At 68.5% G+C, this 57,061-nt stretch carries 53 protein-coding genes and 1 tRNA gene (1 of these 54 cut by a window edge); 21 read left to right on the top strand and 33 right to left on the bottom strand.

Annotation, left to right across the window (positions count from 1 at the left end):
• Positions 1-579: the 3' portion of an HAD family hydrolase gene (locus ACWDUD_RS20530; RefSeq protein ID WP_450110459.1), read on the top strand. Its footprint begins 240 nt before the window's first position; 579 of the gene's 819 nt are visible here — the last part of the coding sequence; its start codon lies off the left edge, out of view; its stop codon occupies positions 577-579.
• 590 nt (positions 580-1,169) lie between these two features.
• Entirely contained in the window at positions 1,170-1,676 is a 507-nt protein-coding gene (locus ACWDUD_RS20525; RefSeq protein ID WP_450110458.1) for a pyridoxamine 5'-phosphate oxidase family protein, read from the top strand.
• 16 nt (positions 1,677-1,692) lie between these two features.
• Here ACWDUD_RS20525 and ACWDUD_RS20520 read toward each other — a convergent pair whose 3' ends face one another.
• Entirely contained in the window at positions 1,693-2,442 is a 750-nt protein-coding gene (locus ACWDUD_RS20520) for a Fic family protein (RefSeq protein ID WP_197256843.1), read from the bottom strand.
• A 203-nt stretch (positions 2,443-2,645) separates the two neighbouring features.
• Between ACWDUD_RS20520 and acs the strand changes: the two genes are divergently transcribed.
• On the top strand, positions 2,646-4,583 hold the full coding sequence (gene acs, locus ACWDUD_RS20515; protein ID WP_450110457.1) for an acetate--CoA ligase: 1,938 nt from the start codon (positions 2,646-2,648) through the stop codon (positions 4,581-4,583).
• Between the two features lie 283 nt (positions 4,584-4,866).
• Positions 4,867-6,363, top strand: a complete 1,497-nt coding sequence (locus tag ACWDUD_RS20510; RefSeq protein WP_450110456.1) for a trypsin-like peptidase domain-containing protein — start codon at positions 4,867-4,869, stop codon at positions 6,361-6,363.
• Positions 6,364-6,424: 61 nt separating this feature from the next.
• Here the strand turns inward: ACWDUD_RS20510 and ACWDUD_RS20505 are convergent, their stop codons facing one another.
• The gene (locus tag ACWDUD_RS20505) at positions 6,425-7,795 is read right to left on the bottom strand and encodes an MFS transporter (protein ID WP_248675942.1); all 1,371 of its coding nucleotides are present in this window, start codon (positions 7,793-7,795) and stop codon (positions 6,425-6,427) included.
• 192 nt (positions 7,796-7,987) lie between these two features.
• Between ACWDUD_RS20505 and nhaA the strand changes: the two genes are divergently transcribed.
• From nhaA to ACWDUD_RS20490, 3 genes are read left to right on the top strand one after another with little or no spacing between them, the layout of a single operon-like run.
• Positions 7,988-9,211, top strand: coding sequence for a Na+/H+ antiporter NhaA (gene nhaA / locus ACWDUD_RS20500; protein WP_450110455.1), 1,224 nt, complete (start codon positions 7,988-7,990; stop codon positions 9,209-9,211).
• Entirely contained in the window at positions 9,208-9,708 is a 501-nt protein-coding gene (locus tag ACWDUD_RS20495) for a phage holin family protein (protein WP_450110454.1), read from the top strand. Before nhaA ends, ACWDUD_RS20495 begins: the two co-directional genes overlap by 4 nt.
• 21 nt (positions 9,709-9,729) lie before the next feature.
• A complete protein-coding gene (locus ACWDUD_RS20490) occupies positions 9,730-10,662 on the top strand; it encodes an alpha/beta fold hydrolase (protein ID WP_450110470.1) in 933 nt (310 codons plus the stop codon).
• 33 nt (positions 10,663-10,695) lie between these two features.
• On the opposite strand, the gene marP is transcribed toward ACWDUD_RS20490, so the two are convergent.
• Genes marP through nth form a run of 4 tightly spaced genes read right to left on the bottom strand, consistent with a single transcriptional unit; the run spans position 10,696 to position 14,042 of the window.
• Positions 10,696-11,886, bottom strand: a complete 1,191-nt coding sequence (gene marP / locus ACWDUD_RS20485) for an acid resistance serine protease MarP (RefSeq protein WP_450110453.1) — start codon at positions 11,884-11,886, stop codon at positions 10,696-10,698.
• A complete protein-coding gene (locus tag ACWDUD_RS20480) occupies positions 11,883-12,581 on the bottom strand; it encodes an NUDIX hydrolase (RefSeq protein ID WP_197256857.1) in 699 nt (232 codons plus the stop codon). The genes marP and ACWDUD_RS20480 overlap by 4 nt, the downstream gene beginning before the upstream one ends.
• Positions 12,578-13,240 carry a TlpA family protein disulfide reductase gene (locus ACWDUD_RS20475; protein WP_450110452.1) on the bottom strand — a complete coding sequence of 221 codons (663 nt, stop codon included), beginning with the start codon at positions 13,238-13,240 and terminating at the stop codon, positions 12,578-12,580. The genes ACWDUD_RS20480 and ACWDUD_RS20475 overlap by 4 nt, the downstream gene beginning before the upstream one ends.
• Positions 13,241-13,247: 7 nt before the next feature.
• Positions 13,248-14,042 (bottom strand): endonuclease III, encoded by a 795-nt coding sequence (gene nth / locus ACWDUD_RS20470; RefSeq protein WP_197256861.1) that lies wholly within the window; start codon positions 14,040-14,042, stop codon positions 13,248-13,250.
• A gap of 72 nt (positions 14,043-14,114) precedes the next feature.
• Here nth and ACWDUD_RS20465 point away from each other — a divergent pair, with 72 nt between their 5' ends.
• A complete protein-coding gene (locus tag ACWDUD_RS20465) occupies positions 14,115-14,387 on the top strand; it encodes a hypothetical protein (RefSeq protein WP_197256863.1) in 273 nt (90 codons plus the stop codon).
• Positions 14,388-14,576: 189 nt separating this feature from the next.
• Positions 14,577-15,251, top strand: a complete 675-nt coding sequence (locus tag ACWDUD_RS20460; protein WP_197256865.1) for a Crp/Fnr family transcriptional regulator — start codon at positions 14,577-14,579, stop codon at positions 15,249-15,251.
• 80 nt (positions 15,252-15,331) lie between these two features.
• Here the strand turns inward: ACWDUD_RS20460 and ACWDUD_RS20455 are convergent, their stop codons facing one another.
• Genes ACWDUD_RS20455 through ACWDUD_RS20445 form a run of 3 tightly spaced genes read right to left on the bottom strand, consistent with a single transcriptional unit; the run spans position 15,332 to position 16,814 of the window.
• Positions 15,332-16,120: an MBL fold metallo-hydrolase gene (locus ACWDUD_RS20455; RefSeq protein ID WP_197256867.1), complete on the bottom strand. Its 789-nt coding sequence runs from the start codon at positions 16,118-16,120 to the stop codon at positions 15,332-15,334.
• 59 nt (positions 16,121-16,179) lie between these two features.
• The gene (locus tag ACWDUD_RS20450) at positions 16,180-16,644 is read right to left on the bottom strand and encodes a RidA family protein (protein WP_374068814.1); all 465 of its coding nucleotides are present in this window, start codon (positions 16,642-16,644) and stop codon (positions 16,180-16,182) included.
• 5 nt (positions 16,645-16,649) lie between these two features.
• The gene (locus ACWDUD_RS20445; protein WP_156665596.1) at positions 16,650-16,814 is read right to left on the bottom strand and encodes a DUF4177 domain-containing protein; all 165 of its coding nucleotides are present in this window, start codon (positions 16,812-16,814) and stop codon (positions 16,650-16,652) included.
• Positions 16,815-16,890: 76 nt separating this feature from the next.
• Here ACWDUD_RS20445 and ACWDUD_RS20440 point away from each other — a divergent pair, with 76 nt between their 5' ends.
• Positions 16,891-17,904: an ArsA family ATPase gene (locus tag ACWDUD_RS20440; RefSeq protein WP_197256869.1), complete on the top strand. Its 1,014-nt coding sequence runs from the start codon at positions 16,891-16,893 to the stop codon at positions 17,902-17,904.
• The gene (locus ACWDUD_RS20435; RefSeq protein WP_197256871.1) at positions 17,901-19,040 is read left to right on the top strand and encodes an ArsA family ATPase; all 1,140 of its coding nucleotides are present in this window, start codon (positions 17,901-17,903) and stop codon (positions 19,038-19,040) included. The genes ACWDUD_RS20440 and ACWDUD_RS20435 overlap by 4 nt, the downstream gene beginning before the upstream one ends.
• Positions 19,041-19,107: 67 nt before the next feature.
• Here the strand turns inward: ACWDUD_RS20435 and ACWDUD_RS20430 are convergent, their stop codons facing one another.
• Positions 19,108-19,431, bottom strand: a complete 324-nt coding sequence (locus ACWDUD_RS20430) for a WhiB family transcriptional regulator (protein ID WP_068166357.1) — start codon at positions 19,429-19,431, stop codon at positions 19,108-19,110.
• Positions 19,432-19,735: 304 nt separating this feature from the next.
• Here ACWDUD_RS20430 and ACWDUD_RS20425 point away from each other — a divergent pair, with 304 nt between their 5' ends.
• Entirely contained in the window at positions 19,736-22,150 is a 2,415-nt protein-coding gene (locus ACWDUD_RS20425) for a penicillin-binding protein (protein ID WP_450110469.1), read from the top strand.
• Positions 22,151-22,154: 4 nt separating this feature from the next.
• Here the strand turns inward: ACWDUD_RS20425 and ACWDUD_RS20420 are convergent, their stop codons facing one another.
• The gene (locus ACWDUD_RS20420; RefSeq protein WP_420749976.1) at positions 22,155-22,631 is read right to left on the bottom strand and encodes a GatB/YqeY domain-containing protein; all 477 of its coding nucleotides are present in this window, start codon (positions 22,629-22,631) and stop codon (positions 22,155-22,157) included.
• Between the two features lie 66 nt (positions 22,632-22,697).
• On the opposite strand from ACWDUD_RS20420, the gene ACWDUD_RS20415 reads away from it, so the two are divergent.
• The 3 genes from ACWDUD_RS20415 (at position 22,698) to ACWDUD_RS20405 (ending at position 24,963) form a co-directional block, all read left to right on the top strand.
• On the top strand, positions 22,698-23,651 hold the full coding sequence (locus ACWDUD_RS20415; protein ID WP_450110451.1) for a metallophosphoesterase: 954 nt from the start codon (positions 22,698-22,700) through the stop codon (positions 23,649-23,651).
• Positions 23,652-23,705: 54 nt separating this feature from the next.
• Positions 23,706-23,779, top strand: a tRNA-Pro gene (locus ACWDUD_RS20410).
• A gap of 188 nt (positions 23,780-23,967) precedes the next feature.
• Entirely contained in the window at positions 23,968-24,963 is a 996-nt protein-coding gene (locus tag ACWDUD_RS20405) for a hypothetical protein (RefSeq protein WP_450110450.1), read from the top strand.
• 55 nt (positions 24,964-25,018) lie between these two features.
• On the opposite strand, the gene ACWDUD_RS20400 is transcribed toward ACWDUD_RS20405, so the two are convergent.
• The 5 genes from ACWDUD_RS20400 to ACWDUD_RS20380 form a co-directional block, all read right to left on the bottom strand.
• Positions 25,019-25,843, bottom strand: coding sequence for a DUF5602 domain-containing protein (locus ACWDUD_RS20400; RefSeq protein ID WP_450110449.1), 825 nt, complete (start codon positions 25,841-25,843; stop codon positions 25,019-25,021).
• 52 nt (positions 25,844-25,895) lie between these two features.
• Positions 25,896-27,281, bottom strand: coding sequence for an FAD-binding oxidoreductase (locus tag ACWDUD_RS20395; RefSeq protein ID WP_450110448.1), 1,386 nt, complete (start codon positions 27,279-27,281; stop codon positions 25,896-25,898).
• Between the two features lie 111 nt (positions 27,282-27,392).
• Entirely contained in the window at positions 27,393-30,812 is a 3,420-nt protein-coding gene (locus ACWDUD_RS20390) for a BTAD domain-containing putative transcriptional regulator (protein ID WP_450110447.1), read from the bottom strand.
• Positions 30,813-30,885: 73 nt separating this feature from the next.
• Positions 30,886-32,355, bottom strand: coding sequence for an MFS transporter (locus ACWDUD_RS20385; protein ID WP_450110446.1), 1,470 nt, complete (start codon positions 32,353-32,355; stop codon positions 30,886-30,888).
• A gap of 214 nt (positions 32,356-32,569) precedes the next feature.
• Positions 32,570-33,481, bottom strand: a complete 912-nt coding sequence (locus ACWDUD_RS20380; RefSeq protein WP_450110445.1) for a hypothetical protein — start codon at positions 33,479-33,481, stop codon at positions 32,570-32,572.
• Positions 33,482-33,622: 141 nt separating this feature from the next.
• Here ACWDUD_RS20380 and ACWDUD_RS20375 point away from each other — a divergent pair, with 141 nt between their 5' ends.
• Positions 33,623-34,894 carry an amidohydrolase family protein gene (locus ACWDUD_RS20375; RefSeq protein ID WP_450110444.1) on the top strand — a complete coding sequence of 424 codons (1,272 nt, stop codon included), beginning with the start codon at positions 33,623-33,625 and terminating at the stop codon, positions 34,892-34,894.
• Positions 34,895-34,960: 66 nt separating this feature from the next.
• Here the strand turns inward: ACWDUD_RS20375 and ACWDUD_RS20370 are convergent, their stop codons facing one another.
• From ACWDUD_RS20370 to ACWDUD_RS20340, 7 genes are all read right to left on the bottom strand, one after another.
• Positions 34,961-35,719 carry a maleylpyruvate isomerase family mycothiol-dependent enzyme gene (locus ACWDUD_RS20370; RefSeq protein ID WP_450110443.1) on the bottom strand — a complete coding sequence of 253 codons (759 nt, stop codon included), beginning with the start codon at positions 35,717-35,719 and terminating at the stop codon, positions 34,961-34,963.
• 32 nt (positions 35,720-35,751) lie between these two features.
• Positions 35,752-37,500, bottom strand: coding sequence for a cholesterol oxidase substrate-binding domain-containing protein (locus tag ACWDUD_RS20365; protein ID WP_450110442.1), 1,749 nt, complete (start codon positions 37,498-37,500; stop codon positions 35,752-35,754).
• A gap of 92 nt (positions 37,501-37,592) precedes the next feature.
• Positions 37,593-38,402: a metal-dependent hydrolase gene (locus ACWDUD_RS20360; RefSeq protein ID WP_248674244.1), complete on the bottom strand. Its 810-nt coding sequence runs from the start codon at positions 38,400-38,402 to the stop codon at positions 37,593-37,595.
• Between the two features lie 130 nt (positions 38,403-38,532).
• The gene (locus tag ACWDUD_RS20355) at positions 38,533-39,006 is read right to left on the bottom strand and encodes a Dps family protein (RefSeq protein WP_197256899.1); all 474 of its coding nucleotides are present in this window, start codon (positions 39,004-39,006) and stop codon (positions 38,533-38,535) included.
• 200 nt (positions 39,007-39,206) lie between these two features.
• Positions 39,207-40,667: a catalase gene (locus ACWDUD_RS20350; protein ID WP_450110441.1), complete on the bottom strand. Its 1,461-nt coding sequence runs from the start codon at positions 40,665-40,667 to the stop codon at positions 39,207-39,209.
• 76 nt (positions 40,668-40,743) lie between these two features.
• Positions 40,744-41,169, bottom strand: coding sequence for a Fur family transcriptional regulator (locus ACWDUD_RS20345; RefSeq protein WP_450110440.1), 426 nt, complete (start codon positions 41,167-41,169; stop codon positions 40,744-40,746).
• A gap of 31 nt (positions 41,170-41,200) precedes the next feature.
• Positions 41,201-41,977 (bottom strand): methyltransferase domain-containing protein, encoded by a 777-nt coding sequence (locus ACWDUD_RS20340; RefSeq protein ID WP_450110439.1) that lies wholly within the window; start codon positions 41,975-41,977, stop codon positions 41,201-41,203.
• Positions 41,978-42,324: 347 nt separating this feature from the next.
• Between ACWDUD_RS20340 and trpS the strand changes: the two genes are divergently transcribed.
• Positions 42,325-43,365, top strand: a complete 1,041-nt coding sequence (trpS, locus tag ACWDUD_RS20335; protein WP_450110438.1) for a tryptophan--tRNA ligase — start codon at positions 42,325-42,327, stop codon at positions 43,363-43,365.
• Between the two features lie 183 nt (positions 43,366-43,548).
• Positions 43,549-44,346: a DUF5602 domain-containing protein gene (locus tag ACWDUD_RS20330; RefSeq protein ID WP_450110437.1), complete on the top strand. Its 798-nt coding sequence runs from the start codon at positions 43,549-43,551 to the stop codon at positions 44,344-44,346.
• A 73-nt stretch (positions 44,347-44,419) separates the two neighbouring features.
• Here the strand turns inward: ACWDUD_RS20330 and ACWDUD_RS20325 are convergent, their stop codons facing one another.
• The 7 genes from ACWDUD_RS20325 to ACWDUD_RS20295 form a co-directional block, all read right to left on the bottom strand.
• Positions 44,420-45,046 (bottom strand): hypothetical protein, encoded by a 627-nt coding sequence (locus tag ACWDUD_RS20325; protein WP_450110468.1) that lies wholly within the window; start codon positions 45,044-45,046, stop codon positions 44,420-44,422.
• Positions 45,030-46,745: an FAD-dependent oxidoreductase gene (locus ACWDUD_RS20320; RefSeq protein WP_450110436.1), complete on the bottom strand. Its 1,716-nt coding sequence runs from the start codon at positions 46,743-46,745 to the stop codon at positions 45,030-45,032. The genes ACWDUD_RS20325 and ACWDUD_RS20320 overlap by 17 nt, the downstream gene beginning before the upstream one ends.
• A complete protein-coding gene (locus ACWDUD_RS20315) occupies positions 46,742-48,247 on the bottom strand; it encodes a flavin-containing monooxygenase (protein WP_450110435.1) in 1,506 nt (501 codons plus the stop codon). Before ACWDUD_RS20315 ends, ACWDUD_RS20320 begins: the two co-directional genes overlap by 4 nt.
• Entirely contained in the window at positions 48,244-48,819 is a 576-nt protein-coding gene (locus ACWDUD_RS20310; protein WP_197256917.1) for a TetR/AcrR family transcriptional regulator, read from the bottom strand. The genes ACWDUD_RS20315 and ACWDUD_RS20310 overlap by 4 nt, the downstream gene beginning before the upstream one ends.
• A 75-nt stretch (positions 48,820-48,894) precedes the next feature.
• Complete coding sequence (locus ACWDUD_RS20305; RefSeq protein WP_231611616.1) at positions 48,895-49,347, bottom strand: GNAT family N-acetyltransferase; 453 nt, start codon at positions 49,345-49,347, stop codon at positions 48,895-48,897.
• A gap of 83 nt (positions 49,348-49,430) precedes the next feature.
• Positions 49,431-50,462 carry an aspartate-semialdehyde dehydrogenase gene (locus tag ACWDUD_RS20300; protein WP_450110434.1) on the bottom strand — a complete coding sequence of 344 codons (1,032 nt, stop codon included), beginning with the start codon at positions 50,460-50,462 and terminating at the stop codon, positions 49,431-49,433.
• A gap of 2 nt (positions 50,463-50,464) precedes the next feature.
• The gene (locus ACWDUD_RS20295) at positions 50,465-51,730 is read right to left on the bottom strand and encodes an aspartate kinase (protein ID WP_197256930.1); all 1,266 of its coding nucleotides are present in this window, start codon (positions 51,728-51,730) and stop codon (positions 50,465-50,467) included.
• A 175-nt stretch (positions 51,731-51,905) separates the two neighbouring features.
• Between ACWDUD_RS20295 and ACWDUD_RS20290 the strand changes: the two genes are divergently transcribed.
• Entirely contained in the window at positions 51,906-52,307 is a 402-nt protein-coding gene (locus ACWDUD_RS20290) for a TIGR03668 family PPOX class F420-dependent oxidoreductase (protein ID WP_197256932.1), read from the top strand.
• A 43-nt stretch (positions 52,308-52,350) separates the two neighbouring features.
• On the opposite strand, the gene ACWDUD_RS20285 is transcribed toward ACWDUD_RS20290, so the two are convergent.
• The 3 genes from ACWDUD_RS20285 to ACWDUD_RS20275 form a co-directional block, all read right to left on the bottom strand.
• A complete protein-coding gene (locus ACWDUD_RS20285) occupies positions 52,351-52,638 on the bottom strand; it encodes a hypothetical protein (protein WP_450110433.1) in 288 nt (95 codons plus the stop codon).
• A gap of 348 nt (positions 52,639-52,986) precedes the next feature.
• Positions 52,987-53,178 (bottom strand): YegP family protein, encoded by a 192-nt coding sequence (locus ACWDUD_RS20280; protein ID WP_197256936.1) that lies wholly within the window; start codon positions 53,176-53,178, stop codon positions 52,987-52,989.
• A 147-nt stretch (positions 53,179-53,325) separates the two neighbouring features.
• Positions 53,326-53,658, bottom strand: coding sequence for a histone-like nucleoid-structuring protein Lsr2 (locus tag ACWDUD_RS20275; RefSeq protein ID WP_197256938.1), 333 nt, complete (start codon positions 53,656-53,658; stop codon positions 53,326-53,328).
• A 967-nt stretch (positions 53,659-54,625) separates the two neighbouring features.
• Between ACWDUD_RS20275 and leuA the strand changes: the two genes are divergently transcribed.
• Positions 54,626-56,434, top strand: coding sequence for a 2-isopropylmalate synthase (gene leuA / locus ACWDUD_RS20270; protein ID WP_197256940.1), 1,809 nt, complete (start codon positions 54,626-54,628; stop codon positions 56,432-56,434).
• A 152-nt stretch (positions 56,435-56,586) separates the two neighbouring features.
• Complete coding sequence (locus tag ACWDUD_RS20265; protein WP_197256942.1) at positions 56,587-56,961, top strand: SHOCT domain-containing protein; 375 nt, start codon at positions 56,587-56,589, stop codon at positions 56,959-56,961.
• The last annotated feature ends 100 nt before the right edge of the window (positions 56,962-57,061 follow it).

Genomic DNA, 57,061 nt, shown 5'->3' with positions numbered 1-57,061 from the left:
GGCTGGAACGTCGAGCAGATCAAATCGATCGTCGCCGAGACGCTGCACGAGATCGTCGATCCCCTGGTGTTCCAGGAGGCCGCGGACCTCATCGCCGACCACAAACTGCGTGGACACGACGTAGTGGTGATCTCGGCGTCCGGGGAGGAGGTCGTCACACCGATCGCCGAAGCCCTCGGCGCGTCGCACAGCACCGCGAGCCGGATGCGCATCGTCGACGGACGGTACGCCGGCGAACTCGAGTTCTATTGCTTCGGCGAGGAGAAGGTCACGGCGATGAAGGAACTGGCCGAGCGATACGGCTACGACCTGGCGCGCAGCTACGCATACTCCGACTCGTCGACGGACATCCCGATGCTGCAGGCGGTCGGATACCCCCGAGCGGTCAACCCGGACCGGACGCTGCGCCGGATCGCAACGGAAAGAGGTTGGCCCGTACTGACTTTCGTCAAGCCCGTGCCGCTGCTGCGGCGCCTGACCATCCGCGGTCGCGGGTTGCTCACGGTCGGCATGATCGTTTCCGCGACGGCCCTGCTCGCGGGCGCCGCCACCTACTCCGTCCTGCGCCGGCGGCGCTAGATCAGGGCCGGACACCAGCGGAAATCGCCCCGAAAATGGGGCTTGCCGACCCCGGCAACAGAGGGTAGAAATGGTGTTACGGAAGCCGGAAGGCCAAGAGCGAATCGGAAGAGAAGGTTCGATCTCCCGTACCGACTTCCCAGCACGGACACCGAGTACCCACGCGGAGCCGATGCCACTATAAGGGCAAAAGCGTTGTGGACCTGCGAGATCCGGGGCCTCGCGAGCGAACCTCCTCGCACCCGTTGCGAGGGCGAACTTGCGAAACCCGAGTCATCGCCGAGGTCGTTGACACACAACCCATTCCAGCACGCATGTGTAACACGGCGATCCGTGCTAGCGGGTGGCGACACCGACGCAAGTCGGCGGCGCCACCCGCTTCGCATGTGGAGACTCCTTCGTGCAAGGCCACGCTGCGACAGAACTCTCCTGCGCCGCAGCGACTTCCGAAGCCCGGGGCGACGTCCCGACCGGGGATCGCACGTCCATGCATTCCTGACACAGGGTGTCAGCATCCGATGCGAGCATGGCCTCGCGGACCGACGCCGAGCGCCGGCCGCGACAGCAGCCGATCACGGACAAGGTGCCCCATGCAGGAAACACCGGAAGAACTCGCCGAACTCCAGGCTCTCCTCGACGCCTCCCTCGCCCGGTCCACCGCGCACCTGCGGTCGATCATCAATCGCGAGAGCACACTGACCGCCGAGCAACTCACCCGAGTCCTCACCGGCATGTGCACGCTCGCCCTGTCCACCGTGACGGCGCGCGGCGAACCCCGGATCAGCGGCGTGGACGGGCACTTCCTCCACGGTAAGTGGCACTTCGGCACCGCGCGCAGCGCCGCCAAGGCCCGTCACCTCGCCGCGCGGCCCGCCGCCAGCGTCGCTCATCTTCGCGGTGAGGATCTGGGCGTCTTCACACACGGCACGGTGGAGATCCTCACCCCGCCCGACGCCGAACCGGCCGCGGACTGGCCCGAACTGCTCGCCTATTTCAAGTCGTTCTACGGCGAGGACATGTTCGACTGGGACAACGACGTGGTCTACTACCGGCTACACCCGAAATGGATGACCGTCTACGCCCCGGCACCACACTGACCGGGCCCCGGGTGGCTCAGCCGGCGAACGCGTCGGCGATCGACGTCGCCTCGCGGGCACCGGACTCGAGGGCGACGCAGCAGAACAGCAGCCAGTTGCCGACACCCTCCGCGGTGCCCTGCCCGAAGGCGGCGATGCCCTCGCGGTAGGCCGGGACGCGGCGCATCCAGGTCACCTCCGGCACCCCCAGGTTGTGGGGGTCGAGACCGGTCGAGACGCACACGAGCCGGGAGGCGGCGCGCGCGATCACCCCGTCGGCGACACCGAACGGGCGCAGCGTGCACAGTTCACCGTGCACGACGCCTGCGAGAACCGGAGCGGGCACACGGGTCCCTCCGGTCACCAGCTGCGCGAGGGCGTCGAGCCGTTCCCCGATTCCGGGATCCGTCCGGGGACGACCCAGCGATTCCGGATCGTCCACCAGGTCCGCCGCAGCGAGCAGATGCAGTCGCGCGAGGGCCTGCAGCGGAGCCCGCTTCCACGTCGCGACCAGTATGCCGAGGCTGTCCCCGTCGAGCGCCTGCGCGACCCGCAGTGCGCCGGCCAGGATGGGGTCACCGGCCTCGCCCGGCTGCGGCAGCTCCATCGAGCCGCCGTCGATCGCGGCCGAGGCCCGCGCCGCGCGCACCGATGCCTCCGCGGCGGTGTTCGGCCAGCCGCGCCGGTTGGTCTTGTGCCGGTGCACCTCGGCGAGCGCGTCGCGCGCTCGATCGGCGGCGTCGCGCACTCCGGGCAGGTCGAGAAGGGGCTGCAGCGGGTCCGTCACGTCTGTGGACGCTACCGGTCCGGGGTCCGATACCGGTCGGCGGTCCGTTCGTCGACGCAGCCGACCATCCGTCGCGCGACACCGACCGATCGGCGCAAGTGACCAGGTTGCAAGTGGATGCAACGATGCGATCCCCGTCACAGGTGACTACTCTCACTTGAGCCCGATTCATTTCGCACATCCCGGAAAGAGGCCCCGGCATCATGACGAGTGCAGCCCAGGACCATGAACAGCAGGTGTTCCCGCCGAGCGCGGAATTCGCCGCGACCGCCAACGCCGGTCCCGAGTTGCAGGCTGCCGCCGACGCCGACCGCCTCGCATTCTGGGACACCCAGGCCAAGCGTCTGGACTGGGCGACGCCGTGGAGCGAGGTGCTGGACTGGTCCGACGCCCCGGTCGCGAAGTGGTTCGTCGGCGGACAGCTGAACGTCGCCTACAACTGCGTGGACCGGCACGTGGAAGCCGGCAACGGCGACCGTGTCGCCATCCTGTTCGAGGGTGAACCCGGCGATTCCCGGGCGATCACCTACAACGATCTGCTCGCCGAGGTCTCCAAGGCCGCGAACACCTTCACCGAGCTGGGTCTGGTCGCCGGCGACCGCGTCGCGATCTACATGCCGATGATCCCCGAGGCGATCGTGTCCATGCTCGCCTGCGCGCGCCTGGGCCTGACGCATTCGGTGGTCTTCGGTGGCTTCTCCGCCTCGGCGCTGCGCTCGCGCATCGACGACGCGCAGGCCAAGCTGCTGGTCACCGTCGACGGCCAGTGGCGCCGCGGCGCCCCTGCCCCGCTCAAGTCCGCCGCCGACGAAGCGGTCACCGGCGCGGAGTCGATCGAGCACGTGCTCGTCGTCAAGCGCACCGGCATCGACGTCGACTGGACCGACGGCCGGGACCTGTGGTGGCACGAGACCGTCGAGAAGGCCTCCGATCGGCACACCCCGCAGCCGTTCGACGCCGAGCACCCACTGTTCATCCTGTACACCTCGGGCACCACCGGTAAGCCCAAGGGCATCGTGCACACCTCCGGCGGCTACCTCACCCAGGCGTCGTACACGCACCACAACGTCTTCGACCACAAGCCGGGTCAGGACGTGTACTGGTGCACCGCGGACATCGGCTGGGTCACCGGCCACACCTACATCGTGTACGGCCCGCTGAGCAACGGTGCCACGCAGGTCGTCTACGAGGGCACTCCGAACTCGCCGACCGAGCACCGGCACTTCGAGATCATCGAGAAGTACGGGGTGTCGATCTACTACACCGCCCCGACGCTGATCCGCACGTTCATGAAGTGGGGCCGCCAGATTCCCGACGCCCACGACCTGTCGTCGATCCGGCTGCTCGGCTCGGTCGGTGAGCCGATCAACCCGGAGGCGTGGCGCTGGTACCGGGAGGTCATCGGCGCCGGCAAGGCACCGATCGTCGACACCTGGTGGCAGACCGAGACCGGCGCGATCATGATCTCCCCGCTGCCGGGCCTGACCGCCACCAAGCCCGGTTCGGCGATGGCGCCGCTGCCCGGCATCTCGGCGAAGATCGTCGACGACGAGGCCCACGAGCTCGGCAAGGGCGGCAACGGCTACCTGGTGCTCGACCAGCCGTGGCCGGCGATGCTGCGCGGCATCTGGGGCGACATGGAGCGCTACAAGGAGACCTACTGGTCCCGGTACGCCGAGCAGGGCTGGTACTTCGCCGGTGACGGTGCCCGCTACGACGAGGACGGCGCGCTGTGGGTGCTCGGCCGCGTCGACGACGTCATGAACGTCTCCGGCCACCGCATCTCCACCTCGGAGGTCGAGTCCGCGCTCGTGTCGCACCCGGCCGTCGCCGAGGCCGCGGTCGTCGGCGCCTCCGACGAGACCACCGGCCAGGGCATCGTCGCGTTCGTGATCCTGCGCGAGAACGTGGAGAACACCGGCGACACGCTCGTGAAGGAACTGCGCGATCACGTGGCGGTGGAGATCTCCCCGATCGCCAAGCCGCGGCAGATCTCGGTCGTGCCGGAACTGCCGAAGACCCGCTCCGGCAAGATCATGCGCCGCCTGCTGCGCGACGTCGCGGAAGGTCGTGAACTCGGCGACACCTCGACCCTCGTCGACCCGGCCGTGTTCGAAGCCATCCGCGGAATCAACAAGTAGCCACTGCCGGCACCTCCGCACGACGCGGCCCGCTCTTCGGAGCGGGCCGCGTCTGCGTATTTGTACTCATTTTCCGCCGCGTTACCGATGACTTTTCACAGACTTCTTCCATTCGGGTTTAGCACCTGAACCACTATTCATTTTGCCTGTTTCGCCCGATCCCCTCCTCGGCATACTCTGTGTCGGCAATCGAACGCCGTTGTCCCACAATGGTTACCAAGGCTCACATTGTTGTGGGCCGGGTTCGTCTACGTCACACCCTCACCGTCTCTTCGGAGGACCCATGTCCGGATCAGGACACCGCTTCTCACGCCGGTTCGCCGCGTGCTCGGTACTTGCGCTCGGCCTCCTCAGCGCATCCCCGGGCGCCGCACTCGCACAGGACACGAGCACCCGCCCGGCGGCCAACCCGGAGCAACGCGCAGCTGCCCTGATCCGCCCCGCCACCGTGTACCTCGAGGGCACGACGACCGGGTGGATCCGCATGCCGGACGGCGAGCTGTTCGACACCGCGCCCTACCAGGCCAGCTGGACCTGCACGGGCTTCGTGGTGAACCCCGACGGGTGGGTCGCGACGGCCGGGCACTGCGTGGACGACGTCCGGAGCATGCTCCTCGACGCCGCGTTCGGCGACATCTACGCCGCGAACATGGACTGGGCTCCCGAAGAGCTCGCCGCGTTCGTCGACGGCAGCTTCACCGTCGAGGGCGAGAAGGGCGGATCCGACCCGGCCCTCGAGATCGCGGTGCTGTTCGGCGAAGGCACCTCGGGAACTCGCCTGCCCGCCAACGTCATCGAGTACCGCCCGCTCGAACAGGGCGACGTCGCACTGCTCAAGGTGCAGCGCGACGACCTGCCCGCCGCGCTGCTCGCGACCGACGACGACGTCGCGATCGGCACACCCGTGCTGTCCGTCGGATTCCCCGGCAGCACCGAGAAGGTCACCGACCCCAGCCTCGAACCGACCAACAAGAGCGGCAAGGTCAGCGCGAAGAAGACCTCCGGCACGGTCCCGTTCTACGAAACCGACGCGGCCCTGTCGGGCGGCATGAGCGGCGGCCCGACGGTCGATCTCGAGGGCCGGGTCATCGGCGTGAACAGCTTCGGCCCCTCGGGTGAAAGCCAGGCGTTCAACTTCATCGCGCCGTCGAGTGGCCTGGAGGAACTGCTCGCCGCCCGCGGTATCACCTCCCAGCTGGGCCCCGCCGACGAGCGCTACCGCGACGCCCTCGCCGCGTACTACGACGGGCGCTACACCGAGGCCATCGAGGGCTTCGACTCGGTCCTCGCCATGTCCCCCGAATATCCCGGCATCTCCCCGCTCAAGTCCGACGCCGTCCGTCTGCGCGAGCAGCACGGCGATGCCGCGTCGTCCTCGTCGTCCTCGTCGTCGAAACTGCCGTTGATCCTCGGCGGCGCCGCTGTCGCGGTCCTGCTGATCGCCGGGCTCGGCGGGTTCCTGCTCGTGCGCAGCCGCCGCACCCCGGCCCCGGCCGCGGCCGGATTCCACGGGGCTCCCGGCAACGGACCGGTTCCGCCGGCCGGGACGGGTCCGCAGCCGGGCGCGCCCGGTGGGTTCGGTGCTCCGCCCGCAGGTTTCGCGCCGCCCACCGCGCCCGGCGGCTACGCACCTCAGCCTCAGCAGGGCGCCCCGGGCTACGAGGTCCCGCCCACCGCTCCCGCACCGGCGGCGCAGGGCACCCGGTTCTGCCCGTCCTGCGGCACCGAGCGCCGCGGCACCGAGAACTTCTGTTCCAACTGCGGGCAGCGCATCGGTTAGCTCCGTATGCACTTCGGCCCCCGGTCCGTGCGGACCGGGGGCCGATTACGTGTGCGGACGATCAGACCTCGTCGAGGGAGGCGTCCTTGGTCTCGCGCACCGCGAGCAACGCGACGAACGTCAGCACCGCGGCGGCCAGCAGATACACACCCACCCAGCCGACGCCGTACGTCGTGGCGAGCCAGGTCGCGATGAAGGGGGCCACCGCCGCGCCGAGAATGCTGGACACGTTGTAGGCGATGCCCGATCCGGTGTAGCGCACGTTCGTGGGGAACAGCTCCGGCAGGATCGCCGACTGCGGGCCGAACGTGAAACCCATCAGCAGCATGCCGAGGATCAGGAAGAACAGCATGCGCGCGGAGCCCATGGCGTCGCCGTCGAGCAGCAGCCCGAAGCACAGGCCGAACACCATCATCGTGCCGGTGACGACGAGCAGGGTGGACCGGCGCCCGTAGCGGTCGGCGAGAATGCCGGAGACCGGGATCGCCGCGGCGAAGAACAGCACGGCCACGAGTTGCAGGACCAGGAAGTCCGAGTACTGGAAGCCTGCGCCGGTGCCGCCCTGGGCGGGGGTCTTGCCGGTGCCGAAGCTCAGCACCCACGTGGTCATGATGTAGAAGAGCGTGTAGGTCGCGAGCATCACGAAGGTACCGATGATCAGCTGCCGCCAGCTGCTCTTGAACACCTCGACGAGCGGGGTCTTCACCTTCTTGCCGTCGGCGACGGCCTTCGCGAAGACCGGGGTCTCCTCGAGCTTGAGGCGAACGTAGAGACCGATGATCACCATGACGGCGCTGAGCAGGAACGGCACGCGCCAGCCCCACTCGAGGAACGCGCTGGACAGGTCCGGATCGGAATTGTCGTGGCCGAGCAGCAGCGTCATGATCAGGAACAGCCCGTTGGCGAAGACGAATCCGATCGGGGCGCCGAGCTGCGGCCACATCGCGGCCCACGCGCGCTTGCCGGGCTTGGCGGTCTCGGTCGCAAGGAGTGCCGCGCCGGACCACTCACCGCCGAGCCCGATGCCCTGGCAGAAGCGCATCAGCGCAAGCAGCATGGGGGCGAGCAGACCCACCTGGTGGTAGGTCGGCAGCACCCCGATGAGGAACGTCGCGATGCCCATGGTGAGCAGCGAACCCACCAGCGTCGCCTTGCGTCCGATGCGGTCCCCGAAGTGACCGAACAACACGGAGCCGATCGGGCGCGCAACGAACGCGATACCGAAGGTCGCGAGGGAGGCCAGCAGTGCGGTCGTCTCGTTGCCCTTCGGGAAGAACAGGTGCGGGAAGACGGAGACCGCGGCGGTCGCATAGATGTAGAAGTCGTAGAACTCGATGGACGTGCCGATCAGGCTCGCGACGACGATTCGCCGGCGGGGTACTCCCGCGACCCTGTCGTCGTCGTGCCGGTCCACGTCGAGGGTAGTGCTCACAAAACTCGCTCCAATAGTCACATCGTGGGAGAGTCATCCCAACTAGTAGGAAATTGAACACCCAATTTCCTTAGCGAAGCAAATTGGCCGTTTGGGATCGAGACGCCGGTCACCGCTAGGATCGGCCGGAGGTGTGCCGGGAAGTCTGGTCGGCGAGTCACAGCCGTACCGATTTCCGAACGAGAGGGACCCGTGTCACAGACGTCCGATTCCGCATCCTGGAGCAGGGAACTCACCCGGTACCTCCGCACCGAGACCGTCGGCGGTTCGATCCTGCTGGTCGTCGCCGCCATCGCGGTCGCGTGGGCGAACTCGCCGCTGGCGCCGTCCTACGAGGCGTTGCGGGACTTCACCATCGGACCCGCGTCCCTCCACCTGAATCTCACCGTCGGCACCTGGGCCCAGGACGGCCTGCTCGCCGTGTTCTTCTTCATCGCCGGCCTCGAACTCAAACGCGAACTCGTCGTCGGAGAACTGGCCGATCGGAAGAAGGCCCTGCTGCCGGTGCTCGCCGCGGTCGGCGGCGTCGTCCTGCCGGCCGCCATCGCCGCGACGATCGGCTGGGGAACCCCCGGTCTCGAACGCGCCTGGGCGATCCCGGTGGCCACCGACATCGCCTTCGCGCTGGGCGTGCTCGCGCTGACCGGATCGCGAATCCCCACCAGCGCCCGGGTGTTCCTGCTCAGCCTCGCAGTGGTCGACGACCTCATCGGCATCGGGCTGATCGCGATCCTGTTCACCTCGTCGATCTCGCTGCTCTGGCTGGCCGCGACCGTGGCCTGCGCCGTCGTCTACTGGTACGCCCAGCACCGGCGCGTGACCACTCCCCTGCTGTACGTGCCGCTCGCCCTCCTGACCTGGTACGCCGTGCACCAGTCCGGGATCCACGCGACGATCGCCGGGGTGCTGCTCGGGTTGCTCACCCGCGTGCACACCGATCCGGGCGAATCCGCAGCGCCCGCCGAGCGATTGGCACATCGCATCCAGCCGTGGTCGGCCGGCCTGTGTGTGCCGATATTCGCGCTGTTCGCCTCCGGGGTACCGCTCGGCGCAGAGGCCCTCCGCGCGGTGTTCACGACACCGGTCGGCCTGTCGATCGTGGTGGGGCTGCTCGCAGGCAAGATCATCGGTATCTTCGGCACGTCGTGGGTCGCGATCCGGCTCGGGATCGCGTCCCGCCCGACCGGACTGCACTGGAAGGATCTGTTCGCCCTCGCGACCCTCGGAGCGATCGGATTCACCGTCAGCCTGCTCATCGCCGAACTCTCGCTCGGGGACGGAGATCAGGCGGACACCGCGAAGGCCGCGGTCCTCGTCACATCATTGATCGCATCGCTGCTGGGTTCGACGCTACTGTTACGGCGTGGGCGAGCCCACCGTCAACCGGACGAGACAATTGGAGGGGTCGACAAGTGAGCGTCACGAACGGGAATCGGAAGCCAAGCGACGGCGCACCGACAAGCATCTCGTCCATCCCGCTGACAGAAGTCGCCGCCCCGACTCCCAAGGACGCCAGCATCGGAGACCTGGTCCGTGACGCGACCGCCCAGGTGTCGACGCTGTTCCGCGCCGAGGTCGAACTCGCGAAGGCCGAGGTCACCGGAGAGGTCAAGAAGGGCCTGCAGGGCAGCCTGTTCTTCATCCTCGCGCTCGCGGTGCTGATCTTCAGCTCGTTCTTCTTCTTCTTCTTCCTCGCCGAACTGCTCGACGTGTGGGTCGCGCGGTGGCTGGCGTTCCTCATCGTCTTCCTGATCATGGTGGTGGTGACGGCGATCTTCGCCCTGATCGGCTACCTGCGGGTGCGCAAGGTGCGCGCGCCGAACAAGACGATCGACTCGCTCAAGCAGGCCCGGTCCGTCCTGCCGGTGCACGAGGAGCCGTCCCCCGCCGGCGGTCCCCGGCACGCACGCTGAGCTGCGACCGTGCTCGAGGCAGTGTCCCTTCCCGATCCGTCCACGGTCCGGTATCCCGGGCCGTGGACGCATCGTGATGTCCATGCGAACGGGATCCGGCTGCACGCCGCCGAGATCGGTCCCACCGATCCCGATGCCCCGCTGGTCGTGTTCCTGCACGGTTTCGCCGACCTGTGGTGGACGTGGCGGCACCAGTTGATCGCATTCGCCGAGGCCGGCTTCCGGGCCGTCGCGGTGGACCTGCGCGGCTACGGCGACACCGACAAGCCACCGCGCGGTTACGACGGCTGGACGCTGTCCGCGGACATCGCCGGTCTCGTCCGCGCGCTCGGATACACCGATGCCGTGCTCGTCGGTCACGCCGACGGCGGCCTGGTGTGCTGGGCGACCGCGATCCTGCACCCGGGATCGGTCCGGGCGATCGCCGTCGTCGATTCGCCGCATCCGATCTCGCTGCGCGACGCCACCCTGCGCGACCGGGCCCAGCGGAAGGCGCTGCTGCCGACGTTCCTGGACTACCAGATTCCGTGGCGGCCCGAGCGGCTGCTCGTCCGCGACGACGGCGCCGAGATCGAACGCCTCCTGCGGGCCCGCTCGGGACCCGCCTGGCAGAGCTCCCCGGAGTTCGCGGAGGTGGCGGAGAAACTTCGCTCGGCGATCCGCATCCCGGGAGTCGCCCATTCGACCCTCGAATACCAGCGCTGGGCGTTCCGCAGCCAGTGGCGCCCCGACGGACGCCGCTTCCTCAAGGCCGTGGGCGTTCCGCTGACGCTGCCGATTCTGCAGCTGCACGGCACGCTGGATCCCTACGTCATGACCTCCACGGTGCGCCGCTGCTCGCAGTACGCGCCCGGTCGCATCCTGAAGTTCGTGGACGACGCCGGCCACTACGCGCACCAGGAGCGGCCCGAGGCCGTCACCGGCATGCTGCTCGACTTCGTCACCGCGCTCTGAGATCGGCCGCGCCGCGGAAATCGGCTCAGGGAATCAGACGATGCAGGCGCCGGTCTCGACCGCGGTGAACGACCCTCCGGCCAGCGCGAGCTGACGGCTCACCTCTTCGGCCGTGAGCGCGAAGCCGGTGTCCGAGTCGTCGACGGCGGCACCGAAGACGACGCCGAGGACCCGGCCCTGCTCGTCGACGAGGGGGCCGCCGGAGTTGCCCTGCCGGATCGAGCCGCGGACCGTGTACACCTCACGCTCGACGGTTCCGGCGCGGTAGATGTCGGGGCCCTGCAGCTGCAGCGACTCGCGCACCCGCGCCGCGCTCGCCGTGTACGGCCCACCGCCGGGATACCCGAGGACGATCGCGCTGGTGCCGGACTCGGCGAGGTCCTCGGCGAACACCAGCGGATCCGCGGTCAGGCCGGGCACCGCGAGGATCGCGACGTCCACCTCCGGATCGAACAGCACGACCTCGGCCTCGAGCGGCCCGTCCTCGGTCTCCACCGTCACCGCCGTCGTTCCCGCGACGACATGCGCGTTGGTCATGACACGTTCGGGCGCGACCACGAACCCCGATCCCTCGAGCGCCTTCTGGCAGCTCGGCGCGATGCCGTTGATCCGCAGCACACTCGGGTGCAGGGCGAGCGGAACCGGACTGTCGAGCAGCGCCCCGTCGGGCGGGTCGACCTCCGTGATCGGGGTGCGACCGAACGGCCCGATCACCTCCGGCAGCCCCGAGGTGTCCAGCAACGCCGAGAACTCCCGGGGGATGCTGCGCATCCAGTCCGGCGCGACGTCGTCGACCGTGCCGAGGACGGTGGAACCGCGGACCGCGGCGGACAACTGGGTTTGCGAGGTTGCGGTCAGCGGGATCGCGAGCAGCCACGCGGCGACGAGCACCGCGCCGGCCTGCAGGACCGCCCCGACCACGCTGTCCACACCGCGGGCGACGGGACTGTGCATACCGCTGCGGGCGGCCCGGCCGAGCACCATCCCGGCGACCTCACCGATGATGACCAGCGCCACGATGAGCGCGACCCCGGCGAGCAGCCGCGTGTTGCCCTCGTCGATGTGCACCAGCACGTGCGGGGCGATGAGGATCCCCGCGACCGCGCCGAGCACCACCCCGAAGAACGCGAGTGCCGACGCGACCGCTCCCTGGCGCAGTCCCGACGACACCGCGACCACGACCACCAGCACGATGATCAGGTCGATCCACCCGGATGGCGTCACGGTTCGACCACTCCTGCCTCCAGTTCGGCGAGCACGACGTCGAAGTCGCGCACGTCCCGGTGATCCCACTCGATTTCCCAGCCCGACACCGCGAACAGACCGGCGAGCACACCCGCGGTGAAGCCCCACACCAGCATGCCGTCGACCTGGAACGCCGGGCCCTGGTAGCCACGCGAGTGCCGCACCTGGAATCGATTGTCCGGATCGAGCAGGTCCCGCAGCGGGACGCGGACGACGCGCGCCGCCTCACCCGGATCGACGACACCGATCGGGCTGGGCTGTTCCCAGTACGCGACCACCGGGGTGACGTCGAACCCGGACGGGGGGATGAAGATCTCCGGCAGCACGGCCAGCGGCCTCACCCCGGACGGTTCGAGCCCGGTTTCCTCCTGAGCCTCGCGCAGGGCGGTCCGGATCGGGCCGTCGTCCTCGGGGTCCGCGGCACCGCCCGGGAACGCGACCTGACCGCTGTGCTGCCGCAGCGTCGGCGCGCGCTGGGTCAACAGCACGTCGGCGTCGGCGGGCAGTCCGCCGCGCGCGAGCGGGTCCGGGACCGGAGAGCCACCGAACAGCACGAGGACAGCGGCGGGCCGGACGTCGATGCCGCGCGGGGGCCGCCGATCCAGAATCGGGTTGACGCCGTGCGGGTCGCCCGGGTCGAGGGTCGCGACGCGCCGCAGCCAGTACGGGGTCACGCGCTCACCCCCAGGTGGGTCTCGACGGCGGCGGCGATCTCCTCGACGCTGCGGAACGGCTGCGGAAGCACCTTCGCGATCGAACCGTCGGGCCGGACCAGCACCGTCAGCGGCAGCACCGGTGGTGCCGCGACCGCGGCCTGCACGCGTGCCGAGCCGTCCTGCACCCCGGGGATCTGTACCCCGTACTCGACGAGCCGGGACAGCGCGTTGGCTTCGTTGGGGTCGGTGTGGACGGTGACGAGTGCGACGCGGTCGCCTGCGCGGCGCGCGTACTCCTGCAGCACGGGCAGTTCCTCGGCGCACGGTCCGCACCACCACGCCCACAGATTGAGGATCGCGGGGCGACCGGCCAGGGCGGCCGCCAGATCCACGGCACTGCCGTCACCGACACATTCGAACGTCATCCCCGCGAGCGGTCCGGCGGGTCCGGCACCGGTCGGTGCCGGGCACGGCTGCAGATTCGCCTCGGCCCGCAACGGTGCCAGGGCCTGCGCGTCGTCCTGGGCCCGCCGGTCGACGGGCGCGGCGGTGCCGGTCGGCATGCCGGAACCGCCCGGATCCGGGGTCTCGGTGTCGCGGGGCCAGATCGCCACGATGAGGGCGACGACGACGACGAGGACAGCGAGGCTCCACCGCCCCGCACCGGTCGATCTCATGCCCAGGTCACCGCCCGGCCAGTTCGAGCAGGTGCTCCGTCTCGGGACCCTTCACGAGCGCGGCGGCGGTCGCCGGGTCGGTGGGGCCGATGCCGTAGGACGGGCAGTCCTTCGCGAGCACGCACACGCCGCAGGCGGGTTTGCGGGCGTGACACACCCGGCGCCCGTGGAAGATCACGCGGTGCGAGAGCAGGGTCCATTCCTTGCGTTCGATGAGGGCACCGACGGCGTGTTCGATCTTCACCGGGTCGGTTTCCTCGGTCCACTTCCAACGGTTCACCAGGCGGGCGAAGTGTGTGTCGACGGTGATCCCCGGCACATCGAACGCGTTGCCGAGGATCACGTTGGCGGTCTTGCGGCCGATGCCCGGCAGGGTCACCAGGTCCTCCAGCCGGCCCGGGACCTCGCCGTCGAACCGCTCGAGCAGGGCCTGGCCGAGCCCGATCAGCGAGTTCGCCTTGTTGCGGTAGAACCCCGTGGACCGGATGTACTCCTCGAGTTCGGTGCGTTCGGCCTCCGCGTAGGCGCGGGCGTCCGGGTAACGGGCGAACAACGCCGGGGTGACCTGGTTGACCCGCACATCCGTGCACTGCGCCGACAGGATCGTCGCGACCGCCAACTCGAGCGGAGTGGTGAAGTCCAGCTCGCAGTACACGTGGGGGAAAGCCTCCGCGAGCTGCCGATTCATGCGACGCGCCCGCCGCACCAGCGCAAGCCGCGATTCCGGTTTGCGGGCACTTGCGGACGCGCGAGAACGCCTCGCCTCAGGGGTCTCGGACGGGGTCGCTTGCACCTGAACCACTGTACGTAAACGGACGGACACCACTCCGCGACCGTGTCGCTTCTGAGACCTTTCCCGTGTTTACTTCCCGATATGCAAGCTCTTGCCGTCGTGCTCTTCCCGGTGCTCCTGATGCTGTTCGCACTGGCCATGGAGCGGGTCGAGTCGCGCTTGAGTCGTCTGTCGGTCCGGGAGCAGGAGGTCGAGGACTTCCTCAACCGGGCCGGACACGAGGACGTCGCGACCCTGGCCAGGGAGGGTTTCCCCCACGCTCTCGCCCGCCTGCACCGGCGCCGCCGGAACAGCGCCGCGGAACACGTGGTGGAGGATTCCCCGCTCGACGCGGACGCCCGACGAGCAAGCTGAGGACGTGACCGACCGGTAGTATCGGACACCGCAGAAGAGACACACGACGAGTTGTTCGTGGTGTCGGTCACTCGCGCGTAATGCAGGCACAGTAGACTTTGCAACGTACGCCTTGCAGGTGACCTGCCCGGGATGCCAGTAGACGTGCAAACCGGCACACGACGATGAGATTTCCCAAAAGGAGTGCACGTGGACGACGTCCTGGCCAGAGCAGGCATCTTCCAAGGAGTCGAGCCCTCCGCGGTGGCGGCGCTGATCAAGGAGCTTCAGCCTGTCGATTTCCCCCGCGGACACGTCATCTTCAACGAAGGTGAACCCGGCGACCGCCTGTACATCATCGTCTCCGGCAAGGTGAAGATCGGCCGCCGCTCGCCGGACGGACGCGAGAACCTGCTCACGATCATGGGCCCGTCGGACATGTTCGGTGAGCTGTCGATCTTCGACCCGGGTCCGCGGACCTCCACCGCCACCACCGTCACCGAGGTTCGTGCCGTGAGCATGGACCGCGAGGCGCTGAAGGCGTGGATCGATCAGCGTCCCGAGATCGCCGAGCAGCTGCTGCGCGTGCTCGCCCGCCGCCTGCGCCGCACCAACAACAACCTCGCCGACCTGATCTTCACGGACGTTCCGGGTCGTGTCGCCAAGGCCCTGCTGCAGCTCGCGCAGCGTTTCGGCACCCAGGAGGCCGGCGCCCTGCGCGTCACCCACGACCTCACCCAGGAAGAGATCGCGCAGCTCGTCGGCGCGTCCCGCGAGACCGTGAACAAGGCGCTCGCCGACTTCGCGCACCGCGGCTGGCTGCGTCTCGAGGGCAAGTCCGTGCTGATCTCGGACTCCGAGCGTCTCGCACGCCGCGCTCGCTAGAACTGCCGCGAAAGGCCGGGTCGTCGTCGACGGCCCGGCCTTCGTCGTTCCCGGGATCCGGATTTCCCGGACCCGCCTGCTCAGGCGAAGCTGCGCAGGTATTCGAGCTGCACGTTGACGGATTTCTCGGCGGCGGCCCACAACGACCGGTCGACATCGGCGTAGACGTGTTCGACGACGCTGCGCGGCGTCGCGTCGTCGCCGAGCACGCGCAGCGCCGCCCGGACCTGCTCGAGCCGCTCCTCGCGGTGCGCGAGATAGGCGCGGGCGATCGGCTCGAGATCCGGATGGTCGGGGCCGTGGCCGGGCAGCATCGTGTAGCCGGACCCGAGGTCGATCAGGCGCCGCAGCGAACCGAGGTAGTCGCCGAGGTCACCGTCGGTGTCGTCGAGGACCGTGGTGCCACGACCGAGGATGGTGTCGGCGGTCAGGACGCTGCGGTCGTCCTCGAGCACGAACGACAGCGAGTCCGCGGTGTGACCGGGCGTCGCGAGCACACGGATCCGCAGCCCGGCGGCCTCGACGACCTCACCGTCCTCGAGTCCGCGGCCACCACCGTGCCGGTGCTCGGGGTCGACGGCGCAGACGGGATTCCCGGTCAGCTCCGCGAACCGGGCCGCGCCCTCGGTGTGGTCGATGTGCCGGTGACTGATCAGGGTCAGGGCGACCGGAACCTGCGCGATGCGCTCGAGGTGGGCTTCGTCGAGGGGACCCGGGTCCACCACGACGCATTCGTCGCTGCCCGGCGCCCGCAGAATCCACGTGTTGGTGCCCTCGAGGGACATCACCGACGGATTCTCTGCCAGGACCACGGCCGCATTCGGGGTGACCTGGCGCAACTGCGCGTAGGCGGGGTGAACCAGCGCCATGCTCGGCCTCTTTCGTGACGACGGTGCGATTCACCCCACTCTACGGTCAGCGTTCGGGGTCAGCGCACCTCGGCGATCACTTCGACCTCGACGGGTGCGGCCAGCGGCAGTTCCGCCACACCGACCGCCGAACGGGCGTGCACGCCGGCATCCCCGAAGACCTCGCCGAGGAATTCCGACGCGCCGTTGATGACGCCGGGCTGCCCGGTGAAACCCTCGGCGGACGCGACGAATCCGACGACCTTCACGATGCGGACCACGTTGTCGAGTCCGACGAGCGCGTCGATCGCGGCCAGCGCGTTCAGCGCGGCGATGCGGGCCGCGGCCTTCGCGTCCTCGGCGGTGACGGCATCACCGACCTTGCCGGTAAGTTCGAGTTTGCCGTCCACGAACGGAAGCTGGCCCGAGGTGTAGACGTGGTCGCCGGTGCGCACCGCGGGCACGTAGGCGGCGACGGGCGCGGCGACCGGGGGCAGTTCGATGCCGAGTTCGGCGAGCCGGGACGTCCAGTTCTGTTCGGTCACCTGCGTCAGCCCTTCGGTCGCTTCAGGTAGGCGACGTGCTGCTCACCGGTCGGGCCCTGCAGCACCGTCACCAGTTCCCAGCCGTCGGCACCCCAGGTGTCGAGGATCTGCTTCGTCGCGTGGGTGAGCAGCGGTACGGTCGCGTACTCCCAGGTGGTCAATTCGCTCATGTGATTCTCCTCTGTCGAGCTGCGCTCTGACCCTATCCGGCGCATTCCGGGGCCGGTCACTTATAGGCTCACCCTCGTGGCAACACCGACAGCACAGCCCGGCCTCTGGCCGGCGAAGGCCGCGAATGCGCGGCTGCACTTCGTGTCCGGCAAGGGCGGCACCGGGAAGTCGACGGTCGCGGCCGCCCTGGCGCTCGCTCTCGCGGCCGAGGGCCGCAAGGTACTGCTGGTGGAGGTGGAGGGCAGGCAGGGCATCGCCCAGCTGTTCGACGTGCCACCGCTGCCGCCGGTGGAGACGAAGGTCGCGACCGCCGACGGCGGCGGCGTCGTGATGGCCCTGGCCGTCGACATCGAAGCGGCCTTCCTCGAATACCTCGACATGTTCTACAACCTGGGTTTCGCGGGACGGGCGATGCGCCGGATCGGTGCCGTCGAATTCGCGACGACCCTGGCGCCGGGCCTGCGGGACGTCATCCTCACCGGCAAGATCAAGGAGTGCGTGGTGCGCTCCGACGCGCGCGGGGGCCGGGTGTACGACGCGGTGGTGGTGGATTCTCCGCCGACCGGTCGCATCGGCAGCTTCCTCGACGTGACGAAGGCGATGGCCGATCTGGCGAAGTCCGGCCCGATCCGCTCGCAGAGCGAAGGCGTCGTGCGGCTGCTGCACTCGGACGACACGGTCGTGCACCTGGTGACGTTGCTCGAGGCGCTGCCGGTGCAGGAAACCTCCGACGCCGTCGAGGAACTGCAGGCCGCGGACCTGCGGCTCGGCACCGTGATCGTCAACCGCACGGTGCCCGAGTACCTGCCCGGTGAACTCGTCGACGACGTGGCGAAGGGACGCATCGACAGCGAATCGGTGCGAGCCGCGTTCGATCGGGTCGGGCTGAAGGTCTCCGAGCCCGACTTCGCGGGACTGCTCACCGAGACCATCGAGCATGCTTCGACCCTGAAGGCGCAGCAGGACAGCGCCGCCCAACTCGACGACGTGAAGGTGGCACGGATGACGCTCCCGGCGCTGGCCGACGGTGTCGATCTCGGCGGGCTCTACGAGCTCGCCGAGATCCTCGGCGAACAGGGTGTCCGGTGAGCGCCCCGCACGCGCGCGCCGGCGCGGTCCTGGACGTCGGGCGGATTCTCGCCGATCCGAGCTCCCGGGTCATCGTGTGCTGCGGTTCCGGCGGTGTCGGCAAGACGACGACCGCGGCGGCACTCGCGTTGCGGGCGGCCGAGCGCGGTCGCAAGGTCGTGGTGCTGACGATCGACCCGGCCCGGCGGCTCGCGCAGGCGCTCGGGGTGGAGGCTCTGGACAACAGTCCGCAGCCGGTGAAGCTGGGCGCGGAGGCGGAGGGTGAGCTGCACGCGATGATGCTGAACATGCGTCGCACCTTCGACGACATGGTGATCGAGCATTCCACGCCCGAGAAGGCCCAGCAGATTCTGGACAACCCGTTCTATCAGACGGTGGCGTCGTCCTTCTCCGGCACGCAGGAGTACATGGCGATGGAGAAACTGGGCCAGCTCGCGGCGAGCGACGCGTGGGACCTCATCGTGGTGGACACCCCGCCGTCGCGGAACGCGCTGGACTTCCTGGACGCTCCCCAGCGGCTGGGGTCGTTCCTCGACGGCCGCATGATCCGCATGTTCACCGCGCCCGGCCGTGGGCTCGGCCGCCTGGTGACCGGCGCCATGGGGCTCGCACTGAAGGCGGTGTCGACGATCGTGGGCAGCCAGATGCTGTCCGACGCGTCGGCGTTCGTGCAGTCCCTCGATTCGATGTTCGGGGGATTCCGCGAACGCGCGAACCGCACGTACCAGCTGCTCCAGCAGCCCGGGACGCACTTCGTCGTCGTGGCCGCGCCCGAACCGGACGCGCTGCGCGAGGCGTCGTTCTTCGTCGAACGGCTCAGCACGGACGGGATGCCCCTGGCCGGGCTCGTTCTCAACCGGACGCATCCGACGCTGTCGTCGCTGTCTGCCGATCATGCGTCGACCGCGGCCGATGCTCTCGCCGAGGAGGAACGTGACGACAGTCAGCCCGCCGAGGCGGTGCTGCGCATCCACGCCCATCGGGCGGTGACCGCGAAACGGGAACTGCACCTGCTGGGCAGGTTCACCGCTGCGCATCCCCGGGTACCGCTGGTCGGGGTGCCGTCGCTGCCGTTCGAGGTGTCCGATCTCGAGGCACTGAGGGCCGTCGGAGACCAGCTGACCCGCGAGGTCTGACCCGCGGGTCCACTGGTCGTCGAGTGGTCGACGGTGCCGGGAGGTCTCTACCTAGGGAGGTCTCTACCTATACGGCGTTCTGGTGCTGACGCTGCGCTTCGAAGAAGTCGGCCCAGGACTCGACCTCGGGGTGCTGCTTGAGCAGTGCGCGCCGCTGTCGTTCGGTCATGCCTCCCCACACACCGAACTCGACACGATTGTCGAGGGCATCCGCACCGCACTGCAGCATCACCGGGCAGTGCCGGCAGATGACCGCAGCCTTGCGCTGGGCTGCGCCTCGAACGAACAACTGGTCGGGATCCACTTCTCGGCACCGCGCCTGGGTCACCCAGGCGATTCGTGCCTCTGCTTGGTCTACGTCGAGCCGGGCCATCGGAGTCGCCATGTGCATTCAGTTGCCCCTTCACTCTCCGAACACCGTGTTGCGGAGTTCCGGAAGTTCGCGCAAACCCGCCGTGCCGCTCAGTACGCTCAGTAGCTGCGTAGCATCAGTAGGCAGCGCCACATTCCTATTGAGGTGTTACCTGCATCACACTGATGTCTCAATCTAGGTAAAGACTCCCCAGCGCGCAAGGCGAACAAACACTTTTCTGGTACGCCCGTCCATACCTGCACGTCGGAGGCTTTTCGCCGCTGCCGAAGCATCGAATCGGCGGGTCGCCACGTAGGGTGTAGCCGTGTCGATCCGAAATACGGTGGCGAAGCTCGCCGGTTGCACGGCCCTCGGCGGCGTCCTTCTCGCGGGAATGCTGTTCCCGGCCGCAGGTGGTTTCGGCTACGTCTCGAACCGGGCCGCGGACACCGTGGACAACAGCTCCGCCGAACTCGTCGAAGGTGTCGTACCCGCGGTGACCACCATGGTCGATGCCGCCGGTAACCCCATCGCCTGGCTGTACGACCAGCGCCGCTTCGAGGTGCCGAGCGACCGCATCTCCAACGAGATGAAGCTCGCGATCGTCTCGATCGAGGACAAGCGCTTCCCCGAACACCAGGGTGTGGACTGGCAGGGCACGATCCGCGCGTTCCTCACGAACACCACCAGCGGCCAGGTCGAGCAGGGTGCGTCCACCATCGACCAGCAGTACGTGAAGAACTACCTGCTGCACGTCGTCGCCAAGACCGACGCCGAGCGGCGCGCGGCCATCGAGACGACCCCGGCCCGCAAGATCCGCGAGATCCGGATGGCGCTCACCCTCGACGAGGAACTGACGAAGGACGAGATCCTCACCCGGTACCTGAACCTGGTGCCCTTCGGCAACGGATCGTTCGGCATCCAGGACGCGGCCCAGACCTACTTCGGGATCGACGCGAAGGACCTGAACATCCCCCAGTCCGCGATGCTCGCGGGCATGGTGCAGTCCAGCTCCGCACTGAACCCGTACACGAACGCGGACGGCGTGCTCGAACGCCGCAACGTCGTGCTCGACACGATGATCCAGAACATCCCGGAACGGGCCGACGAGATCCGCGCCGCGAAGAACGAGCCGCTCGGCGTCCTGCCCGAGCCCAACACGCTGCCGCGCGGCTGCATCGCCGCCGGTGACCGCGGATTCTTCTGCGACTACGCGCTGCGCTATCTCGAGAACTCCGGGCTCTCCCGCGAGCAGATCGACAAGGGTGGCTACCTGATCCGCACGACCCTCGACCCCGAGGTGCAGGAGTCGGTCAAGGCGTCGCTCGACAAGTTCACCAGTCCCACGGTCGACGACATCGCCACGGTGATGAACGTCGTCCAGCCCGGGCAGGATTCGCATCGCGTTCTCGCGATGGGGTCGAGCCGCGTCTACGGCCTCAACGGGGACGCGAACGAGACCGTGCAGCCGCAGCCCTACTCCCTCGCCGGTCACGGCGCCGGATCGATCTTCAAGATCTTCACGGTCGCCGCCGCGATGGAGAAGGGCCTCGGCACCAGCGCCGTGCTCGACGTGCCGGCCCGCTACAACGCGCGCGGTCTCGGTGACGGTGGCGCCAAGGGCTGCCCCGCCCTGACGTACTGCGTCGAGAACGCCGGTCCCTACCCGCCGCAGCTGTCGGTGACCGACGCGCTCGCGCAGTCGCCGAACACCGCCTTCGTCAAGCTGATCGAGGCGACGGGTGTCGATCCGGTCGTCGACATGTCGGTGCGGCTGGGACTGCGGTCGTACGCGCAGCCGAACACCTCCGGCTTCGGCGAGCAGAGCATGGCCGACATGCAGAAGGATCAGCACCTCGGCTCCTACACGCTCGGCCCGACCTGGATCAACCCGCTCGAGCTGTCGAACGTGGCCGCGACGCTGGCTTCGCACGGCAAGTGGTGCCCGCCGTCACCGATCGACGCGGTGTTCGACCGCGACGGCAAGCCGGTGCCGATCACGCAACAGGCGTGCGAGCAGGTCGTCGAACCCGGTCTCGCCGACACCCTGGCCAACGCCCTGAGCAAGGACACCGCCGGCGGCGGCACCGCGTCCGGCGCGGCCGGCTCGGTCGGCTGGAGCCTGCCGGTGTCCGCGAAGACCGGAACCACCGAGTCGCACATGTCGTCGGCGTTCCTCGGATTCACCAACCACTTCGCGGGCGCGGTGTACACCTACGGTGACTCCCCCACCCCCGGTGAAATCTGCTCCGGACCCGTGCGGCCGTGCTACAACGGCAACCTGTACGGCGGTACCGAACCGGCACGGACCTGGTTCAACGCGATGCTGCCCGTCGCCGGGAAGTTCGGGCCGATCGAAATGCCCCCGGTCGATCAGAAGTACGTGCGCGGTGCGGGCAACGCCCAGGTCCCCGACGTGACGGGCCTGAGCCGCCAGCAGGCAGTCTCACGACTGCAGGACGCCGGATTCTCGGTCACCGAACTGAACGTCAAGGGCGAGCAACGCGCCGGCACCGTCATCAACAGCGCGCCCTCCGGGTCCGCCGTGCCCGGCTCCACGATCACGCTCTACATCAGCGACGGGACCGTCCGGGCCGCGCCGACCACGACGGCCACACCCGCCCGGCCCAGCGGAAGCCAGGTTCCGGACACGACCGCGCCGAGCTCGCCCGCACCGATTCCGGGCCGCTCGCCCGAGCCGTCGCAGTCCGAGTCGGAGTCGCCGACCTCGGGCGACAGCGAGGCCGGCGACAACTGATCGTCTAGAGCCGCGATCGGACCGCCGCGGAAAGCCGCTTGCCGTCGGCTTTCCCGGCGGCGATCGCGGTCGCGACCTTCATGACCTGCCCCATGTTCTTCGGGCCCGGACGCTCGCCGAGTTCGTCGGCGACGCGGCCGATCGCGGTGTCGACGACGTCGACGAGTTCGGCGTCGGTGAGCGGGGTCGGCAGGTACTCGTCGATGATCCGCGCCTCCGCGTGCTCCTTCGCCGCGAGCTCACCCCGGCCGTTCTCGGTGTAGACCTCGGCGGCCTCGCCGCGCTTCTTGGATTCGCGCGCGAGAACCTTCACAACCTCCTCGTCGGTGAGCTCGCGGGCTTCCTTCCCGGCGACCTCCTCCGTCTGGATGGCGGCGAGCAGCATCCGCAGGGTCGCCGTGCGGAGCGGATCCTTGTCCTTCATCGCCGCGGTGAGGTCGGATCGGATGGTGGACTTGAGGGACTGTGAGGTCTCGGACATGCTCCGAACGCTACGCGGCGAGGATGAAGACCGTGCACAGTCGAGGCCCGGCGGTACGCTGGATGCGTGTCTGACCACTCCGCACTCTTCCGCGCAGCTGCCGGTGCCGCCGGCGCGGCCGCCCTCGGACTCGGCTACGCCACCCTGATCGAACGCAACGCGTTCGCGTTGCGGGAGGTGACGATGCCCGTCCTCGAGCCCGGCACGTCGACGCTGCGCGTGCTTCACCTCAGCGATCTGCACATGATGCCGAACCAGAGGCTCAAGCAGAACTGGCTGCGCGAACTCGACCGGCTGGAACCGGATCTCGTGGTCAACACCGGCGACAATCTGTCGCATCCGAAGGCCGTGCCGGCCGTCGTGCAGGCGATGGGCGGTCTGCTCGCCCGTCCGGGCCTGTTCGTGTTCGGCAGCAACGACTACTTCGCACCCGTGCTGAAGAACCCGTTGAAGTACTTCGACAAGAACCACCAGCGCGTATACGGCGCGCCCCTGCCGTGGGGCGACCTGCGCGCGGCGTTCAGCGAACGCGGCTGGCACGACATGACGCACGTGCGGCGCGAGTTCGAGGTCGCGGGCGTGCGCATCGCCGCGGCCGGCGTCGACGATCCGCACCTCGAGCGGGACCGGTACGACACGATCGCCGGTCAGCCCAATCCCCTCGCCGACCTGAAGCTGGGCCTGACGCATTCGCCCGAGCCGCGGGTGCTCGACCGTTTCGCCGACGACGGCTACGACCTCGTGCTGGCGGGCCACACCCACGGCGGGCAGCTGTGCCTGCCGTTCTTCGGTGCTCTCGTGACCAACTGCCAGATCGATCGGTCGCGGGTGAAGGGACCGTCGCGTTGGGGAGCCCACATGCGGCTGCACGTGTCGGCCGGCATCGGCACGTCGCCGTTCGCCCCGGCCCGGTTCTGCTGCCGCCCGGAGGCGACGCTGCTGACCCTCGTCCCGGCCCCGCGCAACGAGGCTCTCGCCGCCGCCGACCGCGCCGCGGAAAGCGCGATTTCTCCCCGCTGACCAGGCGATTTAATCTTCCGAGGAATGGTGCTGTAATCTATCTGAGGTTCATCACGGGGTGTGGCGCAGCTTGGTAGCGCGCTTCGTTCGGGACGAAGAGGTCGTGGGTTCGAATCCCGCCACCCCGACTCGTGAAGCACCATCGAAGGCCCTTCCGCAGCGCGGAAGGGCCTTCGGCGTTTCGTCCTCCGGCCACACCCGCCGAGCGGGTGAACACACGCGCGCTGCCCGCACCGCGCGTGTGTCTATACGGTGTGCCGAGACCGACATCACGTTGCCAAGGAATTCTCACAATCGGGCTGTACCGTGGCCGAACGTGCTTTCACGTGTTGTCTCCATCCTCATCGCGGCCGGCTTGGTCCTTCTCGCAACAGGCTCCACATTCGCCTATCTCGATGCACCGTCGACGACGGTGACCGTGGCCGAGTCCCCGCAGCCGGCGGCCGACTCCGATGACGGCGTCGACGCGGCCCGCTCCCGTCTGCAGCGTGCCGGACTGCCCCTGTCGATGCTCGACGGCGGCGTCGGGCAGCTCACCGACGGCAGCCGTCAGCTCGACGATGGTGCGCGTCAGCTCTCGGACGGTCTCCGGCAGGCGCGAGAGGGCGGCGAGCAGCTCGCAACCGGGCTGGATCAGCTCGACGGCGGCGTGGCCGAACTCGGCGACGGCGCGACACAGATCAGCGGCGGAGTCGACGAGGTGGTCGGCCGGCTCACCGGGTTCGGTGCGATGCAGGGAACGGTGACCGAGCAGCTCACCACCGTCGCCGACACCCTCGGTGCCTCCCCCGACCCGGTGTCGCAGAGCGCCGCCGGACAGTTGCGCACCCTCGTCGACACGCTGAACACCCAGGGCCTCGGCCAGGACACCCTCGACCAGCTCGGCCTGCTCCGCGACGGCGCCCGGCAACTCGCCTACGAACTCACCGATCCGAACGCCCGGTTCGTGGCGGGGATGTCGCAGGCCGCCGGAGGAGCCGCACAGCTCCGCGACGGCCTCGTGCTGCTCGACGACGGCGGACGGGCGCTGTCGGACGGCACGGGACAACTCGTCGACGGTGTGCAGCCGGTGGCCGGTGTGGTCGCGGGGATCGCGGACAACGTCAAATCGGCGACGGACGCGCTGCCGCGCGTCTCCGGTGCCCAGGTGGAGCCGTCGGCCACGACCACGACGACGACCGGTCCGCAGTGGTGGCCGTATGCGTTGATCGCTCTCGGCGCCGCTGCGCTCGTCGCGGCAGCCCTGTGGACCCGCATCCCGGGTGTGGGAAACCGGACGCGTGGCGGCGGCGTGGCGGTGTCGGAAAGCTGACGCGACACGGCGCCACCCGGGCGACCCCTCCTCGCCCGGGTGGCGCCGGTCGGGGCTACGAGGCTTCGCGCAGCGTCAGGCCCGACAGTGCGATGACGTACTCCCCAGCCTCCTCGTCGAAGTCGACGGTGTAGACGGTCGGGAAGTACCCGGTCCGCTGATAGGCGGCGGGCTGACTCACCTCTTCGCGGATCTGCGGTTTGGTGGCGAGCCACTCGCGGGTCATCATCGGTTCGATGAACGTGAACTCGCCGTCCCACGTTCCGAAGAGCAGCACCTCGGTGAAGTCGAACGATCCGGGTATCGCGCCGTCGGCGGCATTCGTCCAGTGCATGCCCATGAACGGCACGGTGTTCTCCGCCGCGGGCCCCGGCGGCGGACCGTACCCGGCCGGAACATACTGCGGTTCGGGAAGAGTGGCGGCCCGGGTCGCGAAGTCGGGGGCGGCAGGATCGGCGTCGCTCTCGGTGTCCGTCATGTAGAAGTGCATGTCGAAATGTGGCTTACCGAAGAGGACCTCGGGCTCGTGGCCGTTCGGGTTCCAGTCGAGCATGACGTGGTCGAAACCGGTCTCGGGTGCGCCGGACGGCAGGTCCAGCATCAGCATCGTCATCGCGGCGTCCGGTCCCTCCGGCAGCCCGGAAAGTGCGGACTCGGAGATCCGGATGCCGATCTCCTGGGGCGTTCCCGCGTCGTCGACCGTGATGTACGTCCTGGACTTGCCCTCCCCGAGGGATTGTTCCGCACCGTAGAGGGTGGCTTCGTGGCCGTGCGCCTGCGAGCCGTGCGCGACCGGGGTGGACGAGTCACCGCAACCCGCGACCGCGAGTACGGCGAGAGCGGCGAGTCCGAGCCCGGTAGCGGTCCGAACCGTATGCATGGGTGTGCCTTTCGAGGTGATGGTGTTCGTGGAGTCGAGCCGGTGCCGCCGGTCAGCGGTCACGGCGCACGACCTGCCCGACGCGCAGCACACCGTTGCTGTCGTGTTCGTCGGCGAGTGCGCTGAGCCAGTGGGCGGTGTCGTCGTCGTAGGCGCGGGCGATGGTGGCCGGGTCGGCGCTGGCCGCGAAATTGGGAAGATGCCGGCCGGTGGTCCACGGCGCCAGCGCCCGGTCGATGGTGCGGGCGTGCCCGACCACGTTCTCCGCGGTGGGCGGCGCCAGCACACCGGCGACCATCACCGCGAACTGCGCGTCGCGGTGGCAGAAGGCGCTGCGGTGCCGCGGTTCCCGGGCCAGCGCGCCGCCGAGCTGCCGGACTTCGACGACGGTCTGCGGCGAGTGCGATCCCGGTCCCGCGACCGACAGCAGGGCGTCGATCGCCTCGTGCGTCAATTCGTTTGTCAGTGCGCTGTATTCGTTGGTCGGCATCGGGTCGACAGGGTCGGCATGCACCGCGGCGATCGCGGCGAACGGCAAGGTTCCGATGCCGTCGAGAATCGGGGTCGCGACCGCACGCAGGCGGCCGAGGAGGGCTTCGGCCTCCGCCGGGTCCGCGAGGCTGGCGAAGCGGACCGCGAAGGTCAGGCGACCTGCGAGCGGCGCGGGCACCTGCGGCAGCGGGGGCAGTTGCAGGAACGCGATCGACGTCGTGCTGTGCTCGGGCAGTTCGGCGCACCAGTCCAGCCACGCGTGGGCGACCGCAGCAGCGTCGAATCCGTCGAAATAGAGTGCGCCGCCGTAGAAGTGGGTGACGGGCAGCAGTTCGATCTCGACGGCGGTGACGATCCCGAGGGTCGCCTTGCCGCCGCGGAGCCCCCAGAACAGTTCCGCGTGTTCCTCGGGTGTCACGTGCAGCACCTCGCCGTTGCCGGTCACGATGTCGAAGGCGCGCACGTAGTCGGACGACAATCCGTAGGTGCGCACCAGCGGCCCGATGCCGCCGCCGGTGAGGAAGCCGGCGACGCCGACGGTCGTGGAGGATCCCGCCAGCGGCGCGAGTCCGTGCGGTGTCGCGGCGTCGATGACGTCCTGCCACACGAGCCCGGCCCCGAGCCGTGCGGTGCGGGCGTCCGGATCGATCGCGCATTCGGTCAGCCGGCCGGTATGAACCAGCAGGACATCGTCGCCCAGCGGGACCGCGCCGTGGCCGGTGCGCTGAACGGCGACCTTCAATCCGTGGTCCGCCGCGTATCGCACGGCCGCGGCGACATCGTCGGCGCTCTCCACCGCGACCACCGCGTGCGGCCGGACCGGCACCGCGACGTTCCACGGAGTCGCCAGCTCGTAGCCGGGCTCACCGGGCAACGCCACCGCGCCGGACACCGCCGCCCGGAGCGATTCGATCGATGCGGCCACCGCAGGTGTCGTGTTGGTCATCGGGACTTCCTTCCATCCGTGTTGCGGGTGTGAAGGAAGGATGGAGGAGCTGTCTTGGCCGGTTCTTGGCTCGAACGGCCCGGTCCGTCCAAGCAACGGCCAAGCGCAGCGTCAGTCCAGAATCGAGCGCGCGTAGTCGGCCAGTCCGAACATCCCGAGACGGGTGGCCTCGTCGGCGATCTGCTCGATCGCCCGGTCCCGTTCCGGCGAGGCCGCACGGAGTTGGGCGCGCAACAGGCGGCAGCGCAGCAGCGTCGGAGGGCTCGATGTCCGTGTGGCGAGCTCCTCGGCCCGGTCCAGCAGCTCGTGGGCCGTTTCGACACGTCCGAGCAGCGCGTGCAGGCGCGCGGACGCCTCCGCGACGGCACCGATCACGCCGACCTGACCCACCGTGGCGATGCGGTCGTGGAACGGCGCAAGCAGTTCGATGAAGGTCTCCGCGTGTTCGACGAGTTCGAGATCGGCGATCACGCGCGCGAGCAACGTGCGGTGCCCGAGTGTGGTCCATGTGAACGGCCCCTGGCCGGCGGACCACCGTGCGATCTCGGTCGCCACGGTCCCCCTGTCTCCTCGTGCCGCGGCGATCGCGATTCGCCACGAATCCGGCTCCACGAAGCCGGGATCCGAATCGGCGAGCATTCCGCGTTCCCATTCCAGGGTGTTCGCGGCGAGGTCGGGGCTGCCCGCAACGTACAGTTCGGTCTGCAGATGGAACTGCCTCGCGGTCTCGTACTGCCGCCTGGTCTCGTCGAAGTCTCCGCGCCACGACGCCAATGTCGCTTCCATCCAACGCAACTGGACTCGGACGACCGGGAGCCGCAGCAGGTCGCACCCGACGATCCCCTGGCGGACATGCGCGGCGGCGGCATCGACATCCCCCAGGTTCATGCGGGCCATGCTGGCTGCGGCATGGGCGATGACCGCGTCGAAGCGGGATTGCCGGTGCCGCAGGGTGAACAGCTCGTCGATCAGCCGTACGGATTCGTCGCTGTGCGTCGCCACGCCGGAGTAGAGCAGGATCCGTCCCAGCAGCGCGTCGGCGATCACATCGGGATCGCCTGTCTCGCGGGCGATCGCGAGTGATCTGCTGCTGAGTTCGTCGGGAACGGCCGAATCCGGGTGGTAGCAGCTGCCGACGGCCAGCGCCGCGAGCACCCGGCAGTGGGCCGTCGGGTCGTCGGAGACGAAAGGTTCCAGACCCGAGAGTCTTTCGAGAAGCGGTCCGGGATCCTTGCCGTAGGACACCCACGGCCACGCGCCCGCGGAGCGCAGCAGTGCCGCGGCCAGTCGGCCCGCGGCCGAGGTTCGGCCCTCGCGGACCGCCGCAAGCAGACCGGCATCGACGACGTCGAGCACCGTCTGGCCACGGCCCGCCCGCGCGAGCGCCTCGACCCGGGCCACGAGCAGATCGTCACGGGCACCGGCCGATTGTTCGGAGGCCGGCAGCAGGTCGAATGCCTTCACCGCCGCCTCCCACCACTGCGCCGCGGTCTCCGAGTTCCATCGTTCGGTCGCTTCCCGCGCCGCGTCGGTGCACGCGTCGAGCACGGTCCGCGGATCGGCGACGGGCAACGCGGCCATCAGATGCTGCGCTCGCCTGCTCGAGCGATCGCTGTCGGACGAGTCCGCCAGCGCCTCGGCGACCTGGGCGTGGATGCGCTGGCGGCGCAGTTCCGGTATCTCGGCGAGCACTTCGTCGCGGAGCAGACCGTGAGCGAACACGTATCCGCGAACACCGGGGTCGGCGACGATGATCCGCTCGTCGGCTGCGTCGTCGAGATAGTCGGCGAGGGTGTCGAGATCCAGCCGGGTCGCGGCGGCCAGGATGTCGGTCTCGATGTTGTCACCGATCACTGCGGCGACCCGAAGAACCTGCAGCACAGCCGGTTCCACGGCCGTCAAGCGACGGCCGAGGACCGAACGGACGGCCAGCGGGATCTCCCCGCCGAGTCGCTCGTCCCGCGGAAGTCGCGCGTACTCGGAGACGAACAGCGGATTGCCGCCGGTGCGTTCGGCGAGCATCCGCGCCTCGGTCGCATCGAGTTCCTCGCCGGTCACGTGACGGGCAAGTGCCGCCACTTCCGACTCGGCGAGCGCCGGTACCACGATGTGTCTGTTGCCGTCGCGGCGCAGGACTGTGTCGACGAATTCGCGCACGCCGGAACGCATCTCCGAATCACGCAGCGTGAGGACGAACCAGACCCGCTGCCGGTGCAGCGCGCCGACCAGGTATTTCAGGCAACGGAGGGACGTCGGGTCGGCCCACTGGATGTCGTCGACGACGACGGTCAGCGCGGCCTTCTCCGCGGCCACCGTCTCGGTCGCGTTCAGAACGCGTTCGTAGACGGCGAAACGCGCTTCGTCCGGTTCGACCCCGGTCGGCGGGATGAGAGCGGCGTCGGCGTCGACACCGAGTTCCCTCAGCATCCGCCGGATCGGCCACCACGCGGGCGCACCTTCGTCCTCGAGGCACCGCGCCCACACCGCGGTGCCGCCCGCCGAGACCGTGCGGGCGTCGCATTCCTCGGCCAGCCGGGTCTTTCCGATACCTGCGGGGCCGGTCAGCACCACCCAGCGGGGTGCGCCGGCCAGGACCTCGTCGAACATCCCGTCGATCACACCGGTCTCCGTCTCGCGTCCGACGAACACGCGCCCGGATTCTGCCTCTGCGAGCGGGACCGTGACGGACGGCGGGGCGGGTGCCGGAACCGTCTCGGCGCCCGTCCATTCCGGTGTCCTCGGCCAGGCCGCGAGTTCGGGTTCGTGCCTCAGAATCGCGCCCTGCAGTGCGGTCAGCTCGGCGCCCGGCCGCAGACCCAGCTCGGCATCCAGGCGAGCGACGTGAACACCGAACTGCTCCAACGCTTCCGGCGAGCGGCCCGCCCGGTGCAGAGCCAGCATCCGCAACCAGCACGTCCGGTCCCGGAACGGGTACTCGTCGTACAACCGGGTCGCCTCGGCGAGGGCCGGGGCCGGGCGTCCCATCGCGAGCAGCGCCGTGACCAGGGTTTCCCGGCACTCGGTGCGGACCTCCTCGAAGCCGGCGGCAGCCACCTCCACCCACTCCTCGTCGCGGAGATCCTCGAGGAGCGGTCCCCGGACGGACGCGAGAGCACGACCGGCCGTGTCCAGCGCGGATTCCCATTCGCCGTTGTCGGCGTGCCGGCGCGCCGCCTCCGCCTCGTCGAGGAACACGGACAGGTCCACGTCCTCGCGGGGGATGTCGAGGACGTATCCGGGTGGCTGGCGCACGATCGGTGATGCGGCACCCGATTCGCTGCGCAGCGCCCGGCGCAGGTTGGAGATGTACGCCTGGATGCTCGAGACGGCGCTCGCGGGCGCGTCACCGGACCACAGCGCGTCGATGAGCCGATCGGTGGAAACGACTTTTCCGCGGCTCAGGAGCAGGACCGCGAGCACCGCACGTTGCTTGCGCGGCCCGAGATCGACGAGATCCGTCCCGGAACCCGGGTCGTGTGGACTGCCCGGCTTCCGCGCGACCTCGAGGGGTCCGAGCAGTCGGTAGATCATGCGGGCTCCTCGTACCGGCAGGGGTGGAACGGTAGAAGTGTAGGGACCTGATCCTGCCGGCGCGCGGGGACGGTCAGCCGTCGACGCTCGCGGTCTCTCGGCTGTCCTCGACCGGCGTGCGGGCCGGACGCAGCATCACCACGCACACCAGCGCGCCGAGCGCGGCGATCACACCGGCGGCCAGCAGCGCGTGGTGCAGGCCGATGACGAAGTCGTGCGGCGATCCACCGGGCAGCAGCGACTGCGCGGGCAGCAGTGCGCCGAGACCCGCGACCCCGACCGCGATACCGGTCTGACGGAACGCGTCGTTGATCCCTGCCGCCAAACCGGAATGGTCCGATGTGCTTTCACCGAGGACGAGGCCGCTCATCACGGGATTGAACACCCCGGCCCCGACGCAGGCGAGGATCAGACCGGGCAACATCGCGTACCTGGACCCGGCGACGTCGACGGTGGTCATCAGGACCAGACCGACGGCAACGAGGAGCAGCGAGACGCTCAGCGAGATGTACACGGGGATCCGCCGGTCCAGTTTCGCGGTGGCACCGGCCACGACGAACATCGCCACGGTCGCGGGAATGTAGACGAGCCCGGCCTCGACGGGCGACAGATGCAGCACGTTCTGCAGGTAGATCGTGGTGTAGACGAAGACCGCGAACAGCGACGCGGAGATCGCGAACGCTGCGATCTGAGCGCCGGCGAACGCGCGGTTCGCGAGCAGGTGCGGCGGCAGCATCGGTTCGCGGGTGCGGAGTTCGTGCAGCACGAACCAGACCAGCGCGACGGCGGCGACCGCAGCGGCGGTGAGGGTCGTCGGGTCGAGCCAGCCGTGTTCGTTGCCGTGCAGCAGTCCGAAGACCAGGGCCGCCAGGCCCGTGGAGACGAGGAGTTGTCCGGGCAGGTCGGCACCGCGGGGATGCGGGTCGCGCGATTCCGGCACCCACCGGACCGTGAGCGCGAGCGTGACGAGGCCGATCGGAATGTTGACGAGGAAGATCGCACGCCAGTTCAGCAATTCGGTCAGCAGACCACCGACGAGTGGGCCGACCGCGAACGCCCCGCCGATGGTGGCACCGTAGGCGGCCAGCGCCGCCGCGCGCTGTGGGCCCTCCTCGAACACGTCCGCCAGCAGCGCGAGCGAGCACGCGAACAGGATGGCGCCCCCGATACCCTGTGCGGCGCGGGCGATGTCGAGTATCCAGATGTCGGGAGCGAGAGCGCACAGCAGCGACGCCGCGGTGAACCACACGACGCCGACGAGGAACACGTGGCGCCGGCCCCGGCGGTCCGCCCAGGATCCCGCGCTCAGGACCACCGTGGCCAATGCCAGCGTGTACGCGTCGATCACCCATTGGAGCGCGCTCACACCGGTCTCCAGGTCGACTGCGATGGACGGCAGTGCCGTGTTGACGACCGCGATGTCGAGCATGAGCATCGCGGTCGTCACGCACACCACCGCGAGGGTGGCTCGTCGGGTCGCGGGGCTTTTCCGGATGGCCGGAAGAGTCGTCGGCCCGTTCTGGTTCGTCGAGGTTGAAGTCACCTCGCAGACGTTGCTCCCCCGCGCTTGGACCGGACCGGGTCGAACGCTTGGATGCGTGAAATTCGGTGTGCCCCTGCCGAGTGTGCACAAATTGTTGCGACACGCCGGGTGGAAGAAGCCCTGTAATGTGCTTTCGGATTTGATCGCGGGTGTTGCGTTGGCCTCCTGAATCCGCCCCGCGTGAAGCCACCATTTGTGCACACTCGAACGGCGCCTACGGGCGCTGCAGTGTCACCGTGATCAGCGCAAGTACCCGGTCGTCGTCACCGGCGTCGACGAGACGGATGTCGATCACGCTGTGGTCGGGGGCGTCGCGCACCACGGTGCCGTACGAGCGCGCCGGGCCGGACCGCACCTGGGACAGGTAGCGGACGAGCATGTCGGTGGCGACGAGTCCGGGTCGCATCGCGTGGGCAGCGGCCTCGGCGAGCAGGGCCTGCGCGCCGCCCTGGATGGTGCCGATCTGGTTGATGACGAACAGGCTCCGGTCGAGTTCGAGGATGCCGGCTTCCGCGTCGACGACGCGCAGATCGAGGCGTTCGTAGATGTCGCCGTCGATTTCGCGCTCCGGGTGAGCGCGCACCTTGCCAACCCACTGTTCGGGTGTGTAGAGGTCCGCGTGGGCTGCCGCGTGCCGGGGCAGCCGCGCGAAGGTGACGAGCCCGCGCGCCACGAGGGTCGGTCCGCCGGGTTCGTCCGCCGCGCCGGCGTCGATCTCGCGTGCGAAACCGGCGATGTCCTGGCGACCGTGACCGTCGTAGACGTCCGCCGAGACGACGACCGTCTTCTTGCCGGTGCGGACGAGGTTGGCGTCGACGAACAGCGGACCGTCCTTCGGCGTGCTCACGGCGTGCAGGGACAGGTCCTGCGTCGCGGTCCAGTCGCCGGCCCCGGCGACGAGCGCGGGGTCGGAGGTCACGATGTCGACGGCGGTGACCAGGAAGCCCAGAGCCGCCCCGCCGGCCGGGGAGCGCACCTTGTCGGTGAGGTTCGCGCGGATCACCGAGCGGCGCTCGTCGAGCAGGAGGGTGTTCAGTCCGAAGTCCGCGGTGAACGTGTGCGCCCCCGACAGGATGAGCTCGGACAGGTCCTCCGAGAAGTCGACGGAAATGGCGTTCTCTTTCATATCGGCATCATGACAGAGGTTCTGCCTGCCGTGTAGGCGTCCCTTCGCAGCGTCTCGAAATCTGGATTCTCAGTTCTGAAAGTAATATTCTCACAGGAGCGAGTGCCGCCGGACAGCTCTGTTCCGCACGAGAGGATTCCGATGAACATTGACGACATGGTGATGATCAGCATCGACGACCACGTGGTCGAACCGCCCGATCTCTTCGAGAAATACTTCCCCAAGAGCCTCAAGGACCAGGCACCGAAGCTGACCGCCAACCCGCGAAATCCCGACGTGCAGGCGTGGATGTTCCAGGGCGTCGTGGTCGGGAGCTCGGGACTCAACGCGGTCGCGTCGTGGCCCAAGGAGGAATGGGGCATGGACCCCACCGGCTACGCCGAGATGCGGCCGGGCATCTACGACATGAGCCTGCGCGTACGCGATATGGACGCCAACGGCACCCTCGCTGCGACCCTGTTCGCCACGTTCCCCGGATTCGCGGGCACGCACCTGGCGAGTCTGCCGGACAAGAAGCTGTCGCTCGCGGCGTGCAAGGCGTTCAACGACTGGGTGGTCGGCGAGGTCCCGAGCACCTACCCCGGCCGCTTCATCCCGCTCGGAATCATTCCGTTCTTCGACGTCGACGAATCGGTCAAGGAGATCGAGCGCCTCGACGCGATGGGTGTCCGTTCGATCAGCATTCCCGAGACCCCGTACGGCGTCGGCGAAGGCTATCCGCCGTTCAAGTCGGGCTACTGGGATCCGATCTTCAAGACGTGCGCCGACCGCAACATCGTGCTGAGTCTGCACATCGGTGGCGGCATCAACCTCGTCAAGCGCGCCGAGGGCTTCGACCTCGACGACATGATGATCCTGACGCCGCTCATCTCGACGATCGCCGCGACCGACGTCATGCTCAGCGGTGCGCTCAAGAAGTTCCCCGACCTGAAGTTCGCGATGAGCGAGGGCGGTGTCGGCTGGGTTCCGCCGTGGCTCGACCGGCTCGAGCGGCACGTCACCAACCAGGAATGGACCGGGCGGACCTTCCTGCCCAAGGGCGTGACCCCGACCGACGCGTGGCGCAAGAACTTCCTGGCCTGCTACATCACCGAGCCGAGTGCGCTGAGCAACCGCGACCGTCTCGGCATCGACACGATCGCCTGGGAATGCGACTACCCGCACTCGGATTCGACGTGGCCGCGGTCGCCCGAGATGCTGATGGAGGAGCTGAAGGCGTCGAACTGCACCGACGAGGAGATCAACAAGATCACGCACGAGAACGTCGCGCGCTTCTTCGGCTGGGATCCGTTCAAGCACATCCCGCGTGAGGAGGCCACCGTCGGCGCGCTGCGCGCCAAGGCGACCGACGTCGACGTCAGCGAGACCTCCAAGCACGAGTACCGCCGTCGCTACGAGCTCGCGAACTCGTAGGCTGCCGCTGGTGTGCCTTTGTGGCGGCCAGGGGCGCCAGAAAGGCACACCGGCAGCGAAGCTGCACTACACGGTCACGGCGCTTCGCCAGCGCTCGAGGATCGCACGGTCCCCGAACACCTCGAGCCCGGCGGGATCCACCCGGTTCCACAGCAGAAGCAACAGATCCGACGCGGAACCACGCACCGCGACATCACCTTTCGCGTGCGCATGTTCGACGGTCACGGCGTCGGCACCCAGCACGATCAACCACTCGCCGACTCCCTCGCCGAGATCCGGGTCGGTCGCGTGCAGGTGGACCGTCTCCCCACCGCGACGCAGTTCGCCGGTGCCGCGGTGCGGGATGATCACCTCGAACAACTCGTCGACACCGTCGACGGCCAGGGCCGCATCGATCGGCGTGGGCGCACCGGCCGCCGACTCGCCGTCGACACGGTGCAGTGCGGTTTCGACCGCCATGCGCCGGACCCAGAACGCGGAATGCCGCGGCCCGTCCCAGGTCTCGACCGTCTGCTCGGGGTCGACGGCGTCCTGTGCCGCGAGCAGCTCGTCGAGACCGCGCCGCACCCACTCCACGAGACTCTCGGAGCCCGGCGGGCGTTCGATCTCGGTGACATTCCCCGTCGCTCCGCTCGCCCCGACTTCACCACCGGCGGTCGTCAGCCACGCCGCCGCGCGCCGATGCACCCGGCCGACGTGCCCCAGCAGCCGTTCGACGGTCCAGCCCGGGCAGGTCGGAACCGGCCGATCGCAGTGTCCGTCGGCGACGTGGAGCAGTCGGTCGGTGTCGGCGCGCAGCAACCCCGCGTAATCGGGACGAGCCATTGCCCGATCATGCCTCAGAGAACGAATTCGACTCAGGGAAACAGCCGGTCGAGGAATTCGTTGCCGAAGACGCGGTGCGGATCGTGCCGGTCGAACACCTCGAGAGCGCCGTCCCAGCCGGCCTTCGACGACAGTCCGGTGCGGTACATGGCCGGGATGGTCTCACCGAGGAACTCCGCACGGCGGTAGCCGCCCTCGTCGTCGAACGCCCAGCCCTTGGACCATTCGGAACGGAAGGTCGCGTAGTCACCGGAGTAGTGGTCCGCCATCCACTGCTCCATCTCCCGGAAGAACGCCGGCATCCCGGCCGTGCCCGGAAGCGAGACCACGTTCATCCAGATCGCGGTGTCCCAGTCCGGCCGGTCGGGCCGCGGCCGCACCGGTGACAGGTTCGGGGCGCCCGCCGAGTCGACGAGAACCTCGGACTGGTCGTCGACGGTGCACAGCCGCACCTCGAACGGACCGTTGACCGGGTACTGGCCGAGCGAGGCGAAGTGGGTCATGCGTTCGTGCAGCCAGGTGGTGAACTCGTTGATGACGCGCGCGATGTTCTCGCGACGCGTCACCACGACACCACCACCGGCGACGACCCGCAGCGTGGTGTGCCGCAGGTAGAACAACAGGTCCTTCGACCAGCCCCACAGGTCGTCGGTTCCGGTCGCGACGAGTCCCGCCGCGACAGCCCCGAACTGGCCTGCCCCGAACGCCGGGGTGGCGGACTGGAGACCGCTCGCGACCTGACCGAGCGGGGTGGTCACGGCCTCCGGGATCGTATCGGTGAAGAAGTAGTTGTAGGGACCGGACACCTCGCGGGACCCGGCCGGCTTCTCCGGGCTGACGGACCAGATCTTCAGCCACGGCGTTTCGGTGAACGAGAACCAGATCGCCTCGACGCGTCCGCTCTCCTCGACGAACCGCTCGAACGTGCGGCCGGGCGAACCGGCCGGGGCGAACAGTTCCTGCCACGGCACGTCGGTGAAGCTCTGGCAACGCAGCCGGTAGTTCGCGCCGGCCTGCAGGGTCACCGACGTGACGAAGCTGCGGCCGACGTGGGCGAGCAACGCGGTGATGTCGGCGTCGGACCGCTGGAAGGTGCGCACCTCGTAGGCGCCGGATGCGGAGTTCCACACGACGGCGTCGAGCGCGACCACGAGGTTCGACAGGGAGCCGAACGACTGCCCCGGGATCGCCTCCTCCCCCGCCGCCGGGTAGGTCGCACCGTGGGCACCGATGGACAGGGCACCGGCGATGGTGATGTCACCGATGGCAGGCGAATTCGCCCATCCGAGTCCCTCGTGCTCGAGGGCGGTCAGGATCGACTCGATGCTCGCCCCGGCACCGGCGGTGACGGTCGCGGGGGTGCCGGAGGGGTCGACGGTCACGGAGTTCAGGTGCGCCATCGTGTCGATGAGCACGATCTTCTCGACGCTGCCTCCCGGCACCACGGTCAGGGGGCTCCAGCTGTGCATGGTGCCCCGCGGGCGGACGCGGTAGCCGTGGGCGTGCGCCCAGTTCGCGATGCGCGCGACGTCCTGGGGATCGCGGGCCGTCGCGGTCCACACGGCGTCGAAGCGGATGGTCTTGGCCCAGTTCTCGAAGCGCTGCTGGGCGAGCGGGATGTCGGCCGGGAAGTCGGGCGGTGCCGGGATGGTCGCCCGCGGGTCGCCGAGGGGCACGGCACCGGCGGGGCTCCAGCCGAGGCCGGTCAGCGCTGCTGCTCCTGCGGCGGCGCCGAGGAATCCACGTCGGCTGAGGCTGATGGCCGGTGCGCTGTCGCTCACGTCGTCGAGCTCCGATCTGAGGTGGGGGTAGAAAGATCAGAGCCAAAATAGAACAAGTTCAGTTCCGATACCAGCGGCCCCGAAAATGTCCCTCAGAACGCGAGCCCGGAAGCTTCGAGCGCCCCCTGGATGTATTCGGGCGCACCGTCGATCGACCAGATCGCGAATCCCACCGCCGCCAGTGTCAGGCCGGGCCCGAGAATCCCCACCTCGAACGGACCACCGGCGCGGATCGCGACGGCCCGCGGCATCTTGAACTCCCACCAGCGCTCACCGCGCCACGGCAGGAACGGTGCCAGGAACGGGATGCCCTCCTTCGTGATGGCGTCGCCGAGGCAGTGCGTCGCACAGCCCAGCGTCACCGCCACCCCGAGACCGACGGAACCGACCTCCCCGGGAAACCACGTCCACGTCAGCACCGACAGGATGGCAGCGGTCGCAGTGACCGCGAGCCAACCGTTCCGCTTCGCCCATCCCCCGAACAGTCCCCGCAGCGCCAGTCCGAGGGTGACGAACAGGACCGCGACGATCGCCTCGCGCCCGAACCGCGCGACGAGCGCGGACACCCCGACCCCGAGCAGTCCGGCGAACAGCGCGGTGTGGGTCAGGGTGCGGTGCCCGCCGCGGCGCTTGCGGTCCCGGCGCCCCTTGGTGAGGTTGTAGTAGCCGACCGAGACCCGGTCGATGCCGCCGGCGACGGCCTGGCTCACCGGGCCGAACGACCGGGCGACCGTCGACTGTGCGGTGTCGAGGTCGGGCAGCAGCGCCGCGCCGGCGCACACCCCCGCGAACGCGAACGTCTCGGCGGTGGACGTCGGCCCACCCCAGTCCTGCGGCAGCACGTCGGCGACGAGCAACCCGACGAGCGCGCCGGAAACCGCGTGGGTGGGACCCATCACCATGACAGAGAACACCTTTCGAGAGCGCAGGTAGAAGAACCCGGCCCGACGCCGTGGCATCGGTCCGGGTTCCAACCTAGCAATGACTCCCGACACATCCGTCACACAGTTGTTCGAACGGACGGGTGATGGATCAGGCGAGCTGCGCCTGCCACATCCAGTGCAGCTGCTCGAGCCGAGCGGTCTGCCCGATGAGCAGGTCCTGCGTCACCGGATCGGCATCCGCGGTGGAGTCGATCCGGTGACGCAGCCGCGAGACGACGGCGGCGATGTTGTCGACGATCGCCGCGACGACCTCCTCGCCCTTGGTCCAGTCGTTGCCGAACCCCTTCGTGCCCGATTCGCGCGCCACCGTGGCGGCGCGGCCGTCCGGGGCGACACCGATGGCGGTGAGTCGTTCGGCCGCCTGGTCCGCGAAATCACGTGCGACTGTTACCAACTCGTCGAGTGCGAGGTGGATGCTGCGGAACTGGGGTCCGACGACCGTCCAGTGCGCCTGCTTGCCGATCAGGCTCAGGTCGACGAGGTCGACCAGGGCGGCCTGCAGAGCGTCCGCGGCGACGTCGCGGCGTGCCGGATCGAGTGTGCTGGTGATGGGGCTGTTCATCTTGCCACTCCTTTCGAGGGCTTCGGGGATTCCCCCGAAGCGGTGAGCACGTACGTGGTGGATGTGGAGATCGGTGCCGGCGGGGCGGATGATGGAGGCAACCGCTCGCATCGCGAAGGAGGCCGACGATGGAATCCTTGATCGTCTTCGCTCTCGCCGTTCTCGTCTACTGGTGGGGCCTGCTCTGATCCGGCGTCCGGTCAGCCGCGGCCGGCCCGGACACCCTCCTCGACCTTCTTGCCGAGGTCGGCGTCGACACTCCGCCAGTAGTCGAAGATCCGCTCGTACAAGGACTCCGAGGTTCCGCCGAGGATGTGGCCGACGATGTTGTCGACCAGGCGCTCCCGCGCGGCGTCGTCGAGAACCTCGCGTACGAGCGTCCCCGCCTGCGCGAAGTCGTCGTCCTCGGCGTGCCGGACGTATCCGGCGCGGATCGCCTCGGTGCCGAACTCCCACAGGCCGTCGTCACCGGCCCGCTGCGGGTCGGCGTGCGGTCCACCGAAGCTGTTCGGTGCGTACACCGGCGTCGCCGGGTCGTTGAACGAGAACGCCATGTTTCCGTCCTGCGAGTACGAGCGCACCTCGTTGCGCGCCGCATTCACCGGCAGCTGCGCGTGGTTGGCGCCGATGCGGTAGCGGTGCGCGTCGGCGTAGGAGAACACGCGGCCGAGCAGCATCTTGTCGGGCGAGAAGCCGATACCCGGCACGATGTTCGACGGCGCGAACGCGGCCTGCTCGATCTCCGCGAAGAAGTTGCGCGGGTTGCGGTTCAGCGTCCACGTGCCGACCTCGATGAGCGGGTAGTCCTTCTGCGACCACACCTTCGTCAGGTCGAACGGGTTGAAGCGGTACGCCTCGGCCTCGGCGACCGGCATGACCTGCACCTTCAGCGTCCAGCTGGGGTACTCGCCGCGCTCGATCGCGTTGTAGAGATCGGCCCGGTGGTAGTCCGGATCGGTTCCGGCGAGGGTGTCCGCCTCGGCCTGGGTGAGGAACTCGATCCCCTGGTCGGTCTTGAAGTGGTACTTGACCCAGAAGCGCTCACCGGCGGCGTTGATCCACTGGTAGGTGTGCGAACCGAACCCGTCCATGTGCCGCCAGGTCTTCGGAATACCGCGGTCGCCCATCAGCCACGTCACCTGGTGTGCGGTTTCCGGCCGCAGTGTCCAGAAGTCCCACTGCATCGTGTGGTCGCGCAGGCCCGAGCCGGGCAGGCGCTTCTGCGAGTGGATGAAGTCGGGGAACTTGATCGGATCCTTGATGAAGAAGACCGGCGTGTTGTTCCCGACCAGGTCGTAGTTGCCGTCCTCGGTGTAGAACTTGACCGCGAAGCCGCGCGGGTCGCGCCACGTGTCCGGGCTGCCCTGCTCACCGGCGACGGTCGAGAAACGCACGAGCGATTCGGTTTTCGCGCCCGGCTGGAACAGCTTGGCCTTGGTGTAGGCGCTGACGTCGCCGGTGACGACGAGCTCACCGAACGCACCGCCGCCCTTGGCGTGGACGACCCGCTCGGGCACCCTCTCCCGGTTGAAGTGCGCGAGCTTCTCGATGAGGTAGTGGTCGTGCAGCAGAATCGGGCCCTGGGTACCGGCGGTCAGCGATTCGTCGTCGCTGCCGATCGGGTTTCCCACGTTGTTGGTGGTGAAGGGTGCGTTGGTCATGCTGATCTCCTGATGCGTTGTGCGCGTAGATCTTCTCGGTCCGGGGGCGCGATACCATCCTGGCCGACGGGGTGGACTAACGGCAGTCGGGACACAGTCCCCAGAACGTGATCTCGGCCTCGTCGACGGCGAATCCGCGTGCGTCCGAGGGAGCGAGACAGGGGGCCGCGCCGACCACACAATCGACGTCGACGACCGTGCCGCAGTTGCGGCACACGAGGTGGTGATGGTTGTCGCCGGTTCGGGCTTCGAACCGCGCCGGGGAGCCGGCCAACTCTATCCGGCGGAGCAATCCCGCACTCACACAGGCTTTCAGCACATCGTAGATCGCCTGGGTGGACACGGAACCGAGTTCGCGGCGCACGGCTGCGGCCACCTCGTCGGCATCGGAATGCGGATGTGCGGCAACCATTCCGAGTACCGCGACGCGCGGAGCGGTCACTCGGAGCCCCACCGAGCGCAACTGCTCGCGAGGGTCGAAGTTCTCGTCCGTTCGTTCCATGACTACGAGTATGCCCCTTTTCTGGAATTAGTCAAGAAAAGGGGCGCTTCGCCCGTGTGCCTTTGTGGCGGTCGGAGGCGCCACAAAGGCACACGGGCGGCTGAGCCGCACGGCAGACCAGCATGCGGTCGGCGCCCTTCTGGAAGCGGTAGTCGACCTCGACGACTTCACCGGCGATGTTCCGTCCCCGAAGCTCCGCGAGCAGCTCGTCCAGGCGCGGATAGAGAACCGACGATCCCGAGGCCACGAGCGGAAAGATCCGCACCTCGCCGCTGGCGACGCGCACGAGTTCGACGATCGCGTCGACGTGGAAGGCGTGGTCGAGGCGGTCGGAATAGCTGAACAGCAGGTGTGAACTGAGTACGAGGTCGAAGCTGTCGTCCGCGAACGGCAGGGACGGCAAGCGCCCGGCGACGTAGTGCTGCGGGTGCCGGCTCATGTCGGCGGCGAACTTCCGGACCGCGTGCTGCCGGACGCGCCGGTGCTCGTCCGGGTCGACGAAGAACGTCCAGTCGTACTCGTCGGCGTGAGCGCGGACGTATCGGTCACCGCGGTCGGTCTCGGCTGCCGCGACGGCGGCCAGTTCTTCCGCTCCGTTACCGAAATAGGCCGTGTCACATGCAGTTACATCGCCGCCGCGGTCGTTCACTTCGCCGGTGAACCCGGCCGCACCTCCAGGGCAGTCCAAGATCCGTCGGAACAGGTCGTCGGCGGTGAGGCCGAACATCGCCCGGTACTCGTCCAGCGAACGGGAACTGATCAGCATCTCTCCGATACCGCCGGCCGGAACAGGATCGTCGTGGGTCATGGGTGGTTCCTCTCGAATCGAGGCCACCTCACCGGACGTGCCGCCACCGTCCAGGAAGCGAGCGTGATCGACCGCGGAAGAGGCGGCCGGAAAGCACAGTCGACGGGCCGCTAGGAGTACGGCCACCAACGCTGCGTCACGGTAATCACCGCTCCATTGGAGCACGGCGAGAGATGGTTCGGCAATCGGCCGAACTGCTACGCTGGCCGGGTGATCGTCATCCGACAGGCATGGTGGTGGCTGCGCCGGCAGCCCAATTGACCATGTCCGCGGGCTGTACGCAGCCCGCGATCGTCGTCCGACCAGATCGAGGTTCGTGCAGCCCCTGACCATTTCAGGAGCAGTACATGACTTCCCTTGCCACCAGCGTCGAACGCAGCGAGACTCTTCGCACCGACGTCGCCGCGAACCCTGGTCGATATCGGGTTCTGACCGGTGAAAGACCAACGGGCCCATTGCATCTGGGACACTACTTCGGCACCGTCGCCGAGCGTGTGCGTCTGCACGACTCGGGCGTGGACACCTTCGTCGTCCTCGCGGACTACCAGGTCGTCACCGACCGCGATGCCATCGGCCGGGTCCGGGACAACGTCTACAGCGCAGTCCTGGACTATCTGGCCGCCGGGATCGACCCCGATCGGGCCACGATCTTCACCCACTCCGCGGTGCCGGCACTGAACCAGCTGATGCTGCCGTTCCTGAGCCTGGTCACCGAAGCCGAACTGCACCGCAACCCGACCGTCAAGGCCGAGCATGCCGCCTCGGGCCGCGCGCTCAGCGGCCTGCTGTTGACGTATCCGGTGCACCAGGCCGCCGACATCCTGTTCTGCAAGGGCAATCTGGTCCCGGTCGGAAAGGACAACCTGCCCCATGTGGAACTGACCCGGGTGATCGCCCGGCGGTTCAACGACCGCTACGGGGCGGTGTTTCCGGAGCCGCAGGCGCTGCTCACCTCCAGCCCGGAAGTACCCGGCCTGGACGGACGGAAGATGTCCAAGTCGTACGGCAACGCGATCACGTTGTCGATGACCGCCGACGAGACAGCCGCGGTGATCCGCAAGGCCCCGACCGATTCGGATCGGCGGATCACCTTCGACCCCGTCGCCCGCCCCGGGGTCTCGGCGCTGCTGACCACAACAGCGCTGTGCACGGGCGGCGACGAGCACGAAATCGCCGACACGATCGGCGACGCCGGGGCCGGAGCACTGAAGAAGATCGCCACGGAGGCCGTCAACGACTTCCTTGCCGCACACCGTCGTCGGCGCGACGACCTCGCCGGGAACCCGGACCACGTCCACGCAGTCCTGCGGGAGGGTAACCGACGCGCCTGCGAGATCGCCGAGCAGACACTCGCCGAGGTACGAACCGCGATGGGAACGATGTACTGATGCGACCGGCCACCCCTCGCCGCGGTCGCCGGGATCGGGTTTCCGCGACACTCGGATGCCGAGGCCGGGACGCACTCCGAACACCCGACGATCACGAATCGATCTACCGCGCCCGCGCCCGCCCGACGCGCAGTTAGTATCCGAAACGACGGATACCCCCGCGTCGGAAATCGAGGGCTGTACATGGAGATTCGACCCTGCGCCCGTCTGCTCGCCGTGATCGCCGCCGCAGGGTGCCTCGGATTGTTCGTGGCTCCCGCGACCGCGGCCGGTGGGGGCATTTCCGACCTGGTCGAGGGCCCCGCGCGTCCCGTCGGGGCGGGCAACGCCCGCGCATACGTCACTCTCGACGACGACGGCACGCCGGCCACGATCGGGGTCCGGCTCGACGCGGCCGCGCTCGACGAGCTGCCCGGCGGCCCGCTGCCGACCACCGAGGAGTACGTGCTCGAGCTGCCCGAGCAGGCGAAGGCCGCGCCGTTCGACCACGTCACCGTCGACTGGAATTCGCACGGCCACAACCCCGAGCACGGTTTCGACGTGCCGCACTTCGACGTGCATTTCTATCTGCTCGACAGGGCCACCGTGTCCACGATCGACCCGTTCGTCCCCGGCTACGTCCAGGCAGCCACCACCCTGCCGGACCCGAGATACGTGCCCGCGGGCTACGCACCGAGCGGGGATCCGCTGATGTCGACGGTCCCGCGCATGGGACTGCACTGGCTCGACACCGCCGAATCGGGACACCACCTCACCGAGACGGTGTTGTACGGCACGTGGAACGGACGGCAGGCGTTCGTCGAACCGATGATGAGCCGCGACTGGCTCGCCTCCCGGCCGCTGTTGCACGAGCAGCTGCCGCAACCCGAGGCGTACCAGCGCACCGGCCTCTACCCCACCACGTACGCGGTGTGGTGGGACGAGGCGGCCCGGACGTACACGATCGAGCTCGGCGGACTGACGATGCGCGAGGCGTCGTAGGGGTCCGCCGACGGGGAAGGCAGCCGCGCGCGGTCGCCCGCGCGCGGCTGTCTCCTGCCTCCGCCGATCCGCGCTACCGACCCGGTCCGGTACTCATCCGGCCCTGTGTGATGACGATGCCGTGATGGGTTCCGGACCGCAGCCACCGGTCGAGCGTCGGACCGCCGGCCTGCACGTCCACCCGGGCGTACCGGAAGCGGCCGCGCAGCTTGGCCGTCGCCCGCAACAGTCCGCCGCCGTCGAGGGGCTGCGCGAACGTCAGCCCACCGGCGATGGGCAGCTCGGGGCCCTTGGGCGACGCCGTGGTCGTCACCTTCCACGACTCACCCGTCGCCGAGAACGTCCGGGTGACGTCGCCGGCGAACTCCGCAAGCACCTTCGGCAGATGCCAGTGGGTCCGGCCGCCGTGCACCGACGGCTCCGAGTCGACGGCGATGAACGGTACCGCCATCGACGGAATCATCCCCGGTCGCAGCACCGGGCTGGCCAGGATCTCCCGGTAGGGCCCGACCGGCGACTCGAGGTAGTCCACCATCATCGCGAGGGTGAACGGCAGCGTCGTCCCACCCGGCCCGAACTGCGCCGCGTCGGGGGTACTGCGGTGCCACCACAGGGTCGCGCGCACGGCCGCCGGCCAGGGCGGCGGGGGCGAGACCGGCCAGTCCTCCCGGTCCGTGCTGCTCTCAGGCACGCTCCACAGCATGTGCAGGTTCCTCTCGGCGGACGGTGGGTACGGGCAGCAGCAGCGCGGCCGGAGCGTCGGCGGGCACCGCCGGCCGGACCGGCGCCACCGGCGCCACGGGCACGTAGCCCTCCCCGAGCGCGGGGCGGGTGTCGGCTTCACCCTTGTTGGGCCACAGGGCCATCGCGCGTTCGGCCTGCGCGGTGATGGTGAGCGAGGGGTTCACACCCAGGTTCGCGCTGACCGCCGAGCCGTCGACGACGTGCAGCCCCGGATGGCCGTACGCGCGCAGGTACGGGTCGACGACGCCGGTGTCCGCCGAGTCGCCGATGACGCAGCCACCGAGGAAGTGGGCGGTCATCGGAATGTTCACCAGATCGGCGATCGAGCCTCCCGCATCACCGTCGAGCTTGTCCGCGACCCGCCGGATCGCCTCGTGCCCCACCGGGATCCACTCCGGCGGCGGTTCGCCCGGTCCGGGCTTGCTCGTCACACCGCGACCGAACGGGCTTCGGCGGCTGCGCAATTCGAGCGAGTTGTCGTCGGTCTGCATGACGAGCGCGATCACGGTGCGTTCGGACCAGTGCCGCACCGACAGACTGCGGAAGAACGCGCCCGGGTTGCGGGCGGCGACACCGAAGAACTTCACCAGTCGCGGTGCGCGACCGCCGCCGTCGGTGAGCAGTGCCTGCAGCAGGCCGATGGCGTTGCTGCCCTTGCCGTATCGGACCGGCTCGATGTGCGTGTGGTCGTCCGGGTGGAACGACGACGTGATCGCCACGCCGCGGGTGTAGTCGATCGTGGTGTCCTGCGCGGACGCGGCGAGCACCGCCTCCGAGTTGGTGCGCACGACCGTGCCGAGGCGGGGCGACAGGTTCGGCAGCGCACCGGTCTCCTGCATCGCGAGCAGCAACCGCGCGGTGCCGTACGTGCCGGCCGCGACGACGACCTGATCTGCGGTGAAGACCTTGCGGCGCTTACGGATCCGGTTGGTGCTCTTCGTGTGGATCTCGTAGCCGCCACCCTCCCGCGGACGCACCTCGGTGACGGTCGTGAGCGGATGGACGGTCGCACCGGCCTTTTCGGCGAGGTACAGGTAGTTCTTGACGAGGGTGTTCTTGGCCCCGACCCGGCAGCCGGTCATGCACCCACCGCATTCGGTGCAGCCGGTGCGCTCGGGTCCGGCACCGCCGAAGAACGGATCCGGCACGGTCTCGCCGGGCGTTCCGAAGAGCACGCCGACCGGCGTGGTCGTGAAGGTCTCACCGACCCCCATGTCCTCGGCGACCGAGCGCATCACCTCGTCGGCGGGAGTGGTCGACGGATTGGGGCGGACCCCGAGCATCTTCGCGGCCTGGTCGTAGTACGGGCCGAGTTCGGCTTCCCAGTCGGTGATGTGCCCCCACTGGGGATCCTGGAAGAACGCCGACGGTGGCCGGTAGAGCGTGTTGGCGTAGTTGAGCGATCCTCCGCCGACCCCTGCGCCGGCCATCACCAGCACGTCGGGCAGCAGGTGGATGCGCTGGACGCCGTAGCAGCCGAGGGCCGGTGCCCACAGGTACTTGCGCAGCCGCCAGCTGGTCTTCGGCAGCTCGTCGTCGCTGAACCGCCGCCCGGCCTCGAGGACACCGACGCGGTAGCCCTTCTCGGTCAACCGCAGTGCCGAGACGCTGCCGCCGAAGCCCGAGCCGATCACGAGCACGTCGTAATGGGTCATGCGTTCACCTGCTCGGCGGCGGGGCGCGCCACGTAGTTCTCGGAGTCGAAACGCCGGGTCACCTGCCGGAACTTCCAGGTGAAGGTCGGCCACATCACGGAGTTGCGGCCCTTGCGGTCCAGGTACCAGCTCTGGCATCCGCCCGCGTTCCAGATCGTATCGGCGAGCATCGGATCCAGTCCGGAGTTGTAGCGTCGCTGCGCGCCGTCGGTCACCTCGACGGAGCTCAGCCGTCGGGTGCGCATCGTGCGGATCGCGTCGGCGATGTAGGTGGCCTGTGATTCGAGCATGTACACGATGGAGCTGTGGCCGAGGTTGGTGTTCGGTCCGTACATGAGGAACAGGTTCGGGAACCCGTGCACCGCCGTGCCGAGGTGCGCGGACGGACTGCCGTTCCACGTCTCGGCGAGGGTGCGTCCGCTGGTACCCCGAATGTGCTGGGCCACAGGAGGTTCGGTCGGCGTGAAGCCGGTGCCGAAGATGATCGCGTCGACCTCGTACTCGTTGCCCTTGTCGTCGACGACGGCGTTCTCGGTGACCGCGGTGAGACCGGAGGCGACCACGGTGACATCGGGCCGAGTGATCGCGGGGAACCAGTCGTTGGACAACAGGATCCGCTTGCACATGATCCGGAAGTTCGGCTCGAGCTTCGCGCGCAGCTCGGGATCGGCGACCTGCTTCGCGAGGATGGACCGCGCCCGGCGTTCGAACAGCGGCACGATCCACTTGCGCGCGAACGGCTTGGTCATCCCGACCACGTAGGTTTCCTTCTGGCCGTAGACGGCCGCACGGACCAGCCTCTGTGCCGCCGGGACCCGGCGATAGAGCGCTTTGACCGGAGCCGCGATCGTGTGGTCGTGCTTGGGCATGACCCACGAGGCGGTCCGCTGGAAGAGGGTGAGGTGCGCGACCTTGTCGACGATGGCGGGAACGAACTGGATCGCCGATGCTCCGGTACCGATCACGGCGACCCGCTTGCCGGTCAGGTCGTAGTCGTGGTTCCACTCGGCGGAGTGGAACATGGTGCCGCCGAACAGCTCCAGTCCCGGAACCTTCGGCAGGGTCGGAGTGGACAGGGCACCGGTGGCGGCGACGAGGACGTCGGCGGTCAAGTCACCTTTGGAGGTCGACACGAGCCAGCTCCCCCGCGCGTCGTCCCACTGCGCATCGCGCAGTTCGCAGTCGAACACGGTCCGGTCGGTCACTCCGGTCTCACGTGCGACGCGGCGCAGGTAGGCGTAGATCTCGGCCTGGGTGCCGTGGGCCTTCGACCAATCCGGCTCGGGCGCAAAGGAGAACGAGTACAGCGCGCTGGGCACGTCGCACGCGGCCCCGGGGTAGTTGTTCACCCGCCAGGTACCGCCGACGTCGTCCCCGCGTTCGATCACGACGACGTCCGCCTTCGGATCCTCGCGCAACAGCGTTGCGGCCATGCCGATTCCGCCGAACCCGGCGCCTACGACGAGGGTGTGCACGTGGGTGGGGAGCGTTGCCGAACTCATTTCATCACCAGCGCTTTCCAGACGGGGAGCAGCCGCTCCCGGAACTCACGATCGGATTCGGGGGTACGCATCAGGGAGGACACCGCGAAGCCGCGGGCCAGTTCGATACTCAGGTCGATGGCGTCCGGACTGATCCGGTCGCCCATGATCTCGAGGCAGCCGACGTGCAGGGCGTCGGACACCTTCCGCTCCAAGGGGATCATCGCCTCGTGCAGAGCGGGGTCGGTGCGGGCGGCGACCCACAGTTCGAGTGCCGCGTCGAACAACGGGCCGACGAACGCGTCGAACAGCGTCTCGAGCGCGCGGTCCGGTTCGGGCCGTGCCTCGAGGATCTCCGCGAGCCGTTTGTCGACGAGGTGCGCGACGGCCGCGACGACGAGCGACTCCTTGGTCGGGAAGTGGTGCAACTGGGCGCCGCGGGACACGCCGGCGCGTTTGGCGATGCCCTGCGTGCTGGTGCCCGCGTATCCCAGTTCGACGAGGGAGTCGACGGCGGCGTCGAGCAACTTGGCTCTCGTCGCCGCGGTTCGCTGGGCCTGTGTGCGGGGCACACCGGCTGTGGTGTCGGTCACGAAACCGAGAGTAACGGTAAAACTACAAACAGTCCAGACTGTTTGTAACTTTCTTTTTCCGGGCTCCGAGGACGGTCAGCCGGCCTCCCGACGCATCGGCACATGGTCGATTCCGGCCTCGAGATAGTTCGGCCCGGTCCGGCGGAAACCCCAGCGGCCGTACCACTTCTCCAGATACGCCTGCGCCGAGATCTCGATCGGACGGGGGAAGTCGCCGATCACGGCATCGATCAGCCGCGCCGCGTGACCACGCCCGCGGGCATGCTTCGCGGTGGCGACCCGCCCGATGTGGATCACCGGCCCGTCGTCGAGGACCCGCAGGGTCGCCACCACGTCGCCGTCGACCTCGGTCCAGTACAGCGTGGTGGTCGGTTCGAGATCGAGACCGTCGAGCTCGGGTTCGCAGACGATTCCCTGCTCGTAGACGAACACCTCGAGGCGCAACCGGACTATCCGATAGAGGGTTGCCGGGTCGATGCGGTCGAGCGTCGCGGAGCGGATGGACGGCACGCTGTCAGACTGGCACATTTTCGGACCGGGGCGACGAAAAGAGCGAGTGGACCACCCCGAAGGGTGATCCACTCGCTCGAGTGCAGTGGGAGGCTACCCGCTCAGACGAGCAGCTCCGCGATCTGGATCGTGTTGAGCGCAGCGCCCTTACGCAGGTTGTCGCCCGAGACGAACAGCGCCAGGCCCCGTCCGTCCGGCACGCCCGGATCCTGCCGGATGCGGCCCACGAGCGACGGGTCGTTGCCTGCGGCGGCCAGCGGCGTCGGCACGTCGACGAGCGTCACACCGGGAGCGTTCGCCAGCAGTTCCTTCGCGCGCTCGACCGACAGCGGCCGCTCGAACTCGGCGTTGATCGACAGCGAGTGGCCGGTCACGACCGGGACGCGCACGCACGTGCCCGACACGAGCAGATCCGGCAGGCCCAGGATCTTGCGCGACTCGTTGCGCAGCTTCTGGTCCTCGTCGGTCTCGCCCGAGCCGTCGTCGACGAGCGAACCGGCCAGCGGCAGCACGTTGAACGCGATCGGCGCGACGTACTTCTCCGGCGCCGGGAAGTCGACGGCGCTGCCGTCGTGGACGAGCTTGTCGGCGTCGGCGATCACCGCGCGCGCCTGGCCGAGGAGCTCCTCGACGCCGGCGATGCCGCTGCCGGACACGGCCTGGTAGCTCGAGACGATCAGGCGCTGCAGGCCCGCCTCGTCGTGCAGGACCTTCAGGACCGGCATCGCAGCCATCGTGGTGCAGTTCGGGTTGGCGATGATGCCCTTCGGCGGGTTCTTCGCCTGCTCGGGGTTGACCTCGCTCACGACGAGCGGGACCTCGGGGTCCTTGCGCCACGCCGACGAGTTGTCGACGACGGTCGCGCCGGCCGCCGCGAAGCGCGGAGCCTGCTCACGGGAGAGGGTCGCACCCGCCGAGAACAGCGCGATGTCGATGCCCTTCAGATCCTCGTCGGAGGTCGCCGCGGCGTCCTCGACCACGATCTCCTCGCCGCGGAACGGCAGCTTCTTGCCGGCCGAGCGGGCCGACGCGAAGAACCGCACCTTGTCGGCGGGGAAGTTGCGCTCCTCGAGGAGCGTGCGCATGACGATGCCGACCTGGCCGGTCGCACCTACAACAGCAATGGTGGTCATTATTACCGTCCCGTTCCGGCGTGGACGACGGCTTCTTCCTCGCCGCCGAGGTCGAACGCGGCGTGCAGGGCACGGACCGCGTCGTCGAGTTCGGTGTCGTCGACCAGCACCGAGATGCGGATCTCCGACGTGGAGATGAGATCGATGTTGATGCCGGCCGCGGCGAGCGCCTCGCAGAACTTCGCGGTCACGCCCGGGTGGCTCTTCATCCCGGCCCCGACGAGCGACACCTTGCCGATGTGATCGTCGAACAGCACCTGGGTGAAGCCGATCTCGTCCTGCTGCTTGGTCAGCAGCTCGACGGCACGCGGGCCGTCGGCCATCGGCAGGGTGAAGGTGATGTCGGTCTTCCCGGTCTCGACCTTCGAGATGTTCTGCAACACCATGTCGATGTTGATCTCGGCGTCGGCCACGGCCCGGAAGACCTTCGCCGCGTAGCCGGGGGTGTCGGGCAGGCCGACGACGGTGACCTTGGCTTCGCCGCGATCGTGCGCGACGCCGGTGATCAGGGCCTCTTCCACGGGGATGTCCTCCATCGATCCGGACACGATCGTGCCGGGCTTGGTGGTGTACGACGAACGAACGTGCACGGGCACGTTGTAGCGGCGGGCGTACTCGACGCAACGCAGCATGAGCACCTTCGCACCGCACGCGGCGAGTTCGAGCATCTCCTCGAAGGAGACCGTGTCGAGTCGCTGCGCGTCCTTGACGATGCGCGGGTCGGCGGTGAACACACCGTCGACGTCGGTGTAGATCTCGCAGACGTCGGCGTTCAGGGCCGCCGCCAGCGCGACGGCGGTGGTGTCCGATCCGCCGCGACCGAGCGTGGTGATGTCCTTGCTGTCCTGGCTGACGCCCTGGAAGCCCGCGACCAGGACGATGCTGCCCTCATCGAGCGCGGCCCGGACACGACCCGGCGTGACGTCGATGATCTTGGCGTTGCCGTGGCTGCCGGTGGTGATCACGCCGGCCTGCGAGCCGGTGAACGAACGGGCCTCGGCACCGAGCGAGTGGATGGCCATCGCGACGAGAGCATTGGAGATGCGCTCACCGGAGGTGAGGAGCATGTCCATCTCGCGCGCCGGCGGCACCGGGCACACCTGCTGAGCGAGGTCCAGCAATTCGTCGGTGGTGTCGCCCATCGCGGAGACGACCACGACGACGTCATTGCCCGCCTTCTTGGTCTCGACGATCCGTTCAGCGACGCGCCGGATCCGCTCGGCCGTCGCGACCGAGGATCCTCCGTACTTCTGGACGACGAGTGCCACGCTGGCGAACCTCCGGGTATTGGGTGCAAGTACCAGGAAGCGAGTCTACCGATGAGGCCCCGGACGACCCCGCTCGGGCCGTCCTGCGCCTCCGGCGCCCGTGTGCCTTTGTGGCGGTTCCGGGCGCCACTTGTGCACACCGGCGCGGAGCGCCCGGAGGGCTAGCGTGAGGTGCATGGACGCCCGCCGCCGCGTCGCTGCCGCCCGGGTGGCCCGACTCGCCACGGCGGACGGGTCCGGCACGCCGCACGTGGTCCCGATCGTGTTCGCCCTGGACGGCGACGCGATCCACACCTGCGTCGACGACAAGCCGAAGACCACCCGGCGGCTGCGGCGCCTGACCGACATCGCCGAGAATCCGCGGGTGAGCGTGCTCGTCGACCACTACAGCGACGACTGGTCGCAGCTGTGGTGGATCCGCATCGACGGCATCGCCACGGTCCACGACGCGGACACCGAGGCGGGCGCCACCGGACTCGACGCGCTGGCCCGCAAGTACCCGCAGTACCGAGAACAACGGCCACCCGGCCCGGTGATCACGATCGACCGGCTGCGCTGGCGCTCGTGGTCGGCCTGAGCCACGACGGTCGCCGGGTCCTCGACGTCGGCTCACCCGGTGATCACGGCCGCGGGTTGGTGCGGACCCACCGGCGCCGGTCGCTCTGCGTGGCCCCGGTGCAGCGACGACACAAGACGACGCCGTGCTCCCCGATCTCCGCCAGGTACAGCGCCTCGCTCCACGGCACGTGCGCGAAGCGATCCAGACGGGCACGAGAGAGCGGAACTCCGCACAAGGTTTGATTCGTGCCGGGCGTCCACGCGTGCGTGTCACCGCACGGGTACCGGATCCCGTCGCTGTCGATCCACCGACTCGATGCCGCGACCGCGTGCTCGGTTCGCTGGGCCATGAGTCCGGGTTCCCACGGCCGGGTGAATTCATGCCGGCCCGGCGAAAAGTGCCGTCGGCCCCGGCCGGAAGAACACCCGGCGCCGGCCACGGCGACGATTCCGTTCCGCCGAGTGCTGGGCACAGGACTCCTGTTCGACGCGGACTCCACGGTTCAGCAGGGAGCGGATTTCTGTGCCGCCCTTACAGATCAGGGAGAATCCTCGTGCGCAAGACGACAATTGCCGTCCTCGCCACGACCACGGTCGCCGCCTGTAATCGTGGTCGACCTGTGGTCCTGCGCACCGGACACAGGACCACAGGGCGGTCGGGCGCGACCCGGTCGTCGATATCGTCGACAGACCCCGATTCACGACTTTTTCGAGGTCAAGTCCTCCACGGGAGCCGAGGCGGCATTGGCCTTGACCGACGCAATACCGTTCTGAGCCGCTGCCTTCGAGGTGTAACCCTGGCTGGCCGCGATGATCTCGCCGTTGGCTGCTTTCAGCCGGAACCGGAAATCTCCGCCGGTGTCCTTGAAGAGCTCGAACCTGGCAGACATGACACCTCCACTGCGATGTCCACGACGGTCGCAGACCCCGTGTCACCACGGTAGGTCGCGCTCTCGAACACCGGCTGCGGAACAGCGTGATCGCCTGTGGCGCTGCGTGACTGTGCTTGCCGTCTACGGACCGACACGGAACGGAGGTCAGTGCGCCGCCGTGTACTCGTCGACGAGCGACTGCGGCATGCGTCCGCGGGCAGGGACCTCGTAACCGGCCGAGATGGCCCATTCCCGGATCTCCTTGGAAGTCGGCGAACCCGAGACGCCGGGCGGGCTTCCTCGCCGCTTGCGTCCTCCGACACGGGTGGCATTCGCCACGTAGGGCTCGATCTTCTTGCGGAAGTCCCGAGCGTTCTTCTTGTTCAGATCGATGGTGTATTCGACCCCGTCGAGTGCAAAACTTATCGTCTCTCCGTCCTCTTCCAAAGGGGTTCCGTCGATGTCGTCGAATATCTCGACAACGGTTCTTTTCGCCACAGGAAACCTCCATTTCCGGTATTCGAACGAGTCCAAAAGCAGTGTACATACCGACGGTATGAATTGTCCGAAATCATCGGAGCGCCACTCAGAAGTGTTGGCTGCTGCCGATTCCGACCGCGACGCCCTCACGTGAGCCGAAATGGATTCGGCATGCGTTGATCAACGAATCGAGCCCCGAAAAATACCGCGAGGAATCTTCCCCGAGTGACACGGCCGGGTTCCGAAAATGATCATCGAGCGTGCATGCGATCGGACAGATCGCGTCGATCTCATCGGTCGAGTAATTCCATCCTTTCGGCCGAGCGAGAGGCCGTGACCACTCCGGTCGCACCGAGGCCCTGGAGTCCGGTGCGGCCGCCACAGGAGATCGCCGCGTTCCGAGCACCGAACGCACCCGGTCGACGGGGCAGCCGTGACGGGTCAGTACCGGCGAAATACCCTCGGCCACATGGCAATAGGCACCGCCCGACCTTCCGGGTCCGGCCCGCGGAGACCGACGCGGTCGGGCCGGGAACACGATCGCCGTGCGCATGTACCGGAAGACGCACGCGAGTCGCACACCGTCATAGACGCTGCCACGAGCCGGTAACCGGACTCCCCGGTCGGGTCGCCGATGGTCATCGCGTCGCCCCCTCCCGGCAACGGCCGGTTCGGGCCGAGCAGCTCGCCCGAACCGAGGAGGCCCACCGTCTCGTCCGCGCAGGTGCGGGGCACGTCCAGCACCCTGCAGGGTTGTCCTTCATGTCCGGATCACCGGTTTCGGCCGCGTCCATTGTGTGAGATGGATCGCCCCCCTCTGGGCCCGACTGGGCCGGGACGAGTACACTGCCAGGCATGCAGCGCGCCCTTCTCCTCGGCCGCCGCGGCGGGATCTGACCAGACCGGCTTCCCGTCGCGGGGTTTCGACGCGCCGGTCGATATTCTGATTCGGACCCACAGGTCCACATTTTCTTTGGAGCACGTCATGTCACCCGCCGACGCATTCACTTCCGGTTCGCGCACCATCACGCCGCCGAGCAAGCCGGCTCCGGCCGACCAGCCGTCCTGGAACAAGCAGAAGAACTCCTCGATGCCGGTGTACCGGTACCTGCCGTTCGCGGAGGAGGTCGAGCCGATCTCGCTGCCCGACCGCACCTGGCCCGACAAGGTCATCGACCGTGCGCCCGCGTGGTGCGCCGTCGACCTGCGAGACGGCAACCAGGCGCTGATCGACCCGATGAGCCCCGCCCGCAAGCGCCGCATGTTCGACCTGCTGGTCCGGATGGGCTACAAGGAGATCGAGGTCGGCTTCCCCTCGGCGAGCCAGACCGACTTCGACTTCGTCCGCGAGATCATCGAGGACGGCGCGATCCCGGACGACGTGACGATCCAGGTGCTGACGCAGTCGCGGCCGGAACTGATCAAGCGGACCTTCGAGGCCTGCGCCGGCGCGCAGAACGTGATCGTCCACTTCTACAACTCGACGTCGATCCTGCAGCGCCGTGTCGTGTTCCGCGCCGACAAGGAAGCGATCAAGAAGATCGCGACGGATGCCGCCGCACTGGTGCTGGAAGAGGCGAAGAACCACCCCGACACGAACTGGCGCTGGGAGTACTCGCCCGAGTCGTACACCGGCACCGAGCTGTCGTACGCCAAGGAGGTCTGCGACGCGGTCGTCGACGTGCTGGGCGCGACCCCCGAGAACCCGGTCATCATCAACCTGCCCGCCACGGTCGAGATGGCGTCGCCGAACGTGTACGCCGACTCGATCGAGTGGATGCACCGCAACCTGGCCAAGCGCGACAGCATCATCCTGTCGCTGCACCCGCACAACGACCGCGGTGAAGGTGTCGCCGCGGCAGAGCTGGGTTACATGGCCGGCGCCGACCGCATCGAAGGCTGCCTGTTCGGCAACGGTGAGCGCACCGGCAACGTCTGCCTGGTGACCCTGGGCCTCAACCTGTTCAGCCGCGGCGTCGACCCCCAGATCGACTTCTCGAACATCGACGAGATCCGGCGCACGGTCGAGTACTGCAACCAGCTGCCGGTTCACGAGCGGCACCCGTACGGCGGCGACCTGGTCTACACGGCCTTCTCCGGAAGCCACCAGGACGCCATCAACAAGGGCATGGACCAGATGAAGGTCGACGCCGACGACGCCGATCAGGACGTCGACGACATCGTCTGGGCGGTTCCCTACCTGCCGATCGACCCGAAGGACGTCGGCCGCAGCTACGAGGCCGTGATCCGTGTCAACAGCCAGTCCGGCAAGGGTGGCGTCGCGTACATCATGAAGCACGACCACGGCCTGAACCTGCCGCGGCGTCTGCAGATCGAGTTCTCCAGCGCGGTGCAGAAGGTCACCGACGGCGAGGGCGGCGAGGTCAGCCCCAAGGAGATGTGGGACATCTTCCACGAGGAGTACCTGGCCCCGATCACGCCGCTGGAGCGGATGCGTCAGAAGGTCACCGCCTCGGAAACCGACGACGGCACCGACCGCATCGTCGCGACCGTCAAGGTCGACGGCGTCGAGAAGGAGATCGAGGGCGAGGGCAACGGCCCGCTGGCCGCGTTCGTCGACGCGCTGGAGACGATCGGTTACCGGGTCGCCGTGCGCGGGTACGCCGAGCACGCGATGTCGGCCGGTGACGACGCGAACGCCGCCGCCTACGTCGAGGCGGACGTGACCCGTCCGGACGGAACCACCAAGCTGGTCTGGGGCGTGGGCATCGCTCCGTCGATCACCACCGCATCGCTGCGCGCGGTCGTCTCGGCGGTCAACCGGGCGCACTGATTCCGCTCGCCGTTCGGCCTGCATTCGGACAAACGCGGCGGTACTCTTCGGGAAGTCTCCCGGGGGTGCCGCCGCGTTTGCTGTTTCTCCCGGCGTGACGGCTCCCCTCCGGATCGGGACTCGAGGTTCACACGGGACGAGAGGGAAGCTCCATGGATTTCTGGGACATCATCTGGTTCATCATCGTCAGCTTCGCGTTCGTCGCCTACCTGATCATGCTGTGGATGATCATCGGCGACCTGTTCCGCAATCGTGAGCAGTCCGGTTGGGTGAAGGCGATCTGGATCATCTTCCTGTTCATCTTCCCGCTGCTCACCGCGCTGGTGTACCTGATCGTCCACGGCGACGGCATGGCCAAGCGGAGCGCGCGGGAAGCCGCCGAGTTCAAGACCGCCCAGGACAACTACATCCGCGAGGTCGCGGGCAAGTCCCCCGCCGAGCACATCGCCGACGCCAAGGCGCTCCTCGACGCCGGGACCATCACCGAGGAGGAGTTCCAGGCGCTGAAGGCGAAGGCTCTCTCCTAAGGCGCCTGCGGCGCCGGTGTACGACCCGCAAGGACAGCGGCAGTTCCGAGCCTGAGCCTCTGCCCCCGTTGTCCGCGGCGGAGGTGGCGCGGATCGCGAT

The organism is Rhodococcus sp. NPDC003382, from assembly GCF_053589135.1.
Note: the sequence above shows the minus strand (reverse complement) of the source record. Positions and strands in the feature narration are given on the sequence as shown.

What these genes read in the sequence shown, in the direction of transcription:
- ACWDUD_RS20525 (WP_450110458.1), top strand. Translation starts at nt 1,170, where the DNA reads ATGCAGGAAACACCGGAAGAACTCGCCGAACTCCAGGCTCTCCTCGAC.
- acs (WP_450110457.1), top strand. Translation starts at nt 2,646, where the DNA reads ATGACGAGTGCAGCCCAGGACCATGAACAGCAGGTGTTCCCGCCGAGC.
- ACWDUD_RS20510 (WP_450110456.1), top strand. Translation starts at nt 4,867, where the DNA reads ATGTCCGGATCAGGACACCGCTTCTCACGCCGGTTCGCCGCGTGCTCG.
- ACWDUD_RS20475 (WP_450110452.1), bottom strand. Translation starts at nt 13,240, where the DNA reads ATGAGATCGACCGGTGCGGGGCGGTGGAGCCTCGCTGTCCTCGTCGTC.
- ACWDUD_RS20465 (WP_197256863.1), top strand. Translation starts at nt 14,115, where the DNA reads ATGCAAGCTCTTGCCGTCGTGCTCTTCCCGGTGCTCCTGATGCTGTTC.
- ACWDUD_RS20455 (WP_197256867.1), bottom strand. Translation starts at nt 16,120, where the DNA reads ATGGCGCTGGTTCACCCCGCCTACGCGCAGTTGCGCCAGGTCACCCCG.
- ACWDUD_RS20445 (WP_156665596.1), bottom strand. Translation starts at nt 16,814, where the DNA reads ATGAGCGAATTGACCACCTGGGAGTACGCGACCGTACCGCTGCTCACC.
- ACWDUD_RS20430 (WP_068166357.1), bottom strand. Translation starts at nt 19,431, where the DNA reads ATGCACATGGCGACTCCGATGGCCCGGCTCGACGTAGACCAAGCAGAG.
- ACWDUD_RS20420 (WP_420749976.1), bottom strand. Translation starts at nt 22,631, where the DNA reads ATGTCCGAGACCTCACAGTCCCTCAAGTCCACCATCCGATCCGACCTC.
- ACWDUD_RS20400 (WP_450110449.1), bottom strand. Translation starts at nt 25,843, where the DNA reads ATGCATACGGTTCGGACCGCTACCGGGCTCGGACTCGCCGCTCTCGCC.
- ACWDUD_RS20395 (WP_450110448.1), bottom strand. Translation starts at nt 27,281, where the DNA reads ATGACCAACACGACACCTGCGGTGGCCGCATCGATCGAATCGCTCCGG.
- ACWDUD_RS20390 (WP_450110447.1), bottom strand. Translation starts at nt 30,812, where the DNA reads ATGATCTACCGACTGCTCGGACCCCTCGAGGTCGCGCGGAAGCCGGGC.
- ACWDUD_RS20380 (WP_450110445.1), bottom strand. Translation starts at nt 33,481, where the DNA reads ATGAAAGAGAACGCCATTTCCGTCGACTTCTCGGAGGACCTGTCCGAG.
- ACWDUD_RS20375 (WP_450110444.1), top strand. Translation starts at nt 33,623, where the DNA reads ATGAACATTGACGACATGGTGATGATCAGCATCGACGACCACGTGGTC.
- ACWDUD_RS20370 (WP_450110443.1), bottom strand. Translation starts at nt 35,719, where the DNA reads ATGGCTCGTCCCGATTACGCGGGGTTGCTGCGCGCCGACACCGACCGA.
- ACWDUD_RS20360 (WP_248674244.1), bottom strand. Translation starts at nt 38,402, where the DNA reads ATGGTGATGGGTCCCACCCACGCGGTTTCCGGCGCGCTCGTCGGGTTG.
- ACWDUD_RS20355 (WP_197256899.1), bottom strand. Translation starts at nt 39,006, where the DNA reads ATGAACAGCCCCATCACCAGCACACTCGATCCGGCACGCCGCGACGTC.
- ACWDUD_RS20350 (WP_450110441.1), bottom strand. Translation starts at nt 40,667, where the DNA reads ATGACCAACGCACCCTTCACCACCAACAACGTGGGAAACCCGATCGGC.
- ACWDUD_RS20345 (WP_450110440.1), bottom strand. Translation starts at nt 41,169, where the DNA reads ATGGAACGAACGGACGAGAACTTCGACCCTCGCGAGCAGTTGCGCTCG.
- ACWDUD_RS20340 (WP_450110439.1), bottom strand. Translation starts at nt 41,977, where the DNA reads ATGACCCACGACGATCCTGTTCCGGCCGGCGGTATCGGAGAGATGCTG.
- trpS (WP_450110438.1), top strand. Translation starts at nt 42,325, where the DNA reads ATGACTTCCCTTGCCACCAGCGTCGAACGCAGCGAGACTCTTCGCACC.
- ACWDUD_RS20330 (WP_450110437.1), top strand. Translation starts at nt 43,549, where the DNA reads ATGGAGATTCGACCCTGCGCCCGTCTGCTCGCCGTGATCGCCGCCGCA.
- ACWDUD_RS20320 (WP_450110436.1), bottom strand. Translation starts at nt 46,745, where the DNA reads ATGACCCATTACGACGTGCTCGTGATCGGCTCGGGCTTCGGCGGCAGC.
- ACWDUD_RS20315 (WP_450110435.1), bottom strand. Translation starts at nt 48,247, where the DNA reads ATGAGTTCGGCAACGCTCCCCACCCACGTGCACACCCTCGTCGTAGGC.
- ACWDUD_RS20305 (WP_231611616.1), bottom strand. Translation starts at nt 49,347, where the DNA reads ATGTGCCAGTCTGACAGCGTGCCGTCCATCCGCTCCGCGACGCTCGAC.
- ACWDUD_RS20300 (WP_450110434.1), bottom strand. Translation starts at nt 50,462, where the DNA reads ATGACCACCATTGCTGTTGTAGGTGCGACCGGCCAGGTCGGCATCGTC.
- ACWDUD_RS20290 (WP_197256932.1), top strand. Translation starts at nt 51,906, where the DNA reads ATGGACGCCCGCCGCCGCGTCGCTGCCGCCCGGGTGGCCCGACTCGCC.
- ACWDUD_RS20285 (WP_450110433.1), bottom strand. Translation starts at nt 52,638, where the DNA reads ATGGCCCAGCGAACCGAGCACGCGGTCGCGGCATCGAGTCGGTGGATC.
- ACWDUD_RS20280 (WP_197256936.1), bottom strand. Translation starts at nt 53,178, where the DNA reads ATGTCTGCCAGGTTCGAGCTCTTCAAGGACACCGGCGGAGATTTCCGG.
- leuA (WP_197256940.1), top strand. Translation starts at nt 54,626, where the DNA reads ATGTCACCCGCCGACGCATTCACTTCCGGTTCGCGCACCATCACGCCG.
- ACWDUD_RS20265 (WP_197256942.1), top strand. Translation starts at nt 56,587, where the DNA reads ATGGATTTCTGGGACATCATCTGGTTCATCATCGTCAGCTTCGCGTTC.